Genomic DNA, 57,671 nt, shown 5'->3' with positions numbered 1-57,671 from the left:
TCTACATATTGAAGAAAAGCTTCTTGTTTGTATAGAGGTAAAGGATAATATACCATACTTGGAATATTCTTTTCTGCCAAATACTTTTGTAATTCATCTCTTTTCCCATTTTTCACTCTAAGGGTATACTGGTGAAATACATGGGTAGAATTAACAGCTCTTTTAGGAGTTTGAATTTCAGCTATCCCTGCAAGATTTGTATCATAATAATCTGCCATTCTGTTTCTGGCAGCTGAATACTCATCCAAATGCTTAAGCTTAACTTTTAATACTGCTGCCTGAATGGTATCCAATCTTGAATTACAGCCTAAAACTTTGTGATAATATTTCTTTTCCTGACCGTGGTTGGCAATCATCCTGATTTTGGAAGCCAATTCATCGTCGTTCGTCATCAATGCACCACCATCACCATAGCATCCGAGATTTTTTGAAGGGAAAAATGAGGTACATCCGATATGCCCGATAGTTCCTGTTTTTTTCACAGTTCCATCAGAAAAAGTATAATCGGAACCTATTGCCTGAGCATTATCTTCTATAATAAAAAGATTGTGTTTTTCTGCAAATTCAAGAATTTTTTCCATATCAGCACTCTGGCCGTATAAATGAACGGGAACAATTGCTTTGGTTCTGGGTGTCAGATATTTTTCAAGACCATTTAACTCTATATCGAAAGTATCTTTGTTTACATCAACCATTACCGGTTTTAATCCTAAAAGACCAATCACTTCCGCAGTAGCTACATATGTGAAAGCAGGGCAGATGATTTCGTCGTCAGGCTGCAGATCAAGTGCCATCATGGCAATTTGAAGAGCATCTGTTCCGTTGGCACATGGAATCACATGTTTTACTCCCAGATATTTTTCAAAATCATTTTGAAATTCTTTTACAGCGGGACCATTAATAAATGCTGTACTATTGATACATTCCTGAATACTGATATCTACATCTTCTTTTATTTTCAGGTATTGACCTTTAAGGTCAACCATTTGAATTTTCATATTCTTAGTTTTTTGAGTGCACGGAGTGCCATTTTTTAATTCATGATAAGCTCACTTATTTTATTTCCTATGGAAAGGCATGAAGTGGCAGCCGGAGAAGGAGCATTTCTAACATGAATAATGTTTCCATTTTTCACGATATCAAAATCATCAATCAATCCTCCGTTTCTGTCGCAAGCCTGAGCTCTTACTCCTGAACCACCTGTAACAAGATCGTTTTCCTGTATTTCCGGTAAAAGTTTCTGAAGGGCTTTTGTAAAGGCGGATTTGGAAAGTGAACGGTGCATTTCTCCCATTCCTGTTTTTCCGTATTTCGCTACGATTTTTCTAAACCCTGGCCATAGCATGGTTTGCATGGTTTCGTTGAAATTGAAGTCGAAAAAATGGTATCCTTCTTTTTTAAAAGCCAGCACTGCATTAGGACCAGCTTCTATATTACCATCAATCATTCTGGTAAAGTGAACTCCAAGAAACGGAAAATTAGGATCAGGTACCGGGTAAATAAGATGTTTTACCAGATATTTTTTTTCATCCTTAATTTTATAATATTCTCCTCTAAAAGGAATAATGACCACATCGTTTTTTTCGTTGGTCATTCTGGTTATTTTATCCGAATATAATCCAGCACAGGAAATAAGTTTTTTAGTCTTAAATTCGGAAATATTGGTATTGACAATAATTTCAGATCCTTTATCAATGATGTTTTTTACTTCATTATTAAATCTTACTTCTCCTCCTAATTCTTCAAAAAGTTCTTTTATTTTTTTAGCTATTCCCGGGTAATCAATAATTCCGGTTTGCGGAACTTTAATTGCTTTTACACCTTCACAATGAGGCTCGATTTCGCGGAATTCTTCTCTGGAAAGATATTTTAAATCCTGCAGTCCGTTTTCAACTCCTCTTTTATAGATATTATCTAAAAGGGGTAATTCTTCCTGCGAAGTAGCTACAATGATCTTCCCGCAAAGGTCATATCGTATGCCGTGTTTCTCAGCAAAGTGGATAACCGAGTTATACCCTTCAATGCAATTTTTAGCTTTAAGGCTTCCCGGTTTATAATAAATACCGCTATGGATTACTCCGCTGTTATGTCCCGATTGGTGCAGGGCCACATCGTTTTCTTTTTCCAAAATTAAAATCTTAGAATCAGGATTTTTCAGCTTGGTCTGATAAGCTGTGGCCAATCCTACCAAACCTGCACCAATGATTATGATATCATAGTTCATGATCAGTTATAATCTTGCATCTACCAGATTTCTGTCTAAACATGCTTTAGTATCGAAAACCACGGCATTTTCTTTTTTAAGCTGATCCAGATCCATTTCCAGAAACTCATTATGAGATACTGCAATCACTAAAGAATCATACTTTTTTCCTTCCTCAAGAGCGTCCAGAATATCAATTCCATATTCATGTTTTACTTCTTCCTTGCTTGCCCACGGATCATAAATATCAACATTTACTCCGTAATCAGCCAATTCTCTGTAGATATCTACTACTTTAGTATTTCTGACATCTGGACAGTTTTCTTTGAATGTAACTCCTAAAATAAGGGCATTCGAATTTTTGATCACTCCTCCTTTTGCAATAAGAAGTTTCACCACTTTAGCAGCAACGAACTTTGCAATAGAATCGTTTACACGTCTTCCGGATAAGATAACATCCGGATGATATCCCAGTTGTTCTGCTTTGTGTGCAAGGTAATAAGGATCTACGGAGATACAATGTCCTCCCACCAATCCTGGTTTATATTTAAGGAAATTATATTTTGTTCCTGCTGCTTCCAATACATCATTAGTATCGATACCTACTCTATCAAAAATTAATGCTAACTCGTTAACAAAAGAAATATTAACATCTCTTTGTGCATTTTCAATAGCTTTTGAGGCTTCTGCAACTTTAATGCTAGGTGCTTTATGGGTTCCTGCGGTAATAATTTTCTTATACAGTTGATCTACTTCTTCGGCAATCTTTTCCGTAGAACCTGACGTTACTTTTTTAACGCTTGTAAGCGTATTTACTTTATCTCCCGGATTAATTCTTTCCGGAGAGTAGCCTACAAAAAAGTCTTCGTTAAACGTAAGTCCTGAATATTTTTCAAGAACCGGTACACATTCTTCTTCTGTACATCCGGGAAAAACCGTAGATTCATAAATAACAATATCTCCTTTTTTGATAATTTCTCCTAACATTTTTGAAGCAGAAATCAATGGATTCAAATCGGGAGCATTATATTTATCAATAGGGGTAGGAACTGTTACAATAAATACATTAGCTACAGAAATATCAGATAACAGGCTTGTTGCTTTATAACCTAAAGAACCATTGGATTCGTTATATTTTTTCAGTCCGCTATTTAATTTATCAACATCAGCCTCAAGCGTAATATCCTTTCCGTTATTAAGCTGATCAACACGCTGTGTATTGATATCAAATCCAAAAACAGGATAGTGATCTGCAAATTCAAGAGAGAGAGGAAGACCTACATAACCCTGGCCTATAACCGCTATTTTATATGTTGTTGCCATTAACTAAATTTATTTTTTATTTTTTGAAACCAAGATTGTTCTGTATGTTGGTTATAGCCATAACCATATTTGTTACTGTATCCTAAATTTTCTCTGCTTACATCATTAAGTACAAATCCTACATTTCTGATTTTTTTCTGATCGATATTGTTGTTGGCAAATTCTAATAATGCCTTTTCAGTGTATTTAGATCTGGAAACATAAATCGTGATATCAGAAAGTTCAGCAATAAGGAAAGTATCTGTTACGAGAAGCAATGGAGCAGTATCCAGAATAATATATTCATATTTTTCTTTCAATTCACTAAGAAGGACCTCATAACGCCCGTTAGATAACAATTCTGTTGGGTTCGGAGGAATCATTCCTGAATAAATTACATCCAGGTAAGGATTAAAAGATGATACATGAATAATATCTGCAAGTTTTGTCTCGTCATTGTAAAGATACTCCGTAAGCCCGGCAAGTCCTTTTCTGGCAGGATTATATCTTTGAAGCTGAGGGTTTCTGATATCAGATCCGATAATAATTGCTTTTTTCTTAGGGTTTGCCAATGTTAAAGCTAAATTCACAGATGTGAATGTTTTCCCTTCACCTTTTACAGTTGAAGTAACAAATACTACTTTCCCTTTTTTCTCTTTTGAAAGCATGAAATTCATATTGGTAATAAGAATTCTAAATGCTTCCGCCATAGGAGTAATATCATTCATTTTTACGATTTCAGAATCTCCTTTTTCGAGACTTGGCAGTTCTGCAATAATAGGTGCATGTACTAGCTTCTCTAAGTCATGTTTCGTAACAATCTTATTATTGAAAAGCATTCTTAAGTAAATAATAACAAAAGGAATTAGTAATCCTATCACCAAATAAACAATTAGAATGATGTTCTTTTTGGGTGCAATGGGATTTGCCGATGCATATGCCGTATCTATTATTCTCGCTTTAGGAGCCGTGATAGATTCGGCAATTGCTGTTTCTTCTCTTTTCTGAAGTAACAACAAGTATAAATTTTCCTTAATCTGCTGTTGTCTTTCAATACTTCTGAACATTTTCTCAATAGAAGGAAGTTTAGATATTTTATCTGAAACTTTATTCTGCTCACCAAGATATTCATTTCTTGCCAGCTCAAGACCTATTCTGTTTCTTTGCAAACTCTGCTCAATAGACTGACGCATCGTATTGATCTGTTTGGTAATATCTACCACTGTCGGGTTTTCTACAGTTGCAGACTCTAAAAATCTGTTTCTCTGCAGAATAAGCTGATTATAAGTAGAAATTCCTGCAATAGCTTCAGGATTTTTTAGTCCTACATTGGATGGTAAAGCCTGATATTGACCCTGTTTACTTACAAAACTGATCAAAGCATTAGTAAGTTCCAGCTGTGCATCTACGTCAAGCTGTTTTGCTCTTGCAGCAGCAGAACTTTCCAGACTAATTTTTGCCTCTGTTTCAAGATCTGTAAGGTTATTTTTGGATTTAAATATTTCTTTTTGACTTTCTACATCTCCAAGCTCTCCTGTAAGTCTTTTAATTCTGTCTTCGATAAAGTCCAGTGTCTTCTTAGATTCCGAATTCTTATCTAAAATAGCGTCATTATTATATGCTACAACCAAAGCATTAAGTACATCTTGCGCTTTTGTAATCTGTGGATAGCTCATATCCAGTTTTAATACGGTAGCATCTTTATTAATTAAGCTTACCGCGAGCATATTTTGCAGCATGTCTACTTTACCATCTACTGTTGAAATGTAAAGTTCAAGATCATTCAGATTTATTTCTTTTAAAGCAGCCGGATTATACTTATCATTTTTAGTGATGATAATATTAGCAAAAGGAAGTCCTATGGTCTTACCATAACCGGTAACAATTTTTTTTTGAGGCTTGTCTGTACTTACAATGAGTTTCTCCCCTTCTATTTTTAGCAGAACAGGAGTGGAAATCCCCCCTGGTTTCTCATTAATCACCCTTACTTCAATGGGTGAAGTATCCTTATAAAGTTCAATTTTTCTAAGTTTAGACTTTGCAAAAATATCGGTCTGAAGGTTTTTATTAATGACTACTTCTTTCATTAATCTTTTTGACTTCAGCATCTCAATTTCATTAGCAATACTGTTTGTCTTCAGACCTCCTAAATTCGAAAAGTCCGGTAAAACGCCTAAATCATTATTTACGGGAGACGATGAGTTTTTGGCATCTTTTACAAGTACTGTTGTCTGCACATTGTAAACGGGAGTCATAAACTTCAATGCAATATAGCCTATTACCAAAGCAATAAAGGCACTTAGAGCAAACCACGGCCATTTTCTTAAATAGGGCCTTACTATTTCATTAATATCAATATTACTTGAACTATTTTCTACTTCTAAGGATGGTGAAGACTGTTGGATGTTCATTAATTTTTTTATTTCTTAAATAAACTTATTACTACTGCTACTGCTGTAATTGCAATAGAAGCTGCTGTAAGATAAAGAGTTGTATTTGGATTTTGTTTTGCTAAAACATCTTTGGTATTGCTTGAGGAAACAATAATAGCATCTCCTTGCTTAAGGTTATAATATGGAGAATTAATTAAATTAGCATCCCGAATATTGATACGGCCATGAGAAACAACGCCATTTTCAGTTCTGATAACCAATATATCTTCTCTCTTTCCATATTGAGTCAGGTCACCAGCCATACCTAATGCATTTAAGACAGTTGCCTGTCCGTTTGCTATAGTATAGTCTCCTTGTCTATTTACTTCTCCTAAAACGGTTACTTTAAAATTAGCAAGTCTCATATTAACGGTTGGATTAATAACGTATTTCGTCATTTTTTCCCTTAGCTCATCTTTGAAGGTCGTCAAACTTTTGTCTGATGTGTTCAGCTTTCCTAATATCGGAAAATCAATATTTCCATTTGCATCTACAATATAGGTTGGTCCTGACAGTATTGTTGCTCCCTGATTAGGAGTGTTTCCACCTGCCGTGGCATTTGTCTGGATAAGTTCTGACGAAGAGTAATTCTGATTAAAAGGCTTTACAACATCCATATCTTTAGCAGTGATCAGAATAACTAACTGATCTCCTACCTGGATTGTATTCGCTGAATTTTTAGCAGAGGCATTGATTGCAACTTGTTCTATATTCTGCATATAATTTAAATCATTCTTAGCATTAGGATTCACTTTACAGGAAATCACTAATGAAGACGCCAAAACTACTGCTAATATTTTTCCTTTCATTATTTTGTTAAATTATGCAAATATACATTTATATTTTTTCTATTTATCCAGGGCCTCATAGATTGAATTATTGCTTCGGAATTCCGGTACTATTTTTTTGAGAATCCTTACCACTTCCACTTTATCTCTTCTAAGGGAAGCTTTAGTAATTTCTTTAGTAAGCGTATCTATTTCTACAAATCCCATAGAAGGGTCTTTAGAAATCATAATTTTATCATTATGAGTAGGAAGTGTTTTTGCGTCGTCACTCAAGAGTTCTTCATATAACTTCTCCCCAGGTCTCAGTCCTGTATAAATAATCTTAATATCAATATTAGGTTCGAATCCTGATAATTTTATCATTCTTTTGGCAAGATCAATAATTTTAACAGGTTCCCCCATATCGAAAACAAAAATTTCACCTCCTTCACCCATTGTTCCGGCCTGAAGTACCAGTTCACAGGCTTCAGGAATCGTCATGAAATATCTTACAATTTCCGGATGGGTAATGGTTACCGGCCCTCCTGCTTCAATCTGCTTTTTGAAATGAGGAATAACAGAGCCGTTGGATCCCAGTACATTTCCAAACCTTGTTGTAATGAACTTGGTAACGTTACCTTCTACATTCTGAAGCGACTGCACAAAAAGCTCAGCAGCTCGTTTTGATGCCCCCATTACATTGGTTGGATTTACAGCTTTGTCTGTAGATACCATTACGAATCTGTTTACTTTATACTTACTGGATAGTTTTGCAACAATCTTTGATCCTAATATATTAACAAAAATGGCTTCGTGAGGGTTTTCTTCTACCAAAGGGACATGCTTATAAGCAGCCGCATGATATACCATTGAGAAATTATAAGTCTGGAAAAGAGATTCCATCCTGTGATGATTGGAAACATCTCCTAAAACAAATTTGAAAGCGATATGAGGGAATTTCTCTGTCATTTCAAGTTCAATTTCATAAAGCGGTGTTTCTGCCTGATCTAAAATGACAATCAATGAAGGATTGAAAAGAGCAACCTGTCTTACGATTTCACTTCCTATGGATCCTGCTCCACCGGTTACTAATACTGTTTTATCAAAATGTCTTTTTTTAACTTTTTCGTTCTGAATTTTGATAGGTTTCCTATTCAACAAATCTTCAATTTGAAGATTTCTAATAGATCCACCCAGATCGCTGTCTCTAAGCTTTTGTACTGATGGTGCTTTAAAGACGTTAAGGTCCTTCTCTAAAAATAAATTCACCCATGAATTCATTTCATCTCTGGCCATCATTTCTTTAACAACAAGAACGCCATCAATGATAAGATCTTCTTTGGTATTTTCCTCTATTTTTTGTTTTTCATAAATTGGCTTTCCTAGTAGAGAGGCACTTTTAGAATCTGTTCTTTGTGTCAAAAATCCTACTACCTGATAAGGCAAACTCGGATTATCAAGAATAGCACGGGCAATGGCAATAGATTGTTCATCAATTCCCAATACCAAAATTCTTTTTTTCAGCGCACTTCTTCTGTATTCCCTTACAATATGGAAAAATTCTTTTACATATAATCTGAAAAGGAATAATCCCATAAATGAAATTACAAAATAAAGCATCAGATAAGGAGTAAGTATGAATTTACTTCCTGTAATCCAGAAATAACAGATATTTATTGTTCCGATAGCCAGCATTGTGCAAAAACAGGATATCAAAAGCTTAAATAAGTCTATAAATGTGGAATGACGGATAATCCCGGCATAGGTCTTGAAGACATACATAAAAGCAGCATTCACAAGGATAATAAAACTAAAAATCAAGCTTTTATCGTCATGATATATAAATTCCTGCTTGGTAATTTTTGCGATAATGTAAGTAGAAAGAAATAAAGATATTACCAGAATAATAATGTCTATTACAAGAATTATCCATCTAGGAAGATATCTTACGTCTGAGAGATTGACAACATTATCCCCTCCAAATATTGTTTTTCTAAGAGAATTGTACATTGTCTATATTGGTGTTCATATTTAATTAAGGTATAATATCTAAACTATCCAATCAAAGATAATTTTGATACAATCATGCAAAAATAAAATAAATTTATTTCAATATGCTGAAATCAAAAATAAATTTGATGTTTCATTTATATAGTCTAACAATTTCATTGCGATACAGCTAAATTCAGAGACAAAAATCGTACCATACAAACTGTTTATGAAGGCGATATTTATCTATACAAATTCTTTATTTTAACTGTTTTTCTTTAAAAGAATTATTAAATCTTTATATATCAATCTTTTTCAATGAACTGATTGTTTTTTTTCCTAAAAGTCATACGTCAAGTTTTTTTTAATTTATTAATATTTAGTCAAAAATATCAATTATTTTTTCATACTCAAAACCTTTGTTCATCAAATATTTTATAGTTTTGGTTTTTTTTTGATATTCTTTCAAGCCGGTTTGCTTGGTGTAATAATCATCAAAAATTTTTCTGATAGTTTTCTCATAATCAGCATCATCAATCTCATCAAAACAAGAGTTAATCAACCTTTCTGAAATCTGTTTCTGTTTCAGATTCATTTTAATCTTGGTCTTGCCCCAGTGTTTGATGTAAAATTTGCCTCGGATGTAGCTCCGGGTAAATCTTTCTTCGTTCAGGTAATTTTCTTTCAGGAGAAATAAAATAATTTCTTCTTTTGCTTCATCAATAAGCAGAAATTCTCTCATCTTCTGTTCCACTTCGGCATGGCAGCGATCCTGGTAAACACAATAATTAACCAGTTTCTGCTTAATTTCGTCGAAAGTATAAGATTTCTTTTCCATTTGAATAAAAAAAGAATGAGCAGTCTGCCCATTCTTTATATGATATTGGAATGCCTGTTAGTAATTGAACAGAGCTTTACCTTCCATTAATTCGTTAACTTTCTTTCTTACAGATCCAAGAACTTCTTCATTTTTGATATTGTCTACTACCTCAGAAATTAATCCGGCAATAGTGTCCATATCATTTTCTTTCAATCCTCTTGTTGTAATAGCCGCAGTTCCCAATCTGATACCAGATGTTGTAAATGGTGATTTATCATCAAAAGGAACCATGTTTTTATTACAAGTAATATCAGCAAGTACTAATGCTTTTTCAGTTTCTTTACCGTTTACTCCTTTATTTCTAAGGTCTACCAGCATCAGGTGATTATCTGTACCACCGCTTACGATATCAAATCCTCTGTTGATCATTGCTTTTGATAATGCCTGAGCATTAGCTTTAACCTGTTTTGCGTAGGTTTCGAACTGTACATCCAAAGCTTCACCGAAAGCTACTGCTTTACCAGCAATCACGTGCTCAAGAGGTCCTCCCTGAATACCAGGGAATACAGCTCCGTCCAGTACCTGGCTCATCATTTTAATTTCTCCTTTTGGAGTCTTGTGACCATAAGTATTTTCAAAGTCTTTACCCATCATGATCATCCCTCCTCTTGGTCCTCTCAGCGTTTTGTGAGTAGTAGTAGTTACTACATGACAATGTTCGAATGGAGAATTTAACAATCCTTTTGCTACTAAACCAGCCGGGTGAGCAATGTCTGCCCAAAGAGTAGCTCCTATTTCGTCTGCCACTTCTCTGAATTTAGCATAATCCAAGTCTCTTGAATATGCTGAGAAACCTGCGATAAGCATTTTTGGCTTTTCTCTCAGTGCTACTTCTCTCATTTGGTCATAATCAATTAGACCTGTTTCCTGCTGAACTCCATAAGAAACTACGTTATACTGAATCCCTGAGAAATTCACTGCAGAACCGTGGGTAAGGTGTCCTCCCATTGAAAGATCCATTCCCATGATTTTGTCTCCTGGTTTCAAAACTGCAAGATAAATGGCTGCATTCGCCTGAGAACCGGAATGTGGCTGAACATTCACATAATCTACTCCGAAAAGTTCTTTAGCTCTGTTGATCGCTAAAGTTTCAACCTCATCTACTACTTCACATCCTCCGTAATATCTTTTTCCGGGATATCCTTCAGCATATTTATTTGTCAATACACTTCCCATTGCTTTCATCACGTTTTCAGAAACAAAGTTTTCTGATGCAATAAGTTCTAAACCATGGGTTTGTCTTTGTCTTTCCTTTTCAATCAGGTCGAAAATAATATCCATTTTACTTTTAGTTTTTGAAATTTCCACCCCAAATGTACGGAATTTTCATCGAGATTTATCTATTGAAAAAATGATTTTTAAACACCAAAAAATGAAAAAACACCTCCTTTTATATTATATTAAAACCTTGTCAACTTTTACATTAATTATTTTAACCATAAAAGGCACAAAAGTTTAAACACTAAAGTATTTTAGGTCAGACTTTATGCATAATAAATACACCGAAGTTTTATAAAATCTTTGATTTTCGTCTTATGTGAACTTTTCTGCGGGTTCATTTTAAACTTACTTAAATGGACTAAGGTGTTTTAAAATGAAATCTTTTGTGACTTTTGTGGTTTTAGAAAGTTTAAACAACTTTATGAGAAAGCCTTTAAAATTCCTCATCGGCAAGTTCTTTATTCACCACAGCACCTGCAAAATTTCCCTGTGCAACTGCATTGGCTACGGAACGCATCATGGTTACATTATCTCCACAGGCAAAAACTCCGGGAATGTTTGTTTTCTGCATCATATCTACTTTAATAAATCCCTGTTCTGTCATTTCACAACCCAGGTCACCAGACACATTGATATTTTGTTCAAAAGGAATTTTAGCATACAAAGCCTGTAAAGGAAGTTCTTTTCCGTTTTTGAACACTATTTTTTGAACGAAACCGTCTTCATGTTTTATTTCTTTGATTTCATCTTCGTTAAGAACGATTTTATTCTGACCCAGTTTTTCAATCTGTTCTTTTGAAAGTGAAGACTTTCCGTTGGTAAACAGGGTAAGATTTTTAGTCAGATTAAAAATCAGTTTTGAAAATTCGTAAGCTGTATCTCCATTAGAAAGAATACCGGTTACCTGATCTTTCACTTCATAACCGTGACAGTATGGGCAGTGTATAACAGATATTCCCCAGCATTCTGCAAACCCAGGAATATCCGGCATTATATCTTTCACTCCTGAAGCAAGAATAAGTTTTTTAGCATTAAATTTTTCACCGGAGGAAGTTTCAATCACAAAACCTTCGGTTGTCTTTTGTGTTTTCACTACGGTTCCGTTATAAAAGTGAACTGTATTGTATTTTTGGACATCTTCTTTTGCCATCTTTGCAATTTCCGCAGGAGTTTTCCCGTCATGAGTAACAAAATTATGGGAATGCGGAGTCTGTCTGTTGCAAGGTTTTCCGTTATCGATAATCAGAACATTTCTTAAAGATCTTCCTAAAGACATTCCTGCTGATAATCCAGAATAGCTTCCTCCTGTTATAATGACATCAAAGTTTTTGTTTTCCATAGTTCAGTTGATAATTGATAATTGATAATTGATAATGCAAAGATAACCTAAAATCAATTAATGCAATAAAGTTGCAATAAAACTTGTCTATTAACCTAATCCTGTTTACAAATCATCACTTCTCTCAATTTTGAAAAACTATTTCCACTCATTTTTTACTTCGATAATTTCGTCCTGAATTCTTTTATTGATAGCTGTTTTTGCACCCTGAAAACTGAAAATTGCGGTTCCTCTTTCTCTTGCGTACGGATTGGTAATAGAATCTTTCAATGTTGAAACTTCAAAAAAAGAGCCGGATTCTTCAAGTTCTTTCCCTGCCTCAGGGGCATCTTTAACTCTGATAACATTTTTATATTTCTTGCTTACATCTATCCAATTGATATAATCCGCATGAAATGACATGGCCGTAACGCCAGCTTTTGAATAATAATTAATCGCTCCGGCCTGTCCGTAATTATCACACAGCACCATCGTATTTCCGGTTTTTGATACCCTGGAATATTCTTTATCTACTTTTTGAGCCAGCTCTTTCCACCCCTGCATATCGGAAAAATCCTGCGGCAACGGATGATCTTTACCATCTTCCCAGCGAAGCAGTCCGAATTTTTTGTATTGATCCTGGTGAGACTCAATGTACTCAGGGCTCTTATTCGGAAAAGCTATATTATATAAAGGAAGGAATAAAAGTATTGGAATAAGAATACTGACTGGTTTCAAAAACCTCTTCCAGCCGTTTTCAAATAGATGTCCAAGAAAAACAGCACCGAAAGCAATATACACAGGATAGAGTCCTGTCGCATAGTAATCTTTTGCTTTAAAAAACAGAAACAGAATGATCGTGATAATATAACTCCAAAAGAAAAACCTGAATTTCTCAAAAGGCTTATATAAAAGCAATGCTCCCCAGCCTGCAATTATTACAAAGATAACACCTATGAAAAACATAATCTGGGATTTCATAAAATCCATCCGGTCTACATGTACAAGCTGCTTTTCAGAAAGTTCTTTCATATGATGAATAACCGGAAACTGGTTCTGATACTGCCAGAGAAGATTGGGAAAAATAATAATTAAAGCTAAAAGAGCAGCCCAATACACATGAGGCTGCATAAAAATCTTCCTCTGCTCTGTTAACAATAGTGCAGGAATAAGTCCTAACAGTGCAAAAGCAATATTGTATTTATTTAATATTCCTATTCCAACAATAACGGCACCTATATACAACCATTTTATTTTTTGAGAATTGAAATATCTGATCAGGCTGTAATAAAGGGAAAGCCAGAGTAAAATCTCCAGAGAGGTTGGCTGGAACAGCATATTAATCCGGAGAAGTACTGAAAATAATATCCCTGCAGAAGCCAGAATTTTAGCAAACAGGCCTCCTTTAAGTTCTTCAACAACTTTCCAGGTAAGTGCAATCGTCAAAGCTCCGAAAAGCGCTGGAAAAAATTTAACCCAAAATATGGAATTCCCCAACAATTTAATGACCCAGGCTACCCAGGAATTGACAGGCGGAACTGAAAGATATCCCCAGGCAAGATGATTTGCCTGATCAAGGTGCAGGTATTCATCCCGGTGAAGTTCATATTCAGGGCTTATCAGTGAATATTGAAGGGCAAATTTTGCAATGATAAAAAGAAGCAGAATCCAGTAGTCCTTTTTCATGAGGGATAATAGTTTGAAATTTAAAGATAAGACAGCTTAAACTTCTTTTGCGTTACATTGTGATTTCAAATCTGTTACCAATAATTTCAGTTTTTAGCTTCTGAATATTGTCAGACCAATACTTCATTTCGTCATTCTTTCCAGAGCATTCTTCTATTGGAGTTTTCTGGCAGGCAGCTAAATATTCCTGATAGGTTTTCAACATATTATTAAGATACATTTCATAGTCTTTAGGATTTTTAGGAATATACCCTATTCCGTCGCAACCACAGGAATGAAAACATTTTCCTGTTTTGAAAAGACTTTTTATAATCTTCCATTCTTTAACAGCTGTTTTTTTAGGGGCTTTGAAATCTTTTCCCAGATCAGCCATTATACTGCTGCATTCAGGACATTTTATAGCCCGGTTTTCAATCTCTGAAACAATTTTTTCCAATTCTTTTGTTTCCGCTTTCGTAAAAACATATCCTACATTCCGAATTGTCTTCCCGGGTTCATGGTATATTTTTTCTTTTTCGATCCTTTTTACAATGTCATAAACGTCCGGCTGTTTAAATGATTTCCGGCATTTAAAACAGATATAATGTGATTTATAAGTTTTCTGGGCGTACCGACACATTTTTTCATGGATTTATATGATTCAAATATAGGAATTTGCTCTTATAAAGATTTGATACAAAAAAAAGAATCCCGGAGAAAAAAAATTCTCCAGGATTCACAGTTTAAAAGTGTATAGTGTAGTTTATTATTTTTTATTTGCTTTTTCTTTAAGCTCTTCTTTGTCTTTATCAGATGGATTCCAAACTTTAATCTCCGTATCTTTTGTAATATTTGATCCTGGAAGAATCTGAACATTGATCCCATCACTTGCTCCCAGTTTCACGTATACTTTTTTGAACTTCCCATCTTTTTGTTTTACCTCTACGAAAGGTACATCTTTTCCTTGTTTCTTTTCATACTGAACTAAAGACTCATCCAATAATAATGCATTTTTCTGAGAACTCAACACAATTTCACCGTTGGCAGAAAAACCTGCTCTAATATACTCATTATTAGGATTAGATACGTTCCCTTCTACCGGAAATTTAATAGTTCCTGCGTTATCTTTACCTTTTGGGGCAATCATGGTTAGTTTTCCCGGGAATGTTTTATTTTGAAGAGCACCGATCACGATGTTCATATCCATACCTTCACTTAGCTTTCCTGCTTGTGCTTCATCAATTTCGCCTTTAAAAATCAAAACATTTAAATCTGCCACTGAACAGATTGTGGTTCCTGCGTTAAAGTTATTGGCTTCAATCACCTGGCTTCCTGCTTTTACAGGAACTTCAAGTACGGTACCTGAGGCTTTGGAACGGATTTCTGTAGTAGCTAAACCTTGTCCTTTAAGTTCCGGAGTTGCTCCTGTTTTAGCAATCTGCAATCTTTTTTGAGCGGTATTTAACTGCTGCTGGGCATTTTTCAACGTCTGCTGCTGAGAGTACAACTGCTGCTGAGAGTTCAGATACTCCTGTTTAGAAGCTACACCTTGCTTGTATAATTTGTCCTGCATTTCAAACTGCTTTTGCATATTCCCTACATTCATCTGAGCATTACTGATCTGGATCTGCGCATTCTGAACTTCCTGCTGGGCGGCGTTTACTTCAGAGATGCTTGGAACAATTTTAACGGTAGCAATCAGCTGTCCTACTTCTACTTTATCTCCTTCTTTTACTAAAATTTTATCTATAATCCCTGCAATGTTGGGCTTGATTTCAATTTCTTCTTTGGGAACAATTTTTCCTGTGGCCATCACTTTATCATCCATATTCTGAATGGTAGGTTTACGGGTAAGGAAAGCCTCGCTTTCTTTAGAGTTAGATTTAATAAGATAGCCAAGCCCCGAGAACAATGCCACTGCAAATAAAAGCCCCAACACTATATAAATGGCTTTTTTCCAGGTGAATTTCTTTTTCATATGTATAGTTTATTTTTTATTAAATGGGTTGAAAGATTTAAAATCAAAGGCTGATTCTCTATATTCCTTTTATTTTTAAATCTTAAAACTGTTTTATTTTCAAATTAATTACTCTGTTCTTAATGCTTCAATAGGTCTGATCTTTACGGCTCTCTGCGCAGGAATCATTCCAATTATCAATCCTAAAACCACCATTACAGCCATTGCAGCAAATACGTTTCCATAGTTAACGGTCGGATTATAGAAAGGAAATGAATCCTGGCCCTGGGTGACAGCGTTGAGGATCATGAGTACAAAAATTCCAAACATAAAACCCAATAGCCCCGAAGAGAGCGTAATCACCACACTTTCCAGCAAAATCTGATTTCTTACTTCAGCAGGCTTTGCTCCCAATGCTCTTCTGATCCCGATTTCTTTGGTTCTTTCTTTTACCGTAATCAAAAGGATATTTGAAATAGCGATTACTCCTGCAAGAATAGTCAGTGTACCAACAATAATGGTCAGTAACTGCATTCCTGTAAGAAAACCGGTCAGTTTTTTAAACTCTTTTCCAAGGTTGAAACTTCCGAAAGCATTGGTATCTTCAGGGGATACTTTATTCTTGGTCTTTAAAACCTGCTTCACATTTTCTTCCACAGAATTGACGTTAGCATTAGGCTTGCTTACGATAGCAAACAGGTCTATCTGGTCTCCTGCATTATACATTTTCGTATAAGTGGAAAGTGGAATGAAAGCGGTCTGGTCATTTTCAAAGCCGCCTCCTTTTTTCACACGGAAAACTCCGATGACATTAAAGAAGAGACCTTTAATATTGATTGATTTTCCTATTGGATTTTCTTTTTTCTTGGAATCGAAGAAGTTTTTATAAATCTCTTCTCCAATAACTACTACATTTTTATTCCCGGAAACATCGGCATCATTGATATAGCGTCCGTAGATCAGTTTCTTTTCTGAAATTTTATTTCCTACAGAGTAATCTCCCGTTAATGAATAAGTACCGTTCTTCCCGTTTCTTGACATGGCTTCTCCCGGTGTTCCGGTGAAACTTCCTCTGGCATTTTGCGGTGATATATAATCTATAGCAGTTACTTTTCTTTTCAGCATATCCATATCGGTTAAGTTCAAGTGAACTTCTCTTCCTTTAGGAAATCCCTCATATGGAATGGACGTTTTCTGTGCCCATAAGAAGATTGAATTGGTAGCAAAACCGGAAAATAATTTATCAAAACCATTCTCCATTCCTTTTGCTGCTCCAAGAAGGCTTACATACAAAAACATCCCCCATCCTACGCCAATCATGGTAAGAAATGTTCGGAGTTTATTATTCCTCAATGAATAATAAATCTCCTGCCAAGTATCTTTTTTAAATATGATATTCACCTTTTCAAATTATAAGTTATAAATTATGATTTATGAAATTCATTCATCCTTTTAACTAAAGACCTGCTTTTGCTTTTTAGTTTATATTATTCTGTTCTCAGTGCTTCAATAGGTTTTATCCTTGAAGCTCTGTATGCGGGTACAAATCCAGCAATCAATCCTGAAAAAATAAGAGCAATAAATGCCATAATAATAGCTCCCCAACCTACACTTGGGCTTTTAATGAAGAATTCTTCAAGACTGTCACCAATAAGGCTTAATGTCAAAACACCTATTCCTACTCCTACGAGTCCGGATACCACTGTAATCACAACGCTTTCCTGAACAATCAGTCCTACGATTCCGCTTGGTTTTGCTCCAATGGCTTTTCGTACTCCGATTTCTTTGGTTCTTTCTTTCACGATATATACCATGATATTACTGATCCCGATAATTCCAGCAAGCAATGTCCCCAGGCCAATAAATCCAACAATAGCGGTAAGAACTGCCATAAACGTAAATGTATCATTCATGTTTTTGGCGTTATTCCAGACACGAACTCCATTTTCATCATCAGGAGAAACATTTTTTCTGGCTTTCAATTTATCTTGTAACTCATCACCATATTTTATAGCCTGATCCGGAGTCAATTTATCATTATAGGTGATATATGCTATATTCACAGTATCAGAACCTTTTTTCATCTGCTGCAAAGTGGTAATAGGAACTGTAATATGTCTTTCATCTCTGTCTCCTCCATCATCTGAAAAGACTCCTATCACCTTGTACATCGTTCCATTAATATCCAGTTCTTTTCCAATAGGATTTCCATTTTTGATCAAATCCCGCTGGACCATTCTTCCGATTACGGCAACATTTAATTTCCTTGTCAAATCCATAGATGTCAGATAACGACCATCAATAATTTTTCTATTCTCAATAACCTGCTCTCCCGGCTCAGCACCATTGATCTGATAAAGACCACTCTCTTTTCCATATTTCACCATTAAATTGGCGCTATACCTGGGACTTGAAGGGCCTGCTTTTTTCTTATCTGCATTAATCAAAAAATCATAGTCTGCGTTATTCATTGAAACATTTCTATCAGACTGTAATCCTTTATACGCTAAAGTGGCTTTCCCGGTTGAAATAATAATAAGGTTCTTAGCATCTCCGGCAAATCCTTCAGAGAAAGCATTCTGAAGTCCTTTTCCAATTCCAAAAAGTACAATGAAAATAAACAGTCCCAGGGCTACCGTAAACCCTGAAAGCACCGTCCTGAGCACATTGCTCCGGATAGAACTGAATATTTCCTGCCAACGATCTAGGTCAAACATAGTTTTTATTTTTTTACTTTGTAAAAAAGTCAATTAGCTGCGCTCTCAATTTTCTTCGAAGTCAGTTAACTTTGTTGTCAATTTGTCCTTCATCAGAAAACGGTTACGAACCTAATTAATTTTCACATTTCTAATCTTTTTTCAACATTTTACTTAACAAGATAAATGCTGTTTTTATTAAATTTCCAATTTTTGTTAATTCCTCTATTTTAATATAATTACATTCTATAACGATATCAAAACAAGAATCCAACTCAATAACTGAACCTCTGGCAATTTCAAAATACCTTTTCCTTTCCAGTTCAGATTTTCTTGAACACCCTTCGGTAATATTTAATACCACTGAAGTAGAAGCTCTTCGTATCTGGTCGATTATATTAAACTTTTCATGATCAGGAATCTTAGATAAAATTTTATAACATTCTATTCTTAATTCTCTGGCTGACTGATACATGTCAAGCTTATAATGGTTCAGATTTAAAAACATTTTTATTTTTTTTCATATTCATTTGTGTGTGTTATTAATTATTCTTCCTCTTCATTATCAATTCACTTGCGAAGCAAAATTGACCGTTCACGATTCACTTATAATACAATCTGCTTAATAAACTCATCACTCTCAATAATCCCATCCTTCAGTACTACGTTTCTTTTGGTCTGTGCCGCTACATCCGGCTCGTGGGTTACAACGATGATTGTTTTCCCCTCATTATTGATATCCTGAAGCAATTTCATAATATCATGAGTGGTTTTGGAGTCCAATGCTCCCGTAGGTTCATCTGCCAGTACTACTTTAGGATCTGTAATCAAAGCTCTTGCGATAGCTACTCTTTGTTTCTGTCCTCCGGAAAGTTCACTTGGAAGGTGGTTGGCCCACTGTGCCAATCCTACTTTTTCCAGATATTCCATTGCTTTCTGATTTCGCTCTTTTCTCGGTACATTCTGATAGTACAGAGGAAGTGCTACATTTTCTAAAGCCGTTTTATAATTGATAAGATTAAAAGACTGGAAAATAAATCCTAGAAACCTACTTCTGTATTCCGCAGCTTTTACTTCTGATAAATGTTCGATAGGAACTCCATCCAATTCATAGATTCCTGAATCTTTTTCATCCAGAATCCCAATAATATTAAGAAGTGTAGATTTTCCGGAACCGGAACTTCCCATAATGGAAACAAACTCTCCTTCAGAAATATTCAGATTAATTCCTTTGAGAACATGAAGCTTGCTTTTCCCTGTATCGTATGACTTATTTAAATCCTGAATTACTAACATTAAGTGATGTATGTTTTATACCCAATAAGTAGATCATATTTTCAAATTGTTACAAGAATAAAAATTTATTCAAATATTTTTTTGTTTAATACTTTAGTCCTTTATTTATAATACTTTATAAAATATCGTTTAACTGCAATTCCGCATTTGCATCTATTTATCTTCAAGATTGCGGTCCAGCCTATTATCCGAGCCAGTTTCATGTAAATGTGGAAAACTTTTCAGGCTAAAAGTCAGCCTATTAGTATTTACCTCTTTCAAAATCAGTTCTTTTTTTCGAACTTTGCTATTAGTTCTTTACAAGAAATATGAATTTGGGGAAGTGAATAACTTTAATTCACAACTTACAGATAAACAAAAAGTTAAGTATTTCCGGAACGTTATCCACAAGGATCTAAATTATTTAATTATAAAGATATTTAATATGGGAATTTTTGATAAAAGAGTAAGTTATAAGCCATTTGAATACCCGGAGGTTCTTCAATTTGTAGAAGCCATCAACAAATCGTTCTGGGTGCATTCGGAAGTGGACTTTACTGCAGATGTTCAGGATTTTCATTCGCAGTTGGAACCACATGAGAAGCATGCTGTGAAAAATGCACTGTTAGCCATTGCACAGATCGAGGTGTCTGTAAAGACATTCTGGGGAAATTTATACAACCACCTACCAAAACCGGAGTTCAATGGATTAGGATCTACTTTTGCAGAATGCGAATTCCGTCATTCTGAAGCATATTCCCGCTTATTAGAGGTATTAGGATATAATGACGAGTTCCTTAACGTGATCGAAATTCCTGCCGTAAAAGGAAGAATAGAGTTTCTTGGAAATGCCTTAAAGCATGCTAATTCTGCGACACCTAAAGAGTATGTTTCTGCTTTACTATTATTCAGTATTTTAGTGGAAAATGTTTCTCTTTTCTCGCAGTTTGCCATCATCCTTTCTTTCACAAGATTCAAAGGATTCATGAAAAATGTTTCCAATATCATTGCATGGACTTCAGTAGATGAACAAATTCACGCCAATGCAGGAATCTACCTGATCAACAAAATCCGTGAAGAACAGCCTGACTTGTTAACAGACAGCGATATTGAAGATATCTACACTTTGGTAGACGAATCTATTGCAAGAGAAGGTGATATCCTTAGCTGGATCTTCGAACTGGGAGAAATCGACAACGTTTCCAAAGAAGACCTGTTAAACTTCATGAAATACCGTGTAGATGACAGCCTGAAGAAAATCAATATGAAAACAAGATACAACATTACTCCGGAACAGTACAGACCAATGGTATGGTTCGAAGAGGAAGTTTTTGCGAATTCATTAGATGATTTCTTTGCCAAAAGACCTGTAGACTACACGAAGCACGATAAGAGTATTACAGCGAACGATTTGTTTTAATATTCGGGCGCGAGCGAAGCGAGCGTCAAAGCAGTTAGTATCAGAATTATCCTTTTCTGATTAATAAGTGGAATTGCTGTTCATGAATAAAGCACAAATACAAAAAGAAATGATCAATGTAATAGTAACCTATACGGTAAACCCCGAATTTGTTCCAAACAATACCACCAATATCCAAAAGTTTCTGGAAGATTTCAAAAATTTAGATCCTTCCACTTTTGAATATAAGGTTTTTGTAAAGGAAGATGGTGTTACTTTTGTACATTATTCAAACTACATCAATGAAGAAGTTCAGCATGAGGTTTTGAATGTTCCGTCTTTTAAAGAATTTCAGAGATTAAGAGATGAAAGCGGGCTGAACGGTTCCCACAAAGTAGAAATTTTACAATCAATAATATAAAAAAACAAAATTCCGGAGTGATTCTCTCATTCCGGAATTCGAAAATATAACATCTATGGAAGAGCAAAATTCAAATATATGGTGGCTCAATGAAGAGTCTGAGCAGATGCTGAACAGAGGATATCTGTTAAAAGGTGAAACGGTAGACGGGGCTATCGACAGAATTACCACTGCGGCTGCAAAAAGGTTATACAAACCGGAACTTCAACCGGCATTCAAAGAGATGATCACGAAGGGATGGATCAGCTTCTCTTCTCCTGTATGGGCTAATATGGGAACGGAAAGAGGTCTTCCTATCTCATGTTTTAACGTTCATATTCCGGACAGCATTGAAGGAATTACCCACAAAATGGGTGAAGTTATCATGCAGACTAAAATCGGAGGCGGAACTTCAGGATATTTTGGAGAATTGAGAAACAGAGGAACCGCTGTAACAGATAACGGAAAATCTTCAGGAGCAGTTTCATTCATGAAGCTTTTCGATACGGCTATGGATGTTGTTTCTCAGGGAGGAGTAAGAAGAGGTGCCTTTGCTGCTTACTTAGATATTGACCACGGAGATATTGAAGAGTTTTTATCCATTAAAGATATCGGCAGCCCTATCCAGAACCTGTTTACCGGAGTATGTGTACCCGATTACTGGATGCAGGATATGATTGAAGGTGATATGGAAAAACGTAAAGTCTGGGCAAGAGTATTGGAAAGCCGCCAGCAAAAAGGTCTTCCGTATATTTTCTTCACAGACAACGTGAACAGAAATAAACCTCAGGTTTATAAAGACTTGGGAATGACGGTGAATGCAAGTAACCTTTGTTCTGAAATCATGCTTCCGTCAACAATGGAAGAGTCTTTCATCTGCTGTTTGTCTTCCATGAACCTGGAATTGTATGATGAGTGGAAAGATACAGACGCTGTAAAACTGGCAGTATACTTCCTTGACGCTGTATTATCAGAATTTATTGACAAAACTGAAGGAAACTATTATCTACAGGGGGCAAGAAACTTCGCAATGCGTCACAGAGCTCTTGGTTTAGGAGTTTTAGGATATCATTCTTATTTACAGAAAAACATGATTCCGTTTGAAAGCTTTGAGGCGACTCAATTCAATGCAAGAGCATTCAGACATATCAAAGAGCAGGCTGAGCAGGCTTCAAGAGAACTTGCCAACATCTATGGAGAACCTGAAGTATTGAAAGGATACGGATTGAGAAATACCACAACAATGGCTATTGCTCCTACCACTTCAAGTTCTGCCATCTTAGGACAGACTTCTCCTGGAATTGAACCTTTCTCTTCCAACTATTATAAAGCAGGTCTTGCGAAAGGAAACTTTATGCGTAAAAACAAATACCTGGCGAAACTATTGAAGGAAAAAGGGTTGGATAACGAAGAAACATGGAGAACAATCATGTTGAACCACGGATCTGTACAACACCTGAACGAGCTTACTCCTGAAGAAAAGGCAGTATTCAAAACGTTCAAAGAAATCTCTCCAATGGAAATTATTTCTCAGGCAGCCCAGAGACAACAGTATATTGACCAGGCACAGTCACTGAATCTTCAGATTCCTTCTACAATGCCTGTAAAAGATGTCAACTATCTTTATATTGAAGCCTGGAAAAAAGGAGTAAAAACACTTTATTACCAAAGAAGTTCATCCGTTTCAAAAGAGATGATGGTTAACTTCGTGTCATGTTCAAGCTGCGAAGCATAAAAAATCACAAATAATAAACATTTCTATAGTAAAACACGCTTTTTAAGCGTGTTTTTTTATTGCAATAAAAACTTTAACAAATTTTAACATTTGAAGTAAAAAAAAATATTTCTCTTTAATCATTCATTAATACTGAAAATTTATAGCCTCCACTCCCCAAATAGTGAATCAAGTCCCTGTATTATTGATTTTTCATTATTATTATGAAACATTTTTATATACATTTGTTGAAAATAAATGAAAATAAATGTATTTACAATACAAAAACCTCAATAAAAAAGTCAATACAAAATAAAGCTTATATTTTTGTTTGATTTAATAAACAGGCCGGTTTAGGGTAATTATAAAACAACATATATTAACATCAATTAGTTTAAAAAAAACACGCTGAATTAAACACAATACAAAAAAAAACACAAACTCTTCATTTAAAAACACAAACAAAATTTCAATATTTAATACTATTGAAAAAGTAACCCAGATATAAACACAAACAATTATTTCGAAAATGAACAAAATTATTACCTTAATGCTTGCAACGCTTAGCATTACTCTTTCGGCACAGGTTGGAATTAACACCTCAACTCCTGATCAAAGCACAGTTTTAGACGTTACAAGTACTTCCAAAGGGGTACTTCTGCCAAGAATCAGCAATCTATCCGCTGTCACCACCCCGGCAACAGGCCTCATTATCTTTGATACCAATAAAAAATGTATCAGCCAAAATGTAGGAACTCCCACAACTCCGGATTGGGTATGCCTTTCTCCCTATGTAAATAAGTTTTTCTACATGCCAAGTGTAGTTTTTGACACTACAACAATCACAACAGGCCAAACGAAAGATCTGTACACATTGTATAAAAATCAGTTTTCAAATATCCCGGCAAATGCAAGAAGTACATCTGCTCCTGCTTCGATACCGTTTTTTCCCAATGCAACAGATTTATATTATTATGTGACAGGTTATGACACCACTGTTTTTAAAATAAACAGTATCAGCAGTACAGGTGTATTGAATTATGATGTTTTATCCAATGCTACTCCGGCAGCTTTTATTAACATCGTATTTGTTGTAAAATAAGCAGCTATGAAAAAGTATTTTAAAAGGCTATCATTGATGAGCCTGTTTTTTTCGCTGCTTACAAACTTCATGTATGCACAGACAGACAGTACAGAAGTGGCAAGTATATATGGATTTTATTCCTATTCGAGTTCGCTTATGAACGCTTCTTCAGCTTCCGAACTTACGATACAGGGAAATGCCTCACATACCTCTACCGGAGTACAACTTACTCCTGCAAGCTCAGGGCAGTTTGGAGGATTGTTTATCAATGGAAGAACCTTTACCTCGGTTAATGGTCTTCATGTTGAGTTTGAATATGATATGAAAAACGGAACTCCTTTCAGTGGTACTTATGGAGATGGCTTATCCTTTTTCCTGTATGATGGAGCTGTGACAAATCCTGTAATCGGAGCACCCGGAGCGGGTCTTGGATATTCTTACAACCGGACAAAGGACACCTATGCAAGCCAGAGAAAGGCCGGTTTATCATCTGCTTATCTTGGTATTGCCCTTGATGAATTTGGGAATTTCAAATCAAAGCGTTTTCAGGGTGAATCAAGGGTAAACGGAATCGCCGGAATAACCTGGTCACAATATACAAGCCATATTACCCTAAGAGGAGCAAGAGGAGCTGCTATCAATACAACCGGATTAGGTGAAGGCTTTACCGGATACCCTGTTCTTATAACGCGTTCCACTTTAAGCAATTCAGGAACCGTGGGCAGTGTATTGCAAACAGACAGAAGCTACCTTTCTACTTCCAACACTCTTTCTACCGTTTTTGATCTCAGAAACAATGCCGGTGAGTTCAGAAAAGTATATCTGGATCTGATTCCCCATTTTACAAGTGCTACCACTACAGACGGATTTGATATAAAAGTAGACATCCAGACAACACAAAACGGAACGCCTGTTAATGTCATCAATTATTATCATTATAAGACTTCAGTACCTTATATGGAAAATGCCAATCCTCAGACAACTGATTTCAATACTTCAGATATAGAAGGAGCTGCAACTCCCCACACGCTTGATGCAACGGCACCTGCTTTTCTTAAATTAGGTTTTGCCGCCTCTACAGGAGGTGCATTTCAGCAACATATTATCCGAAATGTAAAATTAACCCTTCCTTATTCAGCAGTTACCAATGATGATGTAGCTTCAACGTGTAAGTATCAGGCTGTCAATATCCCTGTTTTTAATAATGATATTGCCTACAAAGGACCAATAAGCATCACAACTCCACCTATCGGAAGTAATACCAATATAGATTATTCAACATTCAGTTTTGCAAAGACCAGTGACACGGATCTTACATTGTACCGCAAAAAAGTAACTTCTGCTGGTACCTGGACGTACAACAAGTCTACAGGCATTGTCACATTCACTCCTTCAAGCGGATTTACAGGAACTGCTACAATGACGTACAGCATAAAAGGAAAAACAGTAAAGGATTCAAGTGGTAAAATTATTGAACCTTATGGTGATACAGCCTATCGGTCTGTTCCCGCTACAATTACTGTTAATTTAAAAACTACCGGCTGCACCTATCCTGTCATTTCAAATAGAATGGTCACACAAGGGGTAAAATAAATTATTAAAAAGATCTTCAAAATAATGAAGATCTTTTTTGTTTATATTTGTGTTTATTGTTTAATATCAAAACTACAGATATGAAATTCGGACAAGTAGAAGATCCTTCAAAAATAGATTTCACATTACCTAAAGACCATCCCAGAACCAAGGAAATGCTGGCTCTTAATAAGAAAGGACTGGAAAACATTTCTATCGGATGTGCGAAATGGAATAAAACAGATCTTAAAGGATTCTATCCTAAAGGAACTAAGGATGAACTGACCTATTACGCCACTCAGTTTAATTCTATTGAGCTGAATGCCACTTTCTATGGAATGCCCACTCCGGATCAGGTAAAAACCTGGAAAGAAAAAACTCCGGAAAATTTTAAATTTTTCCCTAAAATCACCAATACCGTTTCCCATTTCAGAAGACTGATTGATGTTACCGATCCTGTGACTCATTTTGCTTCCGCTATTATCAATTTTGATGAGAAACTAGGAATGGCTTTCCTTCAGCTTCACGATAATTTTAAACCTAAGGATTATGACAGACTGGAAAAATTTGTAAAAGAATGGCCTAAAGAAGTCCCGTTAGCCATAGAACTCCGAAATACGGAATGGTTCACCAATGAGGAAATCCTGAATACAACCTGTGATCTTTTTGAAGCTCATAATATCACCAATATCATTGTAGATACTGCCGGAAGAAGAGATATGCTTCATATGCGCCTTACCACCCCCAATGCATTTATCCGTTATGTAGGAGCCAACGCAGAAAGTGACTACGAAAGACTGGATGACTGGCTGAAACATCTTACCCAATGGAAAAAAGAAGGTCTTCAGAATCTTTATTTCTTCGTACACCAGAATATTGAAAAAGCCTCTCCTTTATTGTCTGCTTATTTCATCAGGAAAGTGAATGAGGAATGGAAAACGAATATTCATATTCCGCAGATGGCTACGGAGACTACCGGGACACTTTTTTAATGATATAGAGTATAAATAGAATAATTTCGATATATTTAAAAAACAGACGTTTACTTCCTTTTCATCAAGAAAAATTCGTATATTAGAATATAATGTATTTCACTAAACATTATGCTTTAAAACATAAATCATGGAAAAGGAAATTTGTACAATCAGTATTGCTACCAGCTGGCTTGGTGATGAATATATTTTTTATGAAAATCATACCATAAAAAGAGTGTATGACAACCACAGTTTGAATTCCAATAAGAGCGAATGGCTTGAACCCAAAGAAATCAGTAAACAAAATAAGGATAAACTTATTAAAGCCTGTCCTGAAGAATTTAAGGAACAGATTATGCAGATTCTGGATTATCCTTAACAGAAACAGAAAAGGTAATGAGTATGGGAAACTCATTACCTTTTCTGTTTATTTTTTCTAAGAAGCAATACAAGATTGAGAAATAGAAGCAGAAAGTCGAGTGTAATCCAGATTCCCAGTTTTGTATTCTCATAATTATAAGCGTCTACCTGCTTTTTTGCCGCCTCAGAAAGTTTCATACTTTGATTGATATAGTTCTGTACTTCTACAATCTGGTCAATATTCTTATTGGGTACAGAATGTTGAGAAAAGTATACGAGGTTTTTCTTCCCAAGATAGCCTACAATCCAATATTCATCAGACTTATCCATTTTGAGATATTCTATTCTGTAATACTCCGGACGTATTTTTCCAATATGTTTAGATTCAAGAACTGTATTCTGATCTGTTTTATTTACCTTGATTAAATAAAAATCCAATGCCTGCGGAAGTTTATTAACCACCTGAAGCCCCACAGAATTATCAACAAATGCCACAGCGCTTTTCTTGATAAACCAATATGTAAAAACAGAAGTTGAAAAAACCACTGTTACAATACGAAACAGTTTTGCCCACCTTGCCATGCTTCCTGATTTAACCTTAAACAGGACCAATGAAAGGACACAAGCCAGAAATATGATAAAAATAATGAGTGTCATATTTTACAAAGATACTTCTTATCTCTATTTTATCTATATTTGCGCCCATATTTTTAATTCTAAATAACCATGAAAAAAATACTTTCTGGCCTTATTTTCTTTAGCATAGCTTCATTTTATGCACAAGTGAAATTTGAAAAAGGCTATATTATAGACCAAAATAATACAAAAAAAGAAGTTTTGATTAAAAACAAAGGATGGGTAAGCAATCCTGATAGCTTTGTTTTTAAAACAGCTGAAAACTCTGCCGAAGATAAAGGTACAACTTCTACAATTAAGGAATTCGGGATATACAATGATGCCAAATATGTTACTTACAATGGTGATATCGACTACTCATCAGATGATATTTCCAGTTTTTCCCATACCAATGAACCTAAGTTTGTAAAGAGTTCAGTATTCCTGAAAGAACTCGTTACCGGAAGTAAAAAACTATATATTTATAAAGGTCATATTACAAGATATTTTTATTCTGAATCAGATGCGATCATTCATCCATTAATTTATAAAAAATATTTTTTTAATGGGAATAGTTCTCAGGTTGCTACCAATGATCAATATCTTAATCAGTTAAAAACTATTTTTTCTGATAACAGTGATGTCCAATCATTAGTAAACAGAACACAATATACAGCGTCTAGTTTAACGAAAATATTTAAGGCTTATAATAGTAAAAATTCTGATGGAACAACTATCCAAATCAATGATCAGAATTTTACAGAAAATAAAAAGCAGGCGAAATTCAATCTTGCTGTCAGACCGGGAATTAATTTTTATGCACCGTTAAAATTGGAAGATTCTTACAGAAATCCAGGTTTTTCTTCAACATCAAATTTCAGAGTAGGTCTGGAAGCCGAATTGATTTTACCCTTCAACAAGAATAAATGGTCTATCATCCTTGAGCCTACGTACTCCCAGTATACCAATAAAAAAACAACTATCCGAACAGAGGATAATCTCTATAATATTACCATGGATAGTTATTCTTCCATTATTATTCCCGTAGGAATAAGGTACTCTATGTTTTTGAATGATAAATCTAAAATCTTTGTTAATGCTGTCATCAACATATTCAACATAAAAACAAGTTCTCCATCTTCAATAGATGTAGATTATGATGGAAAAGTATTTGATAATATAGCTCTTGCTTCCAATCAAACTTTCAGAGGTTCATCACTCGGTGCTGGATTTACTTACAATAACAAATTCAGCATAGAAGCAAGATTTAATAACCGTACCAACATTCTGTATAAGGATCTTCCTCATGCAGATCTTAAATCTTTTTCTTTAATTTTAGGATATAATATTTTCTAGTCTACATTCCATTCTTTATAAAACTGGTCGAGGAAATTCAACATATAATGGTGTCTTTCTTCGGCCATTTCTTTTCCTTTTTTAGTATTCATCATATCTTTCAAAAGCAGTAACTTTTCATAGAAATGATTAATAGTGGTTCCATCAGACTTTTTATATTCTTCTTTTGACATTCCCAGTTTGGGTTTTATATCCGGATGATACATCAGGTTATTTTTATAACCTCCAAAATTGAATGTTCTTGCAATTCCAATAGCTCCTATGGCATCAATACGGTCTGCATCCTGTACAATCTGAAGTTCAATGGGTGAATTTTCGGGTGCCTGATCTCTGTTTTTAAACGAAATATTTTCAATCACAAACAACACCTTCTGAATGGTTTGTTCAGAAACATTCTGTTCTTCAAGAAATGCTCTGGATATTTTGGGAGCAATGGTTTCATCACCGTTATGAAATTTAGGATCGGCAATATCGTGAAGAAGTGCAGACAATTCTACTACTTCTTTGTCACAATCTTCTGTTTCTGCTATCTGTGCGGCAAGTTTCCAGACTCTTTCAATATGGAACCAGTCATGCCCGGCTTCTGCTCCTTCTAATTTTTCTTTTACAAATGCTACTGTGTTGTCAATTGTACTTTTCATTTATCTATCAGTTCATTTAAAATAATATTCCAGAGTTTGCTGTTGTAACTTCTAAAAAAATTGATATGTCCGATTTCATTTTGATCAGATTCTGAAGCAGCTACCAGTCTGTAAGTAGGCGTAAGATTTGAATAGGTATTATTTAATAAGCTTAATACTCCTTTTTCCGTGAGCCATACATCATCTTCAGCCCGGATTACAAATACTTTCTGGGTTAAATTTTTAGAAAAATCATCAATTTTTTCCAACAGCTTGTTGGTTGATTTCTTGTTTAAAATTAAGGTTCTCCAGTCATATGCACAATTTTTTGGAAGACTTTCTCCCAGTCCAAACCAATGTGCAGGAAAATATCCTAACAATGAAGTAGTTAATGGCTGAGCAATTCCAAAACCTAGATACGCCTCAATTTTTGTAATCCCTTTAAGGTTTCCTACAAAGGCATTTTGCGTACCCACAAAAACAAATTCTTCAAAGATTTTGGAATCTGCATTCATTCCCAGAATCAACGCGCCTACAGAATGACCTAAACAGTACTTTTTATATTCTTTAAATTCTGACTTGAGATATTGAGTTACCGCTTTATAATCTTTTGAGCCCCAAAGCCTCATAGAGCCATGAAATCCTCTCATATTTTCCGGTTTGGAAAGCCCTATTCCTCTATAATCATAGGTAACAACGGTAAATCCCTTTTCACAGAAGTAGCTGGCAAAAGAAAAGTAGACCTGCTGTTTTACCCCTGTTGCTGAGTTGATCAGTAGTAATTTCCCATTATCTTTTTCCGGTTTAAACAAATGGCCAGTCAGCGAGACATGGTCTTCTGTGGTTAATATTAGTTTTTCCATAATATAAAAAGAAAAAATCCACTATAAAAGTGGACATTTTACTTATATTTTTATGTTAAGTTTCAGACTTTTGATATGTCGTAAATAGCTTTAAAAAAAGAAATCTGATATTCTCGGAAGTCCTGTCTGAGAGCCTTTGCCTCCGGAAACTCTTGATGAAACTTCATTCCCGAATTTCACACATTCTTCAATGGAATTCCCATGGCATAATGCAATGGCAAATCCTGATGTAAATGCATCACCCATCCCCATTTTATATACTTTTTCATCTTTATCGTTTCTGTAATATTTCATTTCTGTACCATCAAAATAAATGGTGGAATTGGTATCATCTCTTACAAAAACTTTATTGAAATATTTTTTAAGAACCTCTTCTCTTTTTTGTTCCCCGAAAATAACATATAATTCGTTACTTTTTGCCACAATAAAGTCAACCATTTCTAGAATTTCTTCACTAACTCTCATTGCAGGAGAAGCATACAGCCCTACTTTTTTTCCGTATTTCTTAGCTTTTCTAATGGTATGCTCTACAACATCCATAGAAACTTCAAGCTGTATCAATACAAGGTCTGTGGTATGAAAATACTTGTCTGCTTCGTCTATATGGGATTTGCTAAGATGTTTATTGGCGGCAGGTACTACAACAATCGCTGCGTTTCCGTGAGAAGTTGTTACATAGGCTGTTCCTGTAGCTTCTTTATCTGTTTCATGAACAAATCCTACATTTACATTTTCGCTTACCAGATTTCTCATAATCTGCTGCCCAAGAGGATCCATCCCAACGCATCCGATAAAATATACACTTGCTCCCAGTCTGGCTGTACCTACTGATTGATTGGCTCCCTTACCCCCAAAATAACTATCTGACTTGACGGCTAAAACCGTTTCATTAGGCAAAGGGAGTTTTTCGGTTTCAAGAACCAAATCTATCGATGAGCTGCCCACAACAATAATACGGGGTTGTTCTGATGAGAAATTCATTGTGTTTTGTATTAGCTTTAAAATTTATAACTGACAAAAATTGTGTCTCAAAAATAACTAATTTAAAATTAACTTATCTCGATAAATTCAGTAATTATTTTTACTGGTTGCTGATCTTTGTTATAGGCTATATAGCTGGCATAAAATCCTTCTCCATATCCGGTTTCAAAAGCAAATATAGTTCCGGGATGTTCCTTTGCTGGTTTGAGAAAGGCGTATTGATCTATAGCTCCGTTTTCATCAAAGAAATAATCATGGAAAAATTCTTCATAGATTCCCATAAAATCGCCTCCTTTATTTTGATATAATCTTTGCTCCAGTTCATTAAGGCTGTTTTGGGTATCAACATCCATCAGACATCCCATCCCACTTTCTACAGGATATCCGAAAACTTCTCCTTCCTCAAGATCTTTTATTTTCTGTCCTGCTGTGGTAGCCATTTTCCATTCTTTAATTTCAGAATCACTGAATATAATCTCGGCATAGGCAACACAGTTGCTATCTCTTTCTTTGTGAAGTATTACTGCGAAATCTCCTTTCGGAAATTCTGTAGTGAAAGGAAGCATATCATTAGTAATCAAAGGATCACAAGCGACCAGTTTCCCGCTTGAAAGATAAATCTTTCCTACTTCAAAACTTTCAAGCAACGGGCTTTCTACAAAGTCTTTCGAGAATAGTTTTTGTATGTTTTCTATATGTGTCATTGTATTTATTATTTGTTTTCTGTGTCAAGGCTGAGCGGAGTAGAAGCCTTTGGGGTTTTTATCTTTACAATTGCTAAAATGACTATCATTCCGGCAAATAGATAATTCTTTTACCCCATCCTAATTATCATTTATAATAGCTTCCTTTTTCTTACGACTCCAGCCTTTCACTTGTTTTTCAAACGCAATTGCTTGAATAATATCATTAAACAGATAAAAGAAGACCAGCTCAACCGGTCTTCTTTTATAAGTATACCTTTCAGGAAATTTCCCTGACTGGTGTTGAGAGAATCTCAACTCAATATCATTGGTAACTCCTGTATAATAGAAATTATCGGAACATTTTAAAATATACACAAAATATTGTTTCATCTTTCAAAAAAGGCTTTGTGAACATTCGTTCGCAGATTTTCATCTGTTCTCAGCCTGACATTCCGACAAATTAACCTCTTATCAGGCAATTTTTACAAACTTTTCAGTTTCTCTTCAAGGATCGCAATCTTATCCTGAGCATCTTTTTGCTTCTTACGCTCTCCTTCTACAACTTCCGGCTTAGCATTCGCAACAAATTTTTCATTGGAAAGCTTCTTTTCTACTGAAATTAAGAATCCTTTTAAATATTTCAATTCTTCTTCAGTTTTAGCCTTTTCTTCTCCTAAATCTAAGTTTTCACTTAATGGGATAGAAACTTCAGTAGCTCCTACCAGGAAGGTAAAGCTTGGCTTATCTGTTTTCTGTCCAAAATGAATTTCAGAAATATTAGCCAGTTTTCTTACTACAGCTTCATTCGCAAATTCAGAGGCGTTGGTATAAACCTCAGCGGCTTCTCTTGGAGAAATTCCTTTTGTCTGACGGTAATTTCTAACTCCTGAAATCAACTCTGCTGCCGTTTCAAAGTTTTTAATAATTGTCTCATCAAACGCTCCTGCTTCTTTCTGTTGAGCGATTACTAAAGCCTCATCAATACTCCTATCTGAGATAGTCTGCCACAGTTCTTCTGTTAAGAAAGGCATGAACGGATGAAGTAACTTCATCAGCTCTTCAAAGAAATAGATTGTTTTGTTATACACTTCTTTTGAAATCCCTTCTCCGTAATTAGGCTTAATCGCTTCAAGATACCAACCGCAAAAATCATCCCAAATTAATTTATAGATCAGATGCAATGCATCTGAAATTCTGAACTTTTCGAACTGATCATTAATTTCAGCGATTGTTTTGTTCAGCTTATTTTCAAACCATTCAATAGCCTGGTTATCTGTAGCAACAGCCGGCTTATCTTCATGATTCCACATATTGATCAGACGGAATGCATTCCAGATCTTCGTCATGAAGTTTCTTCCCTGAAGCATCAGATCTTCATCAAAAAGAAGGTCATTTCCAGCCGCAGAACTCAATAGAATTCCTACACGTACTCCATCAGCTCCATATTTTTCCATTAATTCAATAGGATCCGGAGAGTTTCCTAGAGATTTAGACATCTTTCTTCTCTGCTTATCCCTTACAATTCCTGTAAAATAAACATTCTTGAACGGAACTTCTTTTCTGTATTCCAACCCGGCCATAATCATTCTGGCTACCCAGAAGAAAATAATATCCGGACCTGTTACCAGATCAGAGGTTGGATAATAATAGTTGATATCTTTATTTTCAGGATCAAGCAATCCGTCAAATACAGACATTGGCCACAGCCATGAGGAGAACCATGTATCTAATGCATCATCATCCTGTCTAAGGTTTTCTGCAGTAAGATCTGAATTTCCTGTTTTTTGTTTTGCCAGTTCTAAAGCTTCTTCTTTAGTTTCTGCTACTACAAAATCATTTTCTCCTTCCCCATAGTAATAAGCAGGAATCTGCTGTCCCCACCAAAGCTGACGGGAAATATTCCAGTCGCGGATGTTTTCCATCCAGTGCTTGTAGGTATTTTTAAACTTTTCAGGATAAAACTTAACCTCATCATCCATCACTACATCCAAAGCGGGCTTAGCAATTTCAGACATTTTAAGGAACCACTGTACAGAAACTTTAGGCTCAATAACGGCACCTGTTCTCTCGGAAGTACCTACTTTATTGACATAATCTTCTGCTTTCAGCAAAAGATCTTTTTCTTCAAGTTCTTTAGCGATTTGTTTTCTTACATCAAATCTGTTTTTTCCTGCATAATGTAGACCATGCTCGTTAAGGTTTCCGTCATCATCCAGCGCATCAATCATTTTCAGCTCATGTTTCTGTCCGATTTCGTAATCATTGATATCGTGAGCAGGAGTAATTTTCAAAGCTCCCGTCCCGAATTCAATATCCACATATTCATCTTCAATGATCGGAATCACTCTGTCAACGATGGGTACGATTACATTTTTACCTTTCAGGTGAGCATATCTTTCGTCATTCGGATTGATACATACCGCTGTATCCCCGAAAATGGTTTCAGGACGCGTAGTAGCAACCGAAAGAAATTCTTCAGATCCTTCGATTTTATATTTAAGGAAATATAATTTTCCGTTTTGTTCTTTAAATATTACTTCTTCGTCAGAAATATTGGTTTTCGCTTCCGGATCCCAATTGACCATTCTGTACCCTCTGTAGATGAGTCCTTTATTATAAAGGTCTACAAAACTTTTGATAACCTGCTGTGAAAGTTTGTCTTCCATAGTGAATCTGGTTCTGTCCCAATCACATGAACATCCCAGCTTTTTCAGCTGCTCAAGAATAGTTCCGCCATATTTATTGGTCCAGTCCCAGGCATGGGTTAAAAATTCTTCACGGGTAATATCTGACTTACTGACTCCTTCAGACTTCAATTTAGCAACAACTTTAGCTTCAGTAGCAATTGAAGCATGGTCTGTTCCCGGAATCCAACAAGCATTAAACCCGCGCATTCTTGCACGACGGACCAGAACATCCTGAAGGGTATTGTTCAACATATGCCCCATGTGTAGTATCCCCGTCACGTTTGGCGGAGGAATAACCACTGTATATGGCGGCTTGTCATTAGGTTCTGAGTGGAAAAATTTGTTTTCCAACCAGTAATTGTACCATTTTTGTTCTGTTTCCTGTGGATTGTACTTTTCTGAAATCTGCATAAATTCTATTTCTTTGGCTTGCAATTTGCAAAAATAGTCTAAAGAAAAAAATTTTTAAGCATGAATTAAAATAATTTTTAACTTTGTTTCACAAAAATTATCTAACAAACGTATTAACATTCAAGAATATGAAAAAATTAATTGCAGGAATTGCATTATTCGGGACTTTTGCTCTGGCATCTGCACAAACCATTACATTTGATAAAACGACTTTCGATTACGGAACAATTAAGCCTAATGCTGATGGTACAAGATTCTTTACTGTAACGAACTCTGGTGATAAGCCTTTGATTCTTTCCAATGTAAAGCCTTCTTGTGGATGTACAACTCCTGAATTCAGCCAGGATCCTATCATGCCTGGAAAGTCTGCGAAAATTAAAGTGGGATACAATACAGCTATTCCTGGCCCTTTCAACAAAATGATTGAGGTTTTCTCTAATGATCCTGCAAACAACAGAAGTGTAATCTACATCAAAGGTAACGTAGATGCTAACGCTCCTGAGCCAAAAGTGTTAACTCCTGCTGAGCAGAAAGAAGCTGCTAAAGCTGAGAAAAAAGCTGCAAAACTTGCAAAAAAGACTGCTGCGAAGTAAGCTCTACTCAAAAAAATAAAAGAACCGTCTCTATTGAGACGGTTTTTTTATTACATTTATCTCTGATTAGGTGGAAGATGATAGGTAATAGGTGGCAGTAAATGTATTGACGTTTATCAAATATATTATTTAGGTTTTGGCTGAAGCCTTCGGATTTTTTTAAATGGCTGGGCTAAAGCCCACCCCTATTGAATTGTAATAACATCTTCACTTTTATCTTTTTACTTTTATCTTTAAATAAAAAAATATGGACACCGATTTCTCAGATAACTTTAAGGTAAACGGAAAATTTTCAATAAAAAAAGCATCAACGTCTTATAATGGAAAGCTCACGAAAGAAGAAGGAGAACAAATGCTGATTCAGGAAAAAGAAAAACTTCGTGAGCTGCAGGAAAAATTATATGCTGACGGCAGCCAGTCTTTGCTTGTTGTATTGCAGGCTATGGATGCTGCAGGAAAAGACAGTATGATAGAACACGTTTTCGGAGGAGTGAATCCTCAGGGATGTAATGTAACCAGTTTTAAGACACCAAGCTCCAAAGAATATTCTCATGACTTTTTATGGAGACATTACCTTGCCCTGCCACAGAAAGGAATGATAGGAATTTTCAACCGTTCTCATTATGAAAGCGTTCTGGTATGCAAGGTGCATCCTGAATATAATCTGAGTGAAAAAACATGGTCTTCCGTAAAAGATTTTGACAGCCAATTCTGGGAAAACAGGTATGAAAGCATCCGGAATTTTGAAAAACATCTTTCACAAAACGGAACAACTGTTGTGAAGATCTTTTTAAATGTCTCTAAGAATGAACAGAAAAAAAGACTTTTGGACAGAATAGATGAACAGGAAAAAAACTGGAAATTCTCTGCCGGAGATCTTCCGGAAAGAGCCTTATTTGAACAATACATGGAGGCGTATGAAACCGCTATCAATGAAACATCCAAAGATCACGCACCATGGTATGTACTTCCTGCTGACAATAAGTGGTTCGCAAGAGTAGCCGCTATTCAGATTATTATTGATACTTTGGAGAAAATGAATCTCAAATATCCTGTTCTTTCCGATAAGGACAGACAGGAATTACAGGAATCTAAAAAACAGTTGGAAAGTGAATAAATCAGGTTGAAATTTAGAGGCTTGAAGATGGAGGTTTAAAATCATTACGTTAAAAAACTTCACTCTTCCAGCCTCTAACTTCCAGCTTTTTTAAAAATCACGAGAAAATCTATAAGCCGGATTCTGTACTTCCGAAAAAGTGCCTGTTATTTATCTACGTATTACATTGCTGCAACACTTGAGCTGATTACCCCTCGGCTTTCAGGACGAGCCGCCCCTATTTTCATTGCTGAAAAGAACCGATATACTTATCATTGCACCGCAAAGAGTTTACCTGGTTTCACTACAGCCGAACTGTACCTGCTTTCTGTTGCACTTGTCCTACCCTCACGGGTGACGGATGTTATCCGCTTTGCTGCTCTATGGTGTCCGGACTTTCCTACCTCCCGTAAAACGGGAAATCAACAAGCCGATTTTCTCGCGGATGCAAAGGTACATAAATTTTGTGGTAAAAAGATAAATAGAGAAATGACTACCGGGTTTTAGCTCTATGTAAATGGTATTGATTGGTAAATATCTTTCGTTTCTTTTTTAATGAAAATACGAATTAATATTCTAAAAGCTGAGCAGCTATCCGCTATTCTGCTATTTACCCTTTTTACAATTTCTTATTATAATTTTCACTAATTACTACTTTATTATTATCTTCGTGCCATTATATATCTATGGATTCCAGAGAAAAAGAATTTGCGCAGCTTATCAAAGATAATCAGGGACTGATTATTAAAGTATCGCGCCTCTATACCAATTCTCTGGAAGATGAAGAGGATCTCTTCCAGGAAATCGTGTTACAACTCTGGAGAAGTTATGATTCCTTCAAAGGGAATTCTAAAATTTCTACATGGATGTATCGTGTAGCGCTCAATACAGCCATTACTCTTTTTAGAAAAAAAAGCAAAAGCCTTCCTACGAATGAGCTGGACGTCAACCACAAGGATTTTGTGGAAGATGACGATGAAAAACAGCAGCAGGTATCACTTTTGTATACTGTAATCAAGACTCTTCCTAATGTGGAAAGAGCCATTGTCATGATGTATCTTGACGATCTGCCTTACAAGGACATCGCAGAAAACCTCGGAATCACTGAAGTCAATGCACGCGTGAAAATGAACAGATTAAAGAAAACCCTTAAAGAACAGATGGAAAAATATGCCTGAATTTGATTTAGATAGCTTTAAGAAAACATGGCAGGAACAACCTGTACAGCATAAATATGACAACACTGAGATTCTTCAGATGTTGAATAGAAAGTCACGAAACTATGTGAAATATATTTTCTGGATCAGCGTCGTAGAATTACTGTTCTTTTCAGTATTGGGACTGTTTTACTTTTTCCCTGAAGAGGAATCGGACAGCTTCCGCAAAATGCTTGAAAGATTAGGTGCTCAGGAAGCTCCTGAAGTAGAAAACAACTTCGGTTATGCTTATTTAGCTATCAAGGTCTTAAGTTTATTGATCACAGCATATTTTGTATTGAAATTCTACCAGAATTACCGAAGAATCAAAATTGAGGAAAATCTGAAGGGTCTTATCACCAGAATTATTAAATTCAAAACAACAGTGAATGCTTTTATTCTCATCAGCATCGTATTATTGTTAATATTCACTTTTGTATTGGTTGCTTTTATATTTTATATACTAGATTCTCAGAATATACAGCCTAGTGGCTCCAATCTTACGATTATTATTGTTGGAATTGCAGTAAGCACATTGCTTGCGATTTCTATGATCTGGCTTTATTACAGATTGGTATATGGCACTATTATTAAAAAGCTTGATAAAAATCTAAAACAGCTTAAAGAAATAGATTCTCAGGAAAATTAATACACATAAGCATAGTTCGGGATATAATTGTTAATTTTATCCCACCAAATCTTAAACTATGCCCTTATCTTATGTATATGGAACTTCTGAGGTTTCATTATTAGGACAGACTATCGGAGCCAATCTTAAAAGTACTGTCGAAAAACACCCCCACCAGGAAGCATTAGTCTGCGTTCATCAGAATTACAGAGCTACTTATCAGGAATTTTACAATCAGACTACAGCTGTTGCAAAAGCTTTATTATTTTTAGGAGCAAAAGCGGGAGACAGAATCGGGATCTGGTCTTCCAACCGTTATGAATGGGTACTTTTACAGTATGCAACGGCAAGAATAGGAACTATTTTAGTGAATATCAATCCGGCCTATAGAACTCATGAACTGACGTACGTACTCAATCAGTCTGAAGTTCGTTTTATTTTCTCTTCTTTAAGCTTTAAAACCAGCAATTATAAAGAGATGGTTGAATATGCAAAAGAAGTATGTCCAACCCTTGAGCACGAAATATTCTTTGATGAAAACTGGGAATACTTTGTGAATAACGGGCAGGAAATTTCTGACGAAGTGCTTCACAGTTTTGAAGAGCATGTACAGTTTGACGATCCTGTTAATATCCAGTATACTTCCGGAACGACCGGTTTCCCTAAAGGTGTCACACTTTCTCATCATAATATTCTCAATAACGGTTATTTTATCGGCATCAGGCTAAAATATACTGAGAAAGACCGTGTCTGCATTCCTGTACCCTTTTACCACTGTTTTGGGATGGTGATCGGAAATATATGCTGTACAGCTCACGGAGCCTGTATGGTAATCCCCAATGATAGTTTTGATCCGGAGATTACTTTAAAAGCTGTTTCGGATGAAAAATGTACTTCCTTGTATGGAGTACCCACCATGTTTATTGCTGAACTGGCAGTAAAAGATTTTGACAGCTATGATTTTTCAAGTTTAAGGACAGGTGTTATGGCTGGTTCCGTATGCCCTCCGGAGATTATGAAAAAAGTGGAAAGCCTGATGAATATTAAAGAAATGAGCATCTGCTACGGGATGACGGAAACTTCACCAGTATCTACTCAGACTTTAATAGGAACACCGCTGGAAAAACAGGTCAGCACTGTAGGAACTGTTCAGGATCACCTTGAGATCAAAATCATTGATGAAAACGGAAGGACTTTAAAACGTGGAGAGCATGGTGAACTTTGCACCAGAGGATATTCTGTCATGCTGAAATACTGGAATGATCCTGAAAATACAAAAAAAGTACTGGATGATGCCCGCTGGATGCATACCGGAGATATGGCAGTAATGGACAAAGACGGCTATATTACCATTTCAGGAAGGATAAAAGACCTCATCATCCGGGGTGGAGAAAACATTTCGCCTAAAGAAATTGAAGATTTTTTATATACTTACACCAACATTCTTGATGTCCAGATCATTGGTATTCCCAGTGAAAAATTTGGGGAAGAAGTGATGGCCTGGGTAAAAGTGAGAAAAGGATTTACCATCACCGCAGAAGAGCTGCAGGAATACTGTAAAGGAAGAATTGCCCATTATAAAGTACCGAAATACTGGAAATTTGTAGATGAATTCCCCATGACTATTTCCGGAAAAATAAGAAAGGTTGAAATGCGGGAGATTTCTATGAGAGAGCTTGGGTTAGAAAATGTAAAGCAGAGCTGATTGAAAGGTAAAAAACTGTACCATTTTAGCTGAAGAACTAAAAACAAAAAAGCATTTCAGATTGAAATGCTTTTTTCATATTTAAAGTTCTTTTCTTAATCTTGCGACAGGAATATTGAGCTGTTCACGATATTTTGCAATCGTTCTTCTGGCAATATTATACCCCTGTTCCTTCAGAATCACCACTAATGCATCATCTGTAAGCGGCTTTCTCTTATTTTCTTTGCTGATAACTTCCTGAAGATGGGTTTTGATCTCTTTGGTAGAAACCTCTTCTCCATCATCATTCGTTAAGCTGTCTGAGAACAGATCTTTTAAATATACAATCCCGTTAGGAGTATCTGCATACTTACTTTTTACCACCCTTGAAATGGTAGAGATATCAAAACCTGTAATATCTGCAACATCTTTTAGAATCATTGGTTTCAGCGACTTTTCGTCACCCGTAATGAAATAATCCTTCTGGAACTTTACAATGGCTGTAATCGTCTGTAATAAGGTATTCTGACGCTGGTTAATGGCATCAATATACCATTTTGCAGCATCCAGCTTCTGTTTGATAAATAAAGCTGCCTGCTTGTGTTCCGATGAGTTTTTATCATGGGAATAGGTAGTTAGGATATCTTTATATTCTTCAGAAACTCTTAATGTAGGTGCATTTTTGCTGTTCAGCATAGGAACTACCTGCCCGTCTTTCACCTGAATCACAAAGTCCGGAATAATTTCCTGATTAATGGTAATCGTCTGGGTATCAAAATTCCCTCCTACTTTCGGAGATAATTTTGAGATTTCATCCAGAGCATCTTTCAGATCGTCTTCTTCAATATCATATTTCTGAATGATCTTGTTATAATGCTTATTGGTTAAAGCTTCAAACTGATGTCTTAAAATATTGGCAGCCAAAGAAACAGCTTTATCAGAGCTTACTTTCTTTTCAATCTGTAATAAAAGACATTCCTGCAGACCTCTTGCTCCCACTCCTGGCGGATCCAGCTTCTGAACATAATTTTCAAGGATATCTTCCACTCTTTCTTTAGTGGTATAGATTCCCTGTGAGAAAGCAAGATCGTCAACTATTGATTTAATCTCTCTTCTCAGATATCCGTCCGTATCTAGATTCCCGATAAGGTATTCTGCAATCTTAAGATCTTCATCATTGATATTTACCAAATGAATCTGTTCTGTAAGATAGTCATATAAAGATTGTCCCTCCGTTAGAAGGCTTTCGTTATCAAATTCTTCATCATCCGGAGAGTAGTTGCTGGATGCGGTTTTATAGCTTGGTTCGTCGTCATAGATATATTCATTGACGTCGAAATCTGTCTCAATGCTTTCTGTACCCTCATCCTGATAAGCATCTTCCAGAGAAGAATACTCATCTTCCTTAGAATCTTCTTTCGCAATTTCCAAAGCTGGGTTTTCTTCTAACTCTCTCTCCAACTCCTCTTCAAATTCAAGAGTATGAAGCTGAATAAGCTTCATCAACTGGATCTGCTGAGGGGCCAGCTTCTGTCCTAATTTGAGTTGTAAGTGTTGTTTAAGCATATTCTTATTTACGTTTTAACATAACATATTCTACGAATTTAATAAATTTATTTGATAAAAAACACATTTAGCATGATTTTTGCATTACTTACCCTAATATAATAAACTATTAAATAATAAAAAAAGCCTTAACTTGTGATTAAGGCTTTTTTTATTGTTCTAGAATTCAGCGCTTTTCGGCGTTCTAGGGAAAGGGATCACATCTCTGATGTTCGTCATTCCCGTTACGAAAAGAACTAATCTTTCCAATCCTAAACCAAAGCCTGCATGCGGTACAGAACCGAATTTTCTGGTATCAAGGTACCACCAAAGCTCGTGTTCATCTACATGCATATCTGCCATCTTCTGTTTTAAAACATCTAATCTTGCTTCTCTCTCTGATCCGCCGATGATCTCACCGATACCAGGGAAAAGAACATCCATAGCGGCAACAGTTTTGTTGTCATCGTTCAGTTTCATATAGAAAGCTTTGATTTCTTTCGGATAGTCAAATAATACTACCGGGCTTTCAAAGTGTTTTTCAACAAGGTATCTTTCATGCTCAGACTGAAGGTCTGTTCCCCATTTTTCAACCGGGTAAGCAAATTTTCCTTTTTTGTTTTCTTTAGAGTTCAATAAAATTTCGATGGCTTCTGTATAGCTTACACGCTTAAAACGCTTCGCGACAACATTCTGAAGTTTTTCGATAAGACCTTCTTTTGCTCTTTCTTTTTCCGGTTTTGTCTTTTGTTCTTCCGCAAAACGGTTGTCTAAGAACTCAAGATCATCTTTACAGTTATCCAATACATACTGGATCACATATTTTAAGAAATCTTCCGCAAGGTCGATATTGTCTTCAAGGTTGTTGAATGCCACTTCCGGCTCAATCATCCAGAATTCGGCAAGGTGTCTTGTTGTGTTGGAATTTTCAGCACGGAAAGTAGGTCCGAATGTATAAATTCTTCCCAATCCCATTGCTGCAGTTTCTCCTTCAAGCTGTCCTGAAACGGTAAGGTTTGTTTTTTTACCGAAGAAATCCTGTGCAAAATCAATTTCACCATCTTCAGTTTTCGGCATGTTATTCAGATCAAAGTTGGTTACCCCAAACATTTCACCTGCTCCTTCTGCATCAGCTCCTGTAATTACCGGTGTGTTGATATAGAAAAACTGATTCTGGTTGAAGAATGAATGAACGGCAAAACTTACTGCGTGACGTACTCTGAATACTGCTCCGAAAAGGTTCGTTCTGAATCTTAAGTGAGCCTGCTCACGAAGTTTTTCAAGACTGTGTTTCTTAGGCTGAAGAATTGTACTCTGAAGTTCTTCCGTAAAGTTATCTCCTAAAATAATAATTTTTTTTGCGATAATTTCCACAGACTGTCCTGCTCCCTGGCTTTCCACCACTTCTCCTACTACTTTCAGGGAAGAAGCTGTACTTATATTCTTGATGATGGCTTCATCAAAATTTTCGAAATCAACAACTATCTGCAAATTATTAATCGTAGAACCATCATTAAGCGCAATAAAGCGATTAGCACGGAAGGATCTTACCCATCCGTAAACTGTAATGTCATGATGTAATACTTTCTTGTAATCCTTTAGGACTTCTTTGATCGTTTGCTTTTTCATTTGTTGATGATAAATTTTTTATATAAAAATTAATGTCTGCAAAGTTACAAAAAAACAGCGCAACTTGATGATTGCGCCGTCTTTAAAAATCATTTAACAAGTATTTAAACTTTCTGTTCAGGAAATTCACCTTTTCTTCTGCTGGCTCTTCTTCATTTTCAGGTACATTTCCACTCAATATTATCCTGAACTTCAATAAAATCCGGAATACCCGGAATGAACACACTTACACAATCACTTTTAAAAGAATAAAATATGATTTTATTCTGAGTTTTCATGGAATTAGTCTATTGTAAATGGTTATTAGTTTTTAAGTGATACGTTTGTGGTCATTACCGGGTCTTACATCCATTTTTAGACTATACTATACTTTTAAACTGTGGCGGATTCACCGGATTTATATTGTTTAATGATTTTTAAATGATCACTACACTTTACATCTTTACATTCTGAACAATTTCTTCATTATTTATATTTTAGTTTTATTGGTTATTTTTTTAGTTTTTATCCTCTTCATTAAGAATTTTTATGATACAATTCCTGACTTGATTTTTTAAATGATCAACATTTTGGAACTGATATCTTGTATTGTGCACATACAAAATAAATGGTTGTGTTTTTACCTGAAGCAAAGATGCAGGAAGTGGAAGAATGACACAAGGGAATGCTTTATAGATTCATAAATTTATATACCTAAAAACATGAATTTATAAACAATAAACAATTGATAAACAATATATTAAACTTAATCCAAAGACATATTTTCAATTTCTTTCAAGTAGACAGAAAGTGGTGTTCCGGTTCGTTTTTTGAAGGCTAAAGTGAAAGCCTGCTCATTATTATATCCTAATTCTTCGGCAATAAAAGGAATTTTATAAGACCTGAATTTTTTGTCGTTGGCCAATCTGCTGATGGCATAATCAATACGAAGATCATTGAGATAGGTTGCAAAGTTTTTCCCTTTGTAAGTATTGATAATTTCTGACAGATATTTTGAGTTTGTTTTTATTTTTTTGGCCAGACTTCCCAACGTAATTCCTTTATTCAAAAACTGATCTTTGCTTTCAAATATTTCAAGTTCATGTAAAATATTCCGGGCAATATCTTCAGAAATAGTTCTGGATGTTTTATCTTCTGGATTTTCTGAGACAAGAGGTTCTGATGAAATTTCTTTATTAATTTCCCGGTCACTGCTTTTTCCTACCCTGTTTTCATTAACGGATTGAATAAGGTCCTGAGCGATCTTCTTATAGTTCTTTTCAGACTTTTTATATTTAAAATAAACGTTGATAAATAACAAATGTGAAATCAACAAAAGGCTCAGCACGATATAAAAAAGGCTTTTTCTTTTGGTAAGCTCATTGGTAATATCATCTTTCTCCTGCTGCAGCTCCGGGGTATCATATCTTCTGGGAAGTTCTCTGGAAATATATCTGAACTGAGTATCCAGAACCTGATCCACCTTTAAAAACCGGTCTACATAATACAGCTGCTTTTCTTTATCATTATTTTCTTTATAATAATCAATCAGGTAAGTGTATACATCTCTCAGCTCTGGATAAATATAATTCGTTTTAAGAACCAAAGAATCAATCTTTCGAAACAATTCTGTTGCTTTCTCTTTTTCCTGAAGTCCGGCATAAGATTTTCCCAAATACAGAAGGGTATAATTATGGTTTCTTTTACTGCCATTATTTTGGGTAAAGAAATACTTTTCACACTCCAATAAACCGTTAATCGCTTTCTGATAGTTTTTCAAATGCAGATGATAATATCCCAGCAGCCCAAGGTTTTGATAATAACGGTAAACATCTTTATTTTTTTTGGAATCCAGTAAGCCTTCCTGTATCAATGCATAAGCAGAATCCATTTTATTAATCTCTATATAGGCATCTGCCAGATTCAATTTCAGGGAATTCTTTTCATCCTGATTCATATAATCGGCATCATAGGCATAATGTTTCAAAACTTTTGCTGTCTCGGCATGCTTTCCGATATAATTATTAAGATAGGCAATACTGATATGCGCCATAGCAATCTGCCTTTTATTTCCTTTTTCTTTTGCATATTTTAATCCCAGGATATAATTGTTTAATGCAGCCTGGAGATTATCGGTTTTAAAATACAGGTTTCCTCTTAACAGATAGATTCTCGCCGGATAGATATTTTCTTTTGAATTTCTGGTGATGCGTTGTAAGCTGTCAAGGTATTTTAATGCATTGGGTAAATCTTCCTCAAAATGAAGCATAACATATCCCTCAGCAATCTGAGTCAGATTTTTTTCAGATTTTGCCTTTTTAAGATAAGAACCGGCAATACTTTTTGTACGGTTTGTATCTCCGGGCAACGCCTTATAGAATTCATCTTCCAACTCTTTATAAGTCCTTTTTTCCGGAATATTTTTTTCAGCATTATTGGTCTGTGCATGAAAAAACACATTTCCAATAACCAATAACATTAGTAAATATTTTAATTTCATCACTCATCCTGGCTATATTACAAAAATATTATTTTTCTTCAGTAGATGCATCACTCCTTTTGCTTTTTTCCATGTATTAATCAATATTTTCGTTAAAATTAGTGATGATAAATCAACAAAGAGAGAGTACAGAATGAAATTACACTCTCTCAAAAAATCATTTCCACTCTACTTTTCCTTCCATATAATATACCCTTCCCTTATCCTCATAAAGAAGATCATATCCCTGAGAGGTCAGATAAAAATGGCAGACTTTAGTTTCGTTTGTTTCTTTAAAATCTATAACCGCAGGACACATTTTCGCCCTATCCATTTTCTTCACAATTAAATCAAAATTTTTCTGAATATTTTTCCTGCTGTACAGTGATAGCATCCGGTCATCAATAAAGCGGATATATTTCAAAGATGAAAGTGGATAAGTAATTAGTTTAAAAGGTTCTCCCGCAAGCCTGGCAGCATTTTCATTGAAAAAATTCGTGATTGAAAGGCTGTCCTTTGTAATGTTCTTCACCACACTTGATTCATACCTTTTCCCATCCGAAAATTCCATACTATAGATCGCTTCCATTTTAATGGCAAAACCTTTCCCGGATTTTCTTAAATCTGTCAGATCTGTAAATTCTTTTCCTTTTTTAATGACAATCAAAACATTCCCTTCTCCAAAATCACAGTCATAATATTTTTTATAATCAAAAGGTTCTTCTGTTTGGGCTTTCAAGGTATCATTCACTGTATTTTGTGAAAAAATACGTATTGACAGCATCAGTAAAAATAAGATCAGCGTATAGTTTTTCATGGCTTGATTATGTAATGGTTAAAACTTATTTTGGCGACTCTCCTGCAGCGCCTTCTTTGTTATCTGCTTCTTAAAATTCCAATTAATCAGAGGAAGCTTTCTTCTTCCATTCTCATTCCATCCTCCAATTTGTATTCCTCTGAAATCTTTACATTGATTGTACAAACCGATCTGTATTCCCCGGCATTTCTGCCCGATATTGGCCAATGGCGCTACAGAAATACCTTTCATCTCATGATGCAGATTAAAAAACGGAGAAACAGACATCCCGTTCGTCACAGCATACGTATTGATATTACTCGAAACATTGATTTCCAGCCCATTGGTTACCGTAGGTTCCATATTGATGAGCGACAGCTGCAGTCCGTTAATGGTATTCATTTTTTCACGAGGAACAATTACATAATCATCATTAAGATTCCAATGATCAGGCTGTAAAGTAAAAAGCATGAGTGGTGGAAGAAAAATGCCCATCACATTAAAACCCATTCCTAATCCGTTCACTTTTTTAGGCTTAAAATGATCTTCCTCATCATAATATTTAAATAAAACTCCATTGACATTTCTCACATTCTTTGAAGGTGAAGCTGCAATCAGTCTTGGTTTCAAAGAATCTACTTTTAGACTGTCTGATGCATAAGCCAGACTATTGATCAAAAGACCTGCTATTAATAAAATTCGTGTTTTCATAACTCGTTATTTTAAATTACAGATCAAAATTATCAGCAGAAGACTCAGTTTCGAATGTGAAAAAAAATTAAAAAAAACATCCTGTTCGCGAAAATCGCAAAACGCGGGGTTGGAAGCCGGAAGAAAGAAGCCGGAAGTCACTTTGAGTGATCAGTAGTAATAGTGATTATAAATCCAATTACTTTTAAATTGTTATTGATTCTTTCGACCTCCGATACTTCGCTTCTCGCAGCTTCAAGCTTCCGCCCTTCTCAACAGAAAATCAACAACTCTTTCCACAAAAAATACTACATTTGTGAAAATCACAAAACTATGCACCAGGAAGCTTTATTGAGGGAAATCCGAAGAAAAATTGGTGAGAAATCTTTAAATGATGAGATTGCCAACATTCTTAACATCAGCTATGATGCAGCTCACAGAAGGACTTCTATGAAAGCCAAGTTCAGTTTTGGGGAAGCTCTGGAGCTCGCCAAATATTATCAGATCTCTTTGGATCAGTTTCTGGGAACGGAAAATCAGTTGGTGGTCAAAAGAACGCAACCTGTAAAAACCACCGGAGATCTTTTAAATTATTTCGAGAACTCTTTGAAAATTTTGAATGTTTTTCAGAACATCACCAATTCCAAAGTGTTTTATTCTGCGAAAGACATCCCGTTTTTTTATACTATTTCAGATTCAATGCTGTCTCGTTTCAAGTTTTATGTCTGGATGAATTTATTGAACCAGGATAAGTTTTTAAGTCCGTTTCATGAGTTTACGATGGAATACCATTCTGTAAAAAACGAGATGCTGAAAGATCTTTATGATAAACAAAATGTAACGGAAATATGGAATGACACCACCATTATGAGTGCTTTAAGACAAATTTCGTTCTATTATGAAATGGGGTTATTAAAGAAAAATGATGTGGATCTTATTCTGGAAGACCTGAAAAAATTACTGGAAGGGCTCGAAATCAAAACACTTGAAAAAACTAATTTTCAGATCTATGTGAATGATTTAGTCATTTTAAATAACAGTATTTTATTTAAAAATGAAGAACAATGTTCCTTTTTTGTACCTTTCAGCATGTTCGGATATATGATGACCAATGATAAAGTTACGTGTGAGGATTCTCTGAGCTATTTTGAGCATCAGATCAAAAATTCCAGATCACTGAATGAATCCGGAAACAGGGAAAGAAAAATATTTTTCAATAAACTGTACGACCAGATTGACCGATTAAAACAAAATTTATCATGAAGACCTCCTATAGCTAACGAACTGTTGAGGGATATTTTTATGAAAAAGGGTATTAAAAAAAAGCAGGAAATAAAAACTTATTTGCTTATTGTAAAAACTATTCGTCTTTCTTTGAAGGAACAAGAAAAACATCAATAAGACCTTCAGGAAGTTCCATTTTGATGGTTCTTTCTTCTCTGTCCACTTCAAGAATCCAGTCTTTGATCATAGGAATAACCACTTCTTTCCCATCCAGATTGGTAATAAAATACACTTGTGCTGTCTGATCATTTACAGATCTGATCACGCCACAATTGTTATCATTTTGATCAAAAATCTCGAATCCGATGATTTCGTGGTAATAGAATTGTTTTCCTGAAAGTTTAGGCAGTGAAGCAAGTGGAAGGTAAACACTTTTACCCAACACCTGATCTACCATAGCCTCAGAAGAGTTTTTGAATGCAAGATTCAGAGCATCCAGTTTACTCCATGATGATTTTTCAATAAAAAATGGAACCAATAATCCGTTGATTTCAACGAATATTGATTCCAGTTTATTGTAAAGCTCGGGTTGATCGGTATCCAATTTAAGGATTACGTTACCCGCAAGTCCATGTCTGCGTGTGATTTTACCTAAAAAATAGCAATCTTCTTTACGCATAACAGGGTTTGTTCTTAAGCTTCAGTGTTTTCTTCAGTTTCAGCAGCAGGAGCTTCTCCTTCTGTAGCTTCAGCAACAACTTCTTCAGCAGGTGCGTTGGCAGCTTCTTCAGCAGCTTTAGCATCAGCTTCAGCTTGTGCAGCAGCAGCAACTCTAGCTTCGTTTACTTTTACTTCAGCTTCTAAAGCAGCTTTCTTAGCATCAGCTTTAGCTGTAGCTAAACCGTCTACTTTACCTTGTACTTTAGCATCTTTAGCTTCTACCCAAGCATTGAATCTTTTTTCAGCTTCAGCTTCATCAAAAGCACCTTTAGCTACACCACCTTGTAAGTGTTTTTTGTAAAGAGCACCTTTGTAAGATAAAATAGCTCTAGCAGTATCAGTTGGCTGAGCACCGTTGTTTAACCACTGTACAGCAGAATCAACGTTCAATTCGATAGTTGCCGGGTTAGTAATTGGGTTGTAAGTACCTAGTTTTTCGATGAATCTACCATCTCTTCTAGCTCTAGAATCTGCAACCACGATGTGGAAAAAAGGCTTTCCTTTTTTACCGTGTCTTTGTAATCTGATTTTTACTGACATAATGTTTGAATTTTACGGGAACTCGTCCCAGTTAAATATTTAAGAGTGCAAAGATAATAAAAAAGTTTGAAGTAAAAAGCTCTGAGTGAAAAGTTTTATAAATTCAAATTATTTTTTTAACTAATCAGTGCAAAAGAGAAGACTGTTGAAATAATAACAGAAATTAAAACAGCCATGAAAACAACAAAATTATCTCTTGTCTTTCCTGTAATCCCATAGATCACCAAATAGTTGATAATATAAGCAGGTATCATCAGAAAAAATGAAAACTGTCCGGTAGATGTAATCACAGCCTTTAAAAAAAGACTTCCAGTAAAAGAAGCTATTACAAGTCCTAAAAGGCTTTTGAAAATTATTTTCTTATCTATCTTATCGTTTTCTCTAACTTTTGAAAACTGATCAAATTTATTCAGAATAAAAATCTTCAAATCGCTGCTGCCAATCATTTCTGAAGAAATACTTTCAAGGATAGCATCTATATTTTCTCCTTCCTGTACTTTTTTGTGTACTTCCAATGAAATTCTCTCTTTTTCTTTGACTAATATTTTTCTGTATTCTGCTGCTTTTACAAATTCATCATAATTGAATTTCCGACTGATGGCCTCACGCAATTCATCATTGACTTTGCCCGTATGATCAGTCATATGAAGATAAGCGGCATGCAAATCTTCATCATTATAATTTCTGTAAATATTCTTCATTTTACACTTCACCCATATAGAAAAGTCCCAGACATTTCTGGTTTTCCTCAATAGTAAGAGAGTTTTTCAACTCGTCTACAATTTTGGGAGAACTCCAGTAGCACCCGATATTATTTGCAGTGCAGGTAAGATACATATTCTGTACGGCCATTGATGTGGCTGCTATTTCTTCCCATTCCGGAACCATACCGCTGAAATTGACTACGATAGAAACGACAACATTGGCTTTATTGATTTTGAAACCAATATCATTGTATTTTTTTTCCAGAAAAAGCGGTTCGGGTGTAGTGGCTTTATAGATAGCCTGCATTTCTGATGCCAGCTGTGCTTTTTCTTCCCCTTTGAATATTTTGAAACGCCAGGGTTTAGTACGTTTATGATTGGGAGCCAATGTAGCAGCGTTTAAAATCTCCTCCAAAACTTCCTGAGGTATTTCTGCGTCGGTATAATCCTTCGGAAAAATACTTCTTCTTTGCTCTATGATTTCTTTTAAAATGGATGCATTATTCATACCTGCAAATTTACAACATGAAATTCAATCCATTGCATTTAAAACGTCAACTATTGATAGCTATTTTATAATTTTTATACGCTTTATAATTACTTATGGTAAAGGTTATAAGAATGATTAAGATCAATAATATCCCCAGCCATTTTTCATATTCTTCTCCTTTCACAGGATTCAGCATATACAATGCAATAAAGCTTATAGCATACACCACTCCGGCCATTATCCAATTGCGACCGGGATCTGGATATTCTTTTACCACACTTGCCTTGTTATAATTAAAAATTGGAAGCAGTTTATGCTGGTCCCACACCATCAGTATGAGAACAGCTATCATCATTAAAGATGTTATCATCCATGTTCCAGTAAAGGAAAGGCTGATGGTAATGATCCATATATTAGTCAATATAGCCAGAAACATTAATGCTCCAAGTGTTGCGAAACGCTGTGTCATCAGTAGAATCCCGGCTGTTAGCTGTGCAAGTCCTAAGAAATTCCAATAAAAACCAGACCGATAAAGAGCTTCAAAGAAATACCCGATCGGATGCTCTGTTGAAATTCTTGTGAACCTCTCTCCCAATAGCTTTACCAGTCCTGACGGAAAAAAAGCAAAGCCCACCAGATACCTCAGATGTATAATTACCCAATGATTGAACCTGCTGGTTCTTAAATTATCAAATTTCATGGTTATATATTTCTGATGTCCAAAATATTAAATAAAAATAAAACTTCAAATAAATTTGAAGCTGTCTTTTATGATCCATTCATGATTTAGTTGTGAAGCAAAATTTGCTATTCACATTTATAATACTTCCACAATTTTCTGATGGATTTTGTTTAGGGTAAATTCATCGCCTGGTTTCATTCCAATCATTTTTTTTGCCATAGGACTTTCTGGAGATATCGCGTAAAACCTGTCTCCTTCAAAAAAGAATTCACCTAATGACACTGATATATAAAACCTGGCCTTGTTGGTGATGACCAGCGAGCCAAGCTGTACTCTTTCTGTAGCTGTATTCAGGACTTTTGCCATATTTATTTTAAGATCATTCAAAGCTCCCAGCTGTCGCTGCATCTGATAAATCTCCTCTTGCATCTCTTCTCTCATACTGTCATATTTCGGAGTTTTTTTGATGTCACGGCTGGCTTCAAGGGTAAATTCAATAAAGTTTTTAAGCTTTTCAATTTTCTCTGCAATGATTGTCTTCACAAAGTCTCTGATATCACTTTTTTCAAATACAATCTTCTCCATACAATCGATTCTTTATATAAAGATAATATTTTTAGAATAATATTTCAATATCGTAATGGAAAATAACTTTTGAAAAATGGACATTATCCGCAAAAATGAAAGTATAGAAGACTATGATTATACTCTATGAAGAATCATATAAAAAAAGCCCCTAAAAAGTGTCTATCTTTTTGGGGGCAGTCCAACTTTACAAGGCTTTCCTATTATTTTTCAGCAAGTTTCTTCAGATCATCTAATCCCTGACCAAACATTTTATCCATATTACTATCCATCATAGGCTTCATGATCTTCATTATGGTATTTAGTTCATTATCAATCATCCAGGTTACTTTTGTTCCGTTACCTTCGGGAGTTAATACGATGTTACTTTTAGCAGTTCCTTCAAAAGGTTCTATAAAATGAAGTTTGGTACTCATTTTCTGATTGGGCATCAGCTCAGTAATAGATTGTTCTCCTTCCCCTACATTTTTATCTCCTTTCCAGTGATAGGAATCTCCTAATTTATCTCCATTTCCCGAATAGGTAATGACAATGTTTTTATCGGCTTTGGAAAAAGGATCCCATTGGTTATATCCTTTTAAGTTACCTGTATAGGCCCATACTTTTTCCTGTGGTGCGTTGATAACAATAGATTTTTCATAGTGATAGTCTTTACTGAAAGTCAGTACGGCAATGACAGCATAGATAAGAATCAGTACGATGATAGTACCAATAATTTTTAAGAGTGTTTTCATAGTCTATAATATTTAAGGTTATTTATTTTAATAATAATTTTCAAATCTGTTCTAAAATTAAATAATCCCACATCACTCCATCTTTCCATATGACAAGATTAATTAAAATGTCCACAGCAGAACTTTAATAAAAGCCTAATATATTTGTTGACCTATTCCTTTTAGTAGTAATAATAGCTTCGACAGGCTCAGCCTGACAACGCTCAAAAATTCCGGCTGGTATTCGACTTGTCATCCTGAGCCTGTCGAAGGACTCTCAGTTAATCATTAATCTCGACTATTAATTAAAAGGGATAAATCAATATATTTATTATGGTAATGCTTTTTTATACAGCCCAAATTCACTTAAGGTAATGCATACCGGAGACTGTGTAATTGTAAGTCTCAGCTTTTTACAGGTAAGTGGCTGAGATAATTTGATTAGTCTTTTGGCTCCTATGCTTGTGCCTTCGTAGACCATCTTCCATGCATTATCCTTAAAAACTTCAATATAATAAGCTTCAATCCTTTGTCCTAAAGGAATAAATTCCTGCAGACTTATAATATCAAATTTCTGTTCCGACGGAAGATCCATTTCCAGAGTTGCATGATGCACATTATCTTCGGTAGCCCAAAAACTCTTTTTATCACCATCTAACAAAGCAGCTGATGTATGATCCTTATCTCTGGTATTACTTGATTTGATTACAGCTCCCTTTGCAAGATTACGGGAAAAAGTCTCTTGTACCATTGTACCGAAATTCTGTAATTCTTTAACATCATCTTCATGCAACTGGCCGCTGATATCCGGTGCCAACCCTAAATCTAATGCACCACCACGACCTACGCTATTGAGATAAAGGTCAAACAGAGCTTCTGCAGTTTTTGGGGCTTCCTCTGCATGAAAAAACCATCCTTTTCTAAGCGGAACATCACATTCAGCAGGCATCCAGAATTTTCCGTTCCGGATACCGGTGGGACTTTCCGGATAATTACCCTGGCCGGGAACAGCTTCATTACTGCCTTGAGGAGCTTTGGGAGTAAAAGTAGCCCAACTTGTTTCTGCTGCTTTACCATCTTCATTTCCTACCCATCTTATATCCCAGCCAACATCACTGAATATATTGGCAGAAGGCTGCATAGCCCTTGTAATAGCCCATATTTTTTTCCAGTCATAATACACGGCATTGTTAATTGTTCTTTTTTCTCTGGCTCCTCCATAATAGCCATCGCCTCCGTTGGCACCATCATGCCAGCTTATAAACAGTTTACCATAATTACTGTACAATTCTTTCAGCTGAGCCTTGTAAATATCAAGATACTTTGATGTTCCATATTCAGAATTGTTCCTATCCCATGGAGAACAGTAAATTCCAAACTGCAATCCATATTTTTGCGTAGCAAGCTGCATTTCTTTCACCATATCTCCTTGCCCGTTCCTGAAAGGGCTTTTGGATATATTGTATGCTGTTGTATGAGTGGGCCAAAGGGCAAATCCGTCATGATGCTTAGCCACCAGGATCAATCCTTTCAGGCCGCCTGCTTTGGCTGCTTTTACAATCTGCTCGGCATCGAATTTTGTAGGATTGAAAATCTTCGGATCAGCATCACCGTACCCCCATTCTTTATTCTCAAAGGTAGTGGGTGTAAAATGTACTATCCCATAAACTTCAATATCATGCCAAGCCAATTGTCTTTCAGAGGGAGTTGCGCCATAAGGCTGAATTGCTTTTTGTGCATTCGCAAAACTGCACAGAAAAAAAAAGGAAAAAATTGTTTTCTTTATCATTGTTTGTGTTCAAAATTATAATTGATGATCAATCAGTCATTTCTCCAAATAGTTCTTATGACATAACTAAATTAAATCAAACTAAAGTTAATGCATTTTTGTCATAATTTGACATTCAGGCATTATTTTTGACGATTTTAGCTGTGATTGTCCATGAATTAATATAAATTAACTTGATAAAAAATCAAAAAATGAATATTTTAACTGAAAAATTTAACACTCCATATCATTCAGCACCCTTCAATATCATTAAAAATGAAGATTATCTTCCGGCATTTAAAGATTTAATTCAACAATCTGAAACAGAAATTGATGCGATTGTCAATAATTCTGAAGCTCCTACTTTTGAAAATGTTATCGAAGCATTGGCATATTCCGGAGAACAGCTGGATGTTGTATCCAATATTTTTTTCAATTTAAATTCTGCAGAGACCAGCGATGAAATCCAGCAGATTGCCCAGGAGGTTTCTCCGATCTTAACAGAATATTCTTCAAAAATTTCTCAAAACGAAGCCCTTTTCAACAAAATCAAGAAAGTATATGATGAAAAGGAAAAATATAATCTGAATGAAGAGCAGGAAATGCTTTTGAATGAGACCTACAAAGGTTTTGTAAGAAGCGGAGCTTTACTCAATAATGAAGACAAAGAAAAATTAAAGAAAATCAGCATGGAGCTTTCTTTAAAATCTTTACAGTTCGGACAAAATGTACTGGCTTCCACCAATGCTTATTTTAAACATATCACTAATAAAGAAGATCTTGCAGGAATTCCTGGGGCGATCATTGATCAATATGCTGAAGAAGCGAAAGAAAGGAATCTTGAAGGCTGGGTGGTCACTTTACAGTATCCAAGCTATATTCCATTCATGACCTATGCTGAAAACCGTGAACTGAGAAAGGAACTGGCTTTAGCCAATGGTAAAAAATCTTTCGATGGTGGTGAATTTGACAATCAGAATTTGATTAAAGAACTTCTGAATTTAAAACAACAAAAAGCTGAACTTTTAGGATATAAAAACTACGCTGATTTCGTTCTTGAAGAAAGAATGGCCAAGTCTCCGGTAAAAGTTTTGGATTTTTTAAATGAACTTCTCACCAAAGCAAAACCGTATGCTGATAAAGAAATTGAAGAATTAAAAGCGTTAGCAAAAGCTGACGGAATTGAGGAAATGCAAGGTTACGACCATGCATTCTATGCTGAAAAACTTCGTAAGGCGAAATTTGATCTTAATGATGAAGAATTAAAACCCTATTTTCCGTTAAACCAGGTACAGGATGCTGTATTCGGGCTGGCTGGAGAACTTTTCGGACTGACTTTTGAGGAAAGAAATGACATTCCAAAATACCACGACGATGTAAAAGTATATGAAGTAAAAGAAATTATAGCGGTTTCCAGTAAAGGAAAGACAGAATCTGATTATAAGGCATTATTATACGTTGATTATTTTCCGAGAAAAGGAAAAAGAGCCGGCGCATGGATGACCAGCTACAAAAACCAATACAAGCGAAACGGGGAAAATTCCCGTCCTCATATTTCCATTGTCTGCAACTTCAGCAAACCGACAAAAGATACGCCTAGCTTACTGACTTTCCAGGAAGTGACTACTTTATTCCATGAATTCGGGCATGCTCTTCACGGAATGATGGCAGATACTCAATATCCTACTCTTTCCGGAACTTCTGTGAAATGGGACTTTGTAGAACTTCCGTCACAGTTTCTGGAAAACTTTTGCTATGAACCTGAGTTCTTAAAGACTTTTGCAAAGCATTATAAAACAGGAGAAGTTCTTCCCGACGAAAAAATTGAAAAAATCGAGCAGTCTAAAAACTTCATGGAGGGATATCAGACTTTAAGACAGCTAGGTTTCGGACTTCTGGACATGAACTATCATACAAAAGTGGCAGAACTGGAGAACGAAAGCATCAAAGAGTTTGAAGATAAGTATACCAAAGCAACCACTCTTTATCCATCTAATTCAGAAACGGCAATGAGCCCAAGTTTTTCCCATATTTTCCAGGGAGGATATTCTGCAGGATATTATTCTTACAAATGGGCGGAAGTTCTGGATGCTGATGCGTTCCAGTATTTCAAAGAAAACGGAATCTTCAATCCTGAGATTGCTGCCAAGTATAAAGTATTGCTTTCTTCGGGTGGAACTAAAGATCCGATGGAACTTTACAAAAACTTCAGAGGCAGTGAACCGAAAGTAGAAAGCTTGCTGAAAAGAGCGTTTGGATAACTTATAAGGACTGATTCAATAGATCAGGAAAATACTATATAAAAAGAACAGCAATTGCTGTTCTTTTTTGTTTTAAATTAGTCGCTCGATAATCTCAAAATCAATTCCTGATCTATGACCACCCAAGAACAAATTCAGGACTATATCAACAGCCAACCGGAAGTGAAACGTAATGATATGCAGGAACTCCATCAAATCATTCTCGAACTCATACCGGATTGCCAGCTGTGGTTTCTGGATGG

At 35.5% G+C, this 57,671-nt stretch carries 52 protein-coding genes and 1 other RNA gene (2 of these 53 running past the window's edge); 16 read left to right on the top strand and 37 right to left on the bottom strand.

Annotated elements, in window-relative coordinates; translation table 11 throughout:
* From ACODR7_RS03940 to ACODR7_RS03865, 16 genes are all read right to left on the bottom strand, one after another.
* Window positions 1-998 carry the 5' portion of a DegT/DnrJ/EryC1/StrS family aminotransferase gene (locus ACODR7_RS03940; protein ID WP_488837437.1) on the bottom strand. 127 nt of this gene lie to the left of the window's left edge, so 998 of the gene's 1,125 nt are visible here — the first part of the coding sequence; the start codon lies at window positions 996-998; the stop codon falls past the left edge of the window.
* A gap of 35 nt (window positions 999-1,033) precedes the next feature.
* Complete coding sequence (gene lhgO / locus ACODR7_RS03935; protein ID WP_488837435.1) at window positions 1,034-2,224, bottom strand: L-2-hydroxyglutarate oxidase; 1,191 nt, start codon at window positions 2,222-2,224, stop codon at window positions 1,034-1,036.
* Between the two features lie 6 nt (window positions 2,225-2,230).
* Window positions 2,231-3,526, bottom strand: coding sequence for a nucleotide sugar dehydrogenase (locus ACODR7_RS03930; RefSeq protein WP_488837433.1), 1,296 nt, complete (start codon window positions 3,524-3,526; stop codon window positions 2,231-2,233).
* A complete protein-coding gene (locus ACODR7_RS03925) occupies window positions 3,526-5,916 on the bottom strand; it encodes a GumC family protein (RefSeq protein WP_488837431.1) in 2,391 nt (796 codons plus the stop codon). The genes ACODR7_RS03930 and ACODR7_RS03925 overlap by 1 nt, the downstream gene beginning before the upstream one ends.
* A gap of 8 nt (window positions 5,917-5,924) precedes the next feature.
* Window positions 5,925-6,746: a polysaccharide biosynthesis/export family protein gene (locus ACODR7_RS03920; RefSeq protein WP_488837430.1), complete on the bottom strand. Its 822-nt coding sequence runs from the start codon at window positions 6,744-6,746 to the stop codon at window positions 5,925-5,927.
* Window positions 6,747-6,785: 39 nt separating this feature from the next.
* The gene (locus ACODR7_RS03915; RefSeq protein WP_488837429.1) at window positions 6,786-8,714 is read right to left on the bottom strand and encodes a polysaccharide biosynthesis protein; all 1,929 of its coding nucleotides are present in this window, start codon (window positions 8,712-8,714) and stop codon (window positions 6,786-6,788) included.
* A gap of 358 nt (window positions 8,715-9,072) precedes the next feature.
* A complete protein-coding gene (locus ACODR7_RS03910) occupies window positions 9,073-9,531 on the bottom strand; it encodes a regulatory protein RecX (RefSeq protein WP_488837427.1) in 459 nt (152 codons plus the stop codon).
* Window positions 9,532-9,588: 57 nt separating this feature from the next.
* On the bottom strand, window positions 9,589-10,854 hold the full coding sequence (gene glyA, locus ACODR7_RS03905) for a serine hydroxymethyltransferase (protein WP_488837426.1): 1,266 nt from the start codon (window positions 10,852-10,854) through the stop codon (window positions 9,589-9,591).
* 373 nt (window positions 10,855-11,227) lie between these two features.
* Window positions 11,228-12,133 (bottom strand): NAD(P)/FAD-dependent oxidoreductase, encoded by a 906-nt coding sequence (locus ACODR7_RS03900; RefSeq protein WP_488837424.1) that lies wholly within the window; start codon window positions 12,131-12,133, stop codon window positions 11,228-11,230.
* Between the two features lie 138 nt (window positions 12,134-12,271).
* The gene (locus ACODR7_RS03895; RefSeq protein ID WP_488837422.1) at window positions 12,272-13,798 is read right to left on the bottom strand and encodes a glycosyltransferase family 39 protein; all 1,527 of its coding nucleotides are present in this window, start codon (window positions 13,796-13,798) and stop codon (window positions 12,272-12,274) included.
* 52 nt (window positions 13,799-13,850) lie between these two features.
* Window positions 13,851-14,234 (bottom strand): hypothetical protein, encoded by a 384-nt coding sequence (locus tag ACODR7_RS03890; protein WP_488837421.1) that lies wholly within the window; start codon window positions 14,232-14,234, stop codon window positions 13,851-13,853.
* Between the two features lie 309 nt (window positions 14,235-14,543).
* Window positions 14,544-15,755: an efflux RND transporter periplasmic adaptor subunit gene (locus ACODR7_RS03885; protein ID WP_488837419.1), complete on the bottom strand. Its 1,212-nt coding sequence runs from the start codon at window positions 15,753-15,755 to the stop codon at window positions 14,544-14,546.
* Window positions 15,756-15,863: 108 nt separating this feature from the next.
* Window positions 15,864-17,135, bottom strand: coding sequence for an ABC transporter permease (locus tag ACODR7_RS03880; RefSeq protein ID WP_488837418.1), 1,272 nt, complete (start codon window positions 17,133-17,135; stop codon window positions 15,864-15,866).
* A gap of 86 nt (window positions 17,136-17,221) precedes the next feature.
* Complete coding sequence (locus tag ACODR7_RS03875; RefSeq protein WP_062673977.1) at window positions 17,222-18,451, bottom strand: ABC transporter permease; 1,230 nt, start codon at window positions 18,449-18,451, stop codon at window positions 17,222-17,224.
* Window positions 18,452-18,581: 130 nt separating this feature from the next.
* Window positions 18,582-18,938 carry a four helix bundle protein gene (locus ACODR7_RS03870; RefSeq protein ID WP_488837415.1) on the bottom strand — a complete coding sequence of 119 codons (357 nt, stop codon included), beginning with the start codon at window positions 18,936-18,938 and terminating at the stop codon, window positions 18,582-18,584.
* Between the two features lie 98 nt (window positions 18,939-19,036).
* Complete coding sequence (locus ACODR7_RS03865; RefSeq protein WP_062673972.1) at window positions 19,037-19,726, bottom strand: ABC transporter ATP-binding protein; 690 nt, start codon at window positions 19,724-19,726, stop codon at window positions 19,037-19,039.
* 424 nt (window positions 19,727-20,150) lie between these two features.
* On the opposite strand from ACODR7_RS03865, the gene ACODR7_RS03860 reads away from it, so the two are divergent.
* From ACODR7_RS03860 to ACODR7_RS03830, 7 genes are all read left to right on the top strand, one after another.
* The gene (locus ACODR7_RS03860; protein WP_041461620.1) at window positions 20,151-21,125 is read left to right on the top strand and encodes a ribonucleotide-diphosphate reductase subunit beta; all 975 of its coding nucleotides are present in this window, start codon (window positions 20,151-20,153) and stop codon (window positions 21,123-21,125) included.
* A gap of 109 nt (window positions 21,126-21,234) precedes the next feature.
* On the top strand, window positions 21,235-21,525 hold the full coding sequence (locus ACODR7_RS03855) for a hypothetical protein (RefSeq protein ID WP_488837539.1): 291 nt from the start codon (window positions 21,235-21,237) through the stop codon (window positions 21,523-21,525).
* A 55-nt stretch (window positions 21,526-21,580) separates the two neighbouring features.
* Window positions 21,581-23,239, top strand: coding sequence for a ribonucleoside-diphosphate reductase subunit alpha (locus tag ACODR7_RS03850; RefSeq protein WP_076596295.1), 1,659 nt, complete (start codon window positions 21,581-21,583; stop codon window positions 23,237-23,239).
* A 508-nt stretch (window positions 23,240-23,747) separates the two neighbouring features.
* The gene (locus ACODR7_RS03845) at window positions 23,748-24,320 is read left to right on the top strand and encodes a hypothetical protein (RefSeq protein ID WP_488837412.1); all 573 of its coding nucleotides are present in this window, start codon (window positions 23,748-23,750) and stop codon (window positions 24,318-24,320) included.
* 6 nt (window positions 24,321-24,326) lie between these two features.
* Complete coding sequence (locus ACODR7_RS03840; RefSeq protein WP_488837410.1) at window positions 24,327-25,895, top strand: L-type lectin family protein; 1,569 nt, start codon at window positions 24,327-24,329, stop codon at window positions 25,893-25,895.
* Between the two features lie 80 nt (window positions 25,896-25,975).
* Complete coding sequence (locus ACODR7_RS03835; RefSeq protein WP_488837408.1) at window positions 25,976-26,866, top strand: DUF72 domain-containing protein; 891 nt, start codon at window positions 25,976-25,978, stop codon at window positions 26,864-26,866.
* A gap of 130 nt (window positions 26,867-26,996) precedes the next feature.
* Complete coding sequence (locus ACODR7_RS03830) at window positions 26,997-27,227, top strand: hypothetical protein (RefSeq protein ID WP_488837407.1); 231 nt, start codon at window positions 26,997-26,999, stop codon at window positions 27,225-27,227.
* 35 nt (window positions 27,228-27,262) lie between these two features.
* Here ACODR7_RS03830 and ACODR7_RS03825 read toward each other — a convergent pair whose 3' ends face one another.
* The gene (locus ACODR7_RS03825) at window positions 27,263-27,865 is read right to left on the bottom strand and encodes a hypothetical protein (protein WP_488837405.1); all 603 of its coding nucleotides are present in this window, start codon (window positions 27,863-27,865) and stop codon (window positions 27,263-27,265) included.
* A gap of 69 nt (window positions 27,866-27,934) precedes the next feature.
* On the opposite strand from ACODR7_RS03825, the gene ACODR7_RS03820 reads away from it, so the two are divergent.
* Window positions 27,935-29,179, top strand: coding sequence for a porin family protein (locus tag ACODR7_RS03820; RefSeq protein ID WP_488837403.1), 1,245 nt, complete (start codon window positions 27,935-27,937; stop codon window positions 29,177-29,179).
* On the opposite strand, the gene ACODR7_RS03815 is transcribed toward ACODR7_RS03820, so the two are convergent.
* The 6 genes from ACODR7_RS03815 to ACODR7_RS03790 form a co-directional block, all read right to left on the bottom strand.
* Window positions 29,176-29,820 (bottom strand): HD domain-containing protein, encoded by a 645-nt coding sequence (locus tag ACODR7_RS03815; protein ID WP_488837401.1) that lies wholly within the window; start codon window positions 29,818-29,820, stop codon window positions 29,176-29,178. The two genes, ACODR7_RS03820 and ACODR7_RS03815, sit on opposite strands and share 4 nt — an antisense overlap.
* A complete protein-coding gene (locus tag ACODR7_RS03810; protein ID WP_488837399.1) occupies window positions 29,817-30,662 on the bottom strand; it encodes an alpha/beta hydrolase family protein in 846 nt (281 codons plus the stop codon). The genes ACODR7_RS03815 and ACODR7_RS03810 overlap by 4 nt, the downstream gene beginning before the upstream one ends.
* A 90-nt stretch (window positions 30,663-30,752) precedes the next feature.
* Complete coding sequence (locus tag ACODR7_RS03805; RefSeq protein ID WP_488837397.1) at window positions 30,753-31,643, bottom strand: ribokinase; 891 nt, start codon at window positions 31,641-31,643, stop codon at window positions 30,753-30,755.
* A gap of 68 nt (window positions 31,644-31,711) precedes the next feature.
* Window positions 31,712-32,347: a DUF4241 domain-containing protein gene (locus ACODR7_RS03800; protein ID WP_488837396.1), complete on the bottom strand. Its 636-nt coding sequence runs from the start codon at window positions 32,345-32,347 to the stop codon at window positions 31,712-31,714.
* A 120-nt stretch (window positions 32,348-32,467) separates the two neighbouring features.
* Window positions 32,468-32,719 (bottom strand): GIY-YIG nuclease family protein, encoded by a 252-nt coding sequence (locus ACODR7_RS03795; RefSeq protein WP_488837394.1) that lies wholly within the window; start codon window positions 32,717-32,719, stop codon window positions 32,468-32,470.
* Window positions 32,720-32,811: 92 nt separating this feature from the next.
* On the bottom strand, window positions 32,812-35,427 hold the full coding sequence (locus ACODR7_RS03790) for a valine--tRNA ligase (protein WP_488837392.1): 2,616 nt from the start codon (window positions 35,425-35,427) through the stop codon (window positions 32,812-32,814).
* A 128-nt stretch (window positions 35,428-35,555) separates the two neighbouring features.
* On the opposite strand from ACODR7_RS03790, the gene ACODR7_RS03785 reads away from it, so the two are divergent.
* Window positions 35,556-36,020: a DUF1573 domain-containing protein gene (locus ACODR7_RS03785; protein WP_110010053.1), complete on the top strand. Its 465-nt coding sequence runs from the start codon at window positions 35,556-35,558 to the stop codon at window positions 36,018-36,020.
* 247 nt (window positions 36,021-36,267) lie between these two features.
* A complete protein-coding gene (locus tag ACODR7_RS03780; protein WP_488837389.1) occupies window positions 36,268-37,137 on the top strand; it encodes a polyphosphate kinase 2 family protein in 870 nt (289 codons plus the stop codon).
* 96 nt (window positions 37,138-37,233) lie between these two features.
* Here the strand turns inward: ACODR7_RS03780 and rnpB are convergent.
* An RNA gene (rnpB, locus tag ACODR7_RS03775) (RNase P RNA component class A) lies at window positions 37,234-37,558 on the bottom strand.
* Window positions 37,559-37,802: 244 nt separating this feature from the next.
* Between rnpB and ACODR7_RS03770 the strand changes: the two genes are divergently transcribed.
* The 3 genes from ACODR7_RS03770 to ACODR7_RS03760 are packed head-to-tail and all read left to right on the top strand — an operon-like array spanning window position 37,803 to window position 40,645.
* Window positions 37,803-38,294, top strand: coding sequence for an RNA polymerase sigma factor (locus ACODR7_RS03770; protein WP_047378820.1), 492 nt, complete (start codon window positions 37,803-37,805; stop codon window positions 38,292-38,294).
* Window positions 38,287-38,961 carry a DUF8845 family protein gene (locus tag ACODR7_RS03765; protein WP_488837388.1) on the top strand — a complete coding sequence of 225 codons (675 nt, stop codon included), beginning with the start codon at window positions 38,287-38,289 and terminating at the stop codon, window positions 38,959-38,961. Before ACODR7_RS03770 ends, ACODR7_RS03765 begins: the two co-directional genes overlap by 8 nt.
* Window positions 38,962-39,019: 58 nt before the next feature.
* On the top strand, window positions 39,020-40,645 hold the full coding sequence (locus tag ACODR7_RS03760) for an AMP-binding protein (protein ID WP_488837386.1): 1,626 nt from the start codon (window positions 39,020-39,022) through the stop codon (window positions 40,643-40,645).
* A gap of 81 nt (window positions 40,646-40,726) precedes the next feature.
* Here ACODR7_RS03760 and rpoN read toward each other — a convergent pair whose 3' ends face one another.
* From rpoN to ACODR7_RS03735, 5 genes are all read right to left on the bottom strand, one after another.
* Window positions 40,727-42,190 carry an RNA polymerase factor sigma-54 gene (gene rpoN / locus ACODR7_RS03755; RefSeq protein WP_076596315.1) on the bottom strand — a complete coding sequence of 488 codons (1,464 nt, stop codon included), beginning with the start codon at window positions 42,188-42,190 and terminating at the stop codon, window positions 40,727-40,729.
* A 159-nt stretch (window positions 42,191-42,349) separates the two neighbouring features.
* Complete coding sequence (gene asnS / locus ACODR7_RS03750) at window positions 42,350-43,798, bottom strand: asparagine--tRNA ligase (protein WP_076596316.1); 1,449 nt, start codon at window positions 43,796-43,798, stop codon at window positions 42,350-42,352.
* A gap of 745 nt (window positions 43,799-44,543) precedes the next feature.
* Window positions 44,544-46,256, bottom strand: a complete 1,713-nt coding sequence (locus ACODR7_RS03745) for a helix-turn-helix domain-containing protein (RefSeq protein ID WP_488837384.1) — start codon at window positions 46,254-46,256, stop codon at window positions 44,544-44,546.
* Between the two features lie 178 nt (window positions 46,257-46,434).
* Window positions 46,435-47,073, bottom strand: coding sequence for a hypothetical protein (locus ACODR7_RS03740; protein WP_488837382.1), 639 nt, complete (start codon window positions 47,071-47,073; stop codon window positions 46,435-46,437).
* 18 nt (window positions 47,074-47,091) lie between these two features.
* Window positions 47,092-47,763 (bottom strand): hypothetical protein, encoded by a 672-nt coding sequence (locus ACODR7_RS03735; RefSeq protein ID WP_488837380.1) that lies wholly within the window; start codon window positions 47,761-47,763, stop codon window positions 47,092-47,094.
* A 312-nt stretch (window positions 47,764-48,075) separates the two neighbouring features.
* On the opposite strand from ACODR7_RS03735, the gene ACODR7_RS03730 reads away from it, so the two are divergent.
* Window positions 48,076-49,005, top strand: a complete 930-nt coding sequence (locus ACODR7_RS03730) for a helix-turn-helix domain-containing protein (RefSeq protein WP_488837378.1) — start codon at window positions 48,076-48,078, stop codon at window positions 49,003-49,005.
* Window positions 49,006-49,102: 97 nt separating this feature from the next.
* Here the strand turns inward: ACODR7_RS03730 and rimM are convergent, their stop codons facing one another.
* From rimM to ACODR7_RS03690, 8 genes are all read right to left on the bottom strand, one after another.
* Window positions 49,103-49,645, bottom strand: coding sequence for a ribosome maturation factor RimM (rimM, locus tag ACODR7_RS03725; RefSeq protein ID WP_488837376.1), 543 nt, complete (start codon window positions 49,643-49,645; stop codon window positions 49,103-49,105).
* 14 nt (window positions 49,646-49,659) lie between these two features.
* Window positions 49,660-50,226, bottom strand: coding sequence for a 30S ribosomal protein S16 (locus ACODR7_RS03720; protein WP_076596322.1), 567 nt, complete (start codon window positions 50,224-50,226; stop codon window positions 49,660-49,662).
* Window positions 50,227-50,342: 116 nt separating this feature from the next.
* The gene (locus ACODR7_RS03715) at window positions 50,343-50,927 is read right to left on the bottom strand and encodes a hypothetical protein (protein WP_488837374.1); all 585 of its coding nucleotides are present in this window, start codon (window positions 50,925-50,927) and stop codon (window positions 50,343-50,345) included.
* Between the two features lies 1 nt (window position 50,928).
* Window positions 50,929-51,438 (bottom strand): nitroreductase family protein, encoded by a 510-nt coding sequence (locus ACODR7_RS03710; RefSeq protein ID WP_110367113.1) that lies wholly within the window; start codon window positions 51,436-51,438, stop codon window positions 50,929-50,931.
* 46 nt (window positions 51,439-51,484) lie between these two features.
* The gene (locus tag ACODR7_RS03705; RefSeq protein WP_488837372.1) at window positions 51,485-52,120 is read right to left on the bottom strand and encodes a DoxX family protein; all 636 of its coding nucleotides are present in this window, start codon (window positions 52,118-52,120) and stop codon (window positions 51,485-51,487) included.
* 117 nt (window positions 52,121-52,237) lie between these two features.
* A complete protein-coding gene (locus ACODR7_RS03700) occupies window positions 52,238-52,687 on the bottom strand; it encodes a GreA/GreB family elongation factor (RefSeq protein WP_488837371.1) in 450 nt (149 codons plus the stop codon).
* A 203-nt stretch (window positions 52,688-52,890) separates the two neighbouring features.
* Entirely contained in the window at window positions 52,891-53,421 is a 531-nt protein-coding gene (locus ACODR7_RS03695) for an SRPBCC family protein (protein ID WP_488837370.1), read from the bottom strand.
* Window positions 53,422-53,731: 310 nt separating this feature from the next.
* Window positions 53,732-55,189, bottom strand: a complete 1,458-nt coding sequence (locus ACODR7_RS03690) for an alpha-L-fucosidase (RefSeq protein ID WP_488837369.1) — start codon at window positions 55,187-55,189, stop codon at window positions 53,732-53,734.
* A gap of 191 nt (window positions 55,190-55,380) precedes the next feature.
* Here ACODR7_RS03690 and ACODR7_RS03685 point away from each other — a divergent pair, with 191 nt between their 5' ends.
* Together ACODR7_RS03685 and ACODR7_RS03680 are read left to right on the top strand one after the other, a co-directional pair.
* Entirely contained in the window at window positions 55,381-57,429 is a 2,049-nt protein-coding gene (locus tag ACODR7_RS03685; RefSeq protein ID WP_488837367.1) for a M3 family metallopeptidase, read from the top strand.
* Window positions 57,430-57,543: 114 nt separating this feature from the next.
* On the top strand, window positions 57,544-57,671 hold the beginning of the coding sequence (locus ACODR7_RS03680) for a DUF1801 domain-containing protein (RefSeq protein WP_488837366.1). 292 nt of this gene lie beyond the right edge of the window; only the first 128 of its 420 coding nucleotides appear in the window; it begins with the start codon at window positions 57,544-57,546; its stop codon lies off the right edge, out of view.

The organism is Chryseobacterium sp. FG46 (assembly GCF_057809135.1).
This window is presented reverse-complemented; position numbering and strand designations above follow the sequence as displayed.

Excerpts from the sequence above, each read along its gene's own strand:
- lhgO (WP_488837435.1), bottom strand. The coding sequence starts at position 2,224 with ATGAACTATGATATCATAATCATTGGTGCAGGTTTGGTAGGATTGGCC.
- ACODR7_RS03930 (WP_488837433.1), bottom strand. The coding sequence starts at position 3,526 with ATGGCAACAACATATAAAATAGCGGTTATAGGCCAGGGTTATGTAGGT.
- ACODR7_RS03925 (WP_488837431.1), bottom strand. The coding sequence starts at position 5,916 with ATGAACATCCAACAGTCTTCACCATCCTTAGAAGTAGAAAATAGTTCA.
- ACODR7_RS03920 (WP_488837430.1), bottom strand. The coding sequence starts at position 6,746 with ATGAAAGGAAAAATATTAGCAGTAGTTTTGGCGTCTTCATTAGTGATT.
- ACODR7_RS03915 (WP_488837429.1), bottom strand. The coding sequence starts at position 8,714 with ATGTACAATTCTCTTAGAAAAACAATATTTGGAGGGGATAATGTTGTC.
- ACODR7_RS03910 (WP_488837427.1), bottom strand. The coding sequence starts at position 9,531 with ATGGAAAAGAAATCTTATACTTTCGACGAAATTAAGCAGAAACTGGTT.
- glyA (WP_488837426.1), bottom strand. The coding sequence starts at position 10,854 with ATGGATATTATTTTCGACCTGATTGAAAAGGAAAGACAAAGACAAACC.
- ACODR7_RS03900 (WP_488837424.1), bottom strand. The coding sequence starts at position 12,133 with ATGGAAAACAAAAACTTTGATGTCATTATAACAGGAGGAAGCTATTCT.
- ACODR7_RS03895 (WP_488837422.1), bottom strand. The coding sequence starts at position 13,798 with ATGAAAAAGGACTACTGGATTCTGCTTCTTTTTATCATTGCAAAATTT.
- ACODR7_RS03885 (WP_488837419.1), bottom strand. The coding sequence starts at position 15,755 with ATGAAAAAGAAATTCACCTGGAAAAAAGCCATTTATATAGTGTTGGGG.
- ACODR7_RS03875 (WP_062673977.1), bottom strand. The coding sequence starts at position 18,451 with ATGTTTGACCTAGATCGTTGGCAGGAAATATTCAGTTCTATCCGGAGC.
- ACODR7_RS03870 (WP_488837415.1), bottom strand. The coding sequence starts at position 18,938 with ATGTTTTTAAATCTGAACCATTATAAGCTTGACATGTATCAGTCAGCC.
- ACODR7_RS03865 (WP_062673972.1), bottom strand. The coding sequence starts at position 19,726 with ATGTTAGTAATTCAGGATTTAAATAAGTCATACGATACAGGGAAAAGC.
- ACODR7_RS03860 (WP_041461620.1), top strand. The coding sequence starts at position 20,151 with ATGGGAATTTTTGATAAAAGAGTAAGTTATAAGCCATTTGAATACCCG.
- ACODR7_RS03855 (WP_488837539.1), top strand. The coding sequence starts at position 21,235 with ATGATCAATGTAATAGTAACCTATACGGTAAACCCCGAATTTGTTCCA.
- ACODR7_RS03850 (WP_076596295.1), top strand. The coding sequence starts at position 21,581 with ATGGAAGAGCAAAATTCAAATATATGGTGGCTCAATGAAGAGTCTGAG.
- ACODR7_RS03845 (WP_488837412.1), top strand. The coding sequence starts at position 23,748 with ATGAACAAAATTATTACCTTAATGCTTGCAACGCTTAGCATTACTCTT.
- ACODR7_RS03840 (WP_488837410.1), top strand. The coding sequence starts at position 24,327 with ATGAAAAAGTATTTTAAAAGGCTATCATTGATGAGCCTGTTTTTTTCG.
- ACODR7_RS03835 (WP_488837408.1), top strand. The coding sequence starts at position 25,976 with ATGAAATTCGGACAAGTAGAAGATCCTTCAAAAATAGATTTCACATTA.
- ACODR7_RS03830 (WP_488837407.1), top strand. The coding sequence starts at position 26,997 with ATGGAAAAGGAAATTTGTACAATCAGTATTGCTACCAGCTGGCTTGGT.
- ACODR7_RS03825 (WP_488837405.1), bottom strand. The coding sequence starts at position 27,865 with ATGACACTCATTATTTTTATCATATTTCTGGCTTGTGTCCTTTCATTG.
- ACODR7_RS03820 (WP_488837403.1), top strand. The coding sequence starts at position 27,935 with ATGAAAAAAATACTTTCTGGCCTTATTTTCTTTAGCATAGCTTCATTT.
- ACODR7_RS03815 (WP_488837401.1), bottom strand. The coding sequence starts at position 29,820 with ATGAAAAGTACAATTGACAACACAGTAGCATTTGTAAAAGAAAAATTA.
- ACODR7_RS03810 (WP_488837399.1), bottom strand. The coding sequence starts at position 30,662 with ATGGAAAAACTAATATTAACCACAGAAGACCATGTCTCGCTGACTGGC.
- ACODR7_RS03805 (WP_488837397.1), bottom strand. The coding sequence starts at position 31,643 with ATGAATTTCTCATCAGAACAACCCCGTATTATTGTTGTGGGCAGCTCA.
- ACODR7_RS03800 (WP_488837396.1), bottom strand. The coding sequence starts at position 32,347 with ATGACACATATAGAAAACATACAAAAACTATTCTCGAAAGACTTTGTA.
- ACODR7_RS03795 (WP_488837394.1), bottom strand. The coding sequence starts at position 32,719 with ATGAAACAATATTTTGTGTATATTTTAAAATGTTCCGATAATTTCTAT.
- ACODR7_RS03790 (WP_488837392.1), bottom strand. The coding sequence starts at position 35,427 with ATGCAGATTTCAGAAAAGTACAATCCACAGGAAACAGAACAAAAATGG.
- ACODR7_RS03785 (WP_110010053.1), top strand. The coding sequence starts at position 35,556 with ATGAAAAAATTAATTGCAGGAATTGCATTATTCGGGACTTTTGCTCTG.
- ACODR7_RS03780 (WP_488837389.1), top strand. The coding sequence starts at position 36,268 with ATGGACACCGATTTCTCAGATAACTTTAAGGTAAACGGAAAATTTTCA.
- ACODR7_RS03770 (WP_047378820.1), top strand. The coding sequence starts at position 37,803 with ATGGATTCCAGAGAAAAAGAATTTGCGCAGCTTATCAAAGATAATCAG.
- ACODR7_RS03765 (WP_488837388.1), top strand. The coding sequence starts at position 38,287 with ATGCCTGAATTTGATTTAGATAGCTTTAAGAAAACATGGCAGGAACAA.
- ACODR7_RS03760 (WP_488837386.1), top strand. The coding sequence starts at position 39,020 with ATGCCCTTATCTTATGTATATGGAACTTCTGAGGTTTCATTATTAGGA.
- rpoN (WP_076596315.1), bottom strand. The coding sequence starts at position 42,190 with ATGCTTAAACAACACTTACAACTCAAATTAGGACAGAAGCTGGCCCCT.
- asnS (WP_076596316.1), bottom strand. The coding sequence starts at position 43,798 with ATGAAAAAGCAAACGATCAAAGAAGTCCTAAAGGATTACAAGAAAGTA.
- ACODR7_RS03745 (WP_488837384.1), bottom strand. The coding sequence starts at position 46,256 with ATGTTATTGGTTATTGGAAATGTGTTTTTTCATGCACAGACCAATAAT.
- ACODR7_RS03740 (WP_488837382.1), bottom strand. The coding sequence starts at position 47,073 with ATGAAAAACTATACGCTGATCTTATTTTTACTGATGCTGTCAATACGT.
- ACODR7_RS03735 (WP_488837380.1), bottom strand. The coding sequence starts at position 47,763 with ATGAAAACACGAATTTTATTAATAGCAGGTCTTTTGATCAATAGTCTG.
- ACODR7_RS03730 (WP_488837378.1), top strand. The coding sequence starts at position 48,076 with ATGCACCAGGAAGCTTTATTGAGGGAAATCCGAAGAAAAATTGGTGAG.
- rimM (WP_488837376.1), bottom strand. The coding sequence starts at position 49,645 with ATGCGTAAAGAAGATTGCTATTTTTTAGGTAAAATCACACGCAGACAT.
- ACODR7_RS03720 (WP_076596322.1), bottom strand. The coding sequence starts at position 50,226 with ATGTCAGTAAAAATCAGATTACAAAGACACGGTAAAAAAGGAAAGCCT.
- ACODR7_RS03715 (WP_488837374.1), bottom strand. The coding sequence starts at position 50,927 with ATGAAGAATATTTACAGAAATTATAATGATGAAGATTTGCATGCCGCT.
- ACODR7_RS03710 (WP_110367113.1), bottom strand. The coding sequence starts at position 51,438 with ATGAATAATGCATCCATTTTAAAAGAAATCATAGAGCAAAGAAGAAGT.
- ACODR7_RS03705 (WP_488837372.1), bottom strand. The coding sequence starts at position 52,120 with ATGAAATTTGATAATTTAAGAACCAGCAGGTTCAATCATTGGGTAATT.
- ACODR7_RS03700 (WP_488837371.1), bottom strand. The coding sequence starts at position 52,687 with ATGGAGAAGATTGTATTTGAAAAAAGTGATATCAGAGACTTTGTGAAG.
- ACODR7_RS03695 (WP_488837370.1), bottom strand. The coding sequence starts at position 53,421 with ATGAAAACACTCTTAAAAATTATTGGTACTATCATCGTACTGATTCTT.
- ACODR7_RS03690 (WP_488837369.1), bottom strand. The coding sequence starts at position 55,189 with ATGATAAAGAAAACAATTTTTTCCTTTTTTTTTCTGTGCAGTTTTGCG.
- ACODR7_RS03685 (WP_488837367.1), top strand. The coding sequence starts at position 55,381 with ATGAATATTTTAACTGAAAAATTTAACACTCCATATCATTCAGCACCC.